39 protein-coding genes and 1 other RNA gene are annotated in these 55,475 nt (G+C 65.8%); 16 read left to right on the top strand and 24 right to left on the bottom strand.

From position 1 onward, the window contains the following. Positions 1–129 precede the first annotated feature (129 nt). Positions 130–828 (top strand): aquaporin Z, encoded by a 699-nt coding sequence (aqpZ, locus tag ACODS5_RS19075; protein ID WP_134693530.1) that lies wholly within the window; start codon positions 130–132, stop codon positions 826–828. Here the strand turns inward: aqpZ and guaD are convergent. The 4 genes from guaD to xdhA form a co-directional block, all read right to left on the bottom strand. Then, positions 825–2,129: a guanine deaminase gene (gene guaD, locus ACODS5_RS19070; protein WP_489109398.1), complete on the bottom strand. Its 1,305-nt coding sequence runs from the start codon at positions 2,127–2,129 to the stop codon at positions 825–827. The genes aqpZ and guaD overlap by 4 nt on opposite strands. 10 nt (positions 2,130–2,139) lie before the next feature. Next, positions 2,140–2,985 (bottom strand): xanthine dehydrogenase accessory protein XdhC, encoded by an 846-nt coding sequence (gene xdhC, locus ACODS5_RS19065; RefSeq protein WP_489109397.1) that lies wholly within the window; start codon positions 2,983–2,985, stop codon positions 2,140–2,142. Between the two features lie 152 nt (positions 2,986–3,137). Continuing rightward, positions 3,138–5,537 carry a xanthine dehydrogenase molybdopterin binding subunit gene (gene xdhB, locus ACODS5_RS19060; protein ID WP_489109396.1) on the bottom strand — a complete coding sequence of 800 codons (2,400 nt, stop codon included), beginning with the start codon at positions 5,535–5,537 and terminating at the stop codon, positions 3,138–3,140. Then, on the bottom strand, positions 5,530–6,984 hold the full coding sequence (gene xdhA, locus ACODS5_RS19055; protein WP_489109395.1) for a xanthine dehydrogenase small subunit: 1,455 nt from the start codon (positions 6,982–6,984) through the stop codon (positions 5,530–5,532). Before xdhA ends, xdhB begins: the two co-directional genes overlap by 8 nt. Before the next feature lie 272 nt (positions 6,985–7,256). Between xdhA and ACODS5_RS19050 the strand changes: the two genes are divergently transcribed. From ACODS5_RS19050 to ACODS5_RS19020, 7 genes are all read left to right on the top strand, one after another. Continuing rightward, the gene (locus ACODS5_RS19050; protein WP_134693535.1) at positions 7,257–7,916 is read left to right on the top strand and encodes a GntR family transcriptional regulator; all 660 of its coding nucleotides are present in this window, start codon (positions 7,257–7,259) and stop codon (positions 7,914–7,916) included. A 4-nt stretch (positions 7,917–7,920) separates the two neighbouring features. After that, positions 7,921–11,409, top strand: coding sequence for a chromosome segregation protein SMC (smc, locus tag ACODS5_RS19045; RefSeq protein WP_489109394.1), 3,489 nt, complete (start codon positions 7,921–7,923; stop codon positions 11,407–11,409). A 204-nt stretch (positions 11,410–11,613) separates the two neighbouring features. Continuing rightward, complete coding sequence (zipA, locus tag ACODS5_RS19040; protein ID WP_134693537.1) at positions 11,614–12,504, top strand: cell division protein ZipA; 891 nt, start codon at positions 11,614–11,616, stop codon at positions 12,502–12,504. A 99-nt stretch (positions 12,505–12,603) separates the two neighbouring features. Next, positions 12,604–14,958 (top strand): NAD-dependent DNA ligase LigA, encoded by a 2,355-nt coding sequence (ligA, locus tag ACODS5_RS19035; protein ID WP_134693538.1) that lies wholly within the window; start codon positions 12,604–12,606, stop codon positions 14,956–14,958. Between the two features lie 141 nt (positions 14,959–15,099). Beyond that, positions 15,100–15,196, top strand: an RNA gene (ffs, locus tag ACODS5_RS19030) — signal recognition particle sRNA small type. A gap of 149 nt (positions 15,197–15,345) precedes the next feature. Continuing rightward, positions 15,346–15,726 carry a hypothetical protein gene (locus tag ACODS5_RS19025; protein ID WP_489109393.1) on the top strand — a complete coding sequence of 127 codons (381 nt, stop codon included), beginning with the start codon at positions 15,346–15,348 and terminating at the stop codon, positions 15,724–15,726. Positions 15,727–15,751: 25 nt separating this feature from the next. Next, the gene (locus tag ACODS5_RS19020; RefSeq protein WP_489109392.1) at positions 15,752–17,698 is read left to right on the top strand and encodes a hypothetical protein; all 1,947 of its coding nucleotides are present in this window, start codon (positions 15,752–15,754) and stop codon (positions 17,696–17,698) included. A 72-nt stretch (positions 17,699–17,770) separates the two neighbouring features. Here ACODS5_RS19020 and ACODS5_RS19015 read toward each other — a convergent pair whose 3' ends face one another. After that, positions 17,771–18,175, bottom strand: a complete 405-nt coding sequence (locus ACODS5_RS19015) for a helix-turn-helix domain-containing protein (protein ID WP_489109391.1) — start codon at positions 18,173–18,175, stop codon at positions 17,771–17,773. 37 nt (positions 18,176–18,212) lie between these two features. Between ACODS5_RS19015 and ACODS5_RS19010 the strand changes: the two genes are divergently transcribed. The 4 genes from ACODS5_RS19010 to recR all read left to right on the top strand — a co-directional run bounded on the left by ACODS5_RS19010 (position 18,213) and on the right by recR (position 22,015). Then, entirely contained in the window at positions 18,213–18,758 is a 546-nt protein-coding gene (locus ACODS5_RS19010) for a DUF2938 domain-containing protein (protein ID WP_489109390.1), read from the top strand. Positions 18,759–18,896: 138 nt separating this feature from the next. Beyond that, positions 18,897–20,924, top strand: coding sequence for a DNA polymerase III subunit gamma/tau (gene dnaX / locus ACODS5_RS19005; RefSeq protein ID WP_489109389.1), 2,028 nt, complete (start codon positions 18,897–18,899; stop codon positions 20,922–20,924). A gap of 63 nt (positions 20,925–20,987) precedes the next feature. After that, on the top strand, positions 20,988–21,323 hold the full coding sequence (locus ACODS5_RS19000; RefSeq protein WP_023632783.1) for a YbaB/EbfC family nucleoid-associated protein: 336 nt from the start codon (positions 20,988–20,990) through the stop codon (positions 21,321–21,323). Between the two features lie 89 nt (positions 21,324–21,412). Then, positions 21,413–22,015, top strand: coding sequence for a recombination mediator RecR (gene recR / locus ACODS5_RS18995; RefSeq protein WP_134693543.1), 603 nt, complete (start codon positions 21,413–21,415; stop codon positions 22,013–22,015). Between the two features lie 90 nt (positions 22,016–22,105). Here the strand turns inward: recR and ACODS5_RS18990 are convergent, their stop codons facing one another. The 16 genes from ACODS5_RS18990 to ccoN (ACODS5_RS18915) all read right to left on the bottom strand — a co-directional run bounded on the left by ACODS5_RS18990 (position 22,106) and on the right by ccoN (ACODS5_RS18915) (position 37,737). Beyond that, complete coding sequence (locus ACODS5_RS18990) at positions 22,106–22,654, bottom strand: adenine phosphoribosyltransferase (RefSeq protein WP_028692867.1); 549 nt, start codon at positions 22,652–22,654, stop codon at positions 22,106–22,108. Between the two features lie 54 nt (positions 22,655–22,708). Continuing rightward, positions 22,709–23,443, bottom strand: coding sequence for a Crp/Fnr family transcriptional regulator FnrA (gene fnrA, locus ACODS5_RS18985; RefSeq protein WP_023630845.1), 735 nt, complete (start codon positions 23,441–23,443; stop codon positions 22,709–22,711). A gap of 187 nt (positions 23,444–23,630) precedes the next feature. After that, positions 23,631–25,013, bottom strand: coding sequence for an oxygen-independent coproporphyrinogen III oxidase (hemN, locus tag ACODS5_RS18980; RefSeq protein WP_134693544.1), 1,383 nt, complete (start codon positions 25,011–25,013; stop codon positions 23,631–23,633). A gap of 97 nt (positions 25,014–25,110) precedes the next feature. After that, positions 25,111–25,794 carry a sulfite exporter TauE/SafE family protein gene (locus ACODS5_RS18975; protein WP_489109388.1) on the bottom strand — a complete coding sequence of 228 codons (684 nt, stop codon included), beginning with the start codon at positions 25,792–25,794 and terminating at the stop codon, positions 25,111–25,113. After that, complete coding sequence (gene ccoS, locus ACODS5_RS18970) at positions 25,787–25,999, bottom strand: cbb3-type cytochrome oxidase assembly protein CcoS (protein WP_134693546.1); 213 nt, start codon at positions 25,997–25,999, stop codon at positions 25,787–25,789. Before ccoS ends, ACODS5_RS18975 begins: the two co-directional genes overlap by 8 nt. Then, positions 25,981–28,440 carry a heavy metal translocating P-type ATPase gene (locus ACODS5_RS18965; protein WP_489109387.1) on the bottom strand — a complete coding sequence of 820 codons (2,460 nt, stop codon included), beginning with the start codon at positions 28,438–28,440 and terminating at the stop codon, positions 25,981–25,983. Before ACODS5_RS18965 ends, ccoS begins: the two co-directional genes overlap by 19 nt. 148 nt (positions 28,441–28,588) lie before the next feature. Beyond that, positions 28,589–29,119 carry a FixH family protein gene (locus ACODS5_RS18960; protein WP_134693548.1) on the bottom strand — a complete coding sequence of 177 codons (531 nt, stop codon included), beginning with the start codon at positions 29,117–29,119 and terminating at the stop codon, positions 28,589–28,591. A gap of 15 nt (positions 29,120–29,134) precedes the next feature. After that, positions 29,135–30,550, bottom strand: coding sequence for a cytochrome c oxidase accessory protein CcoG (ccoG, locus tag ACODS5_RS18955; protein WP_134693549.1), 1,416 nt, complete (start codon positions 30,548–30,550; stop codon positions 29,135–29,137). Positions 30,551–30,849: 299 nt separating this feature from the next. Then, entirely contained in the window at positions 30,850–31,833 is a 984-nt protein-coding gene (gene ccoP / locus ACODS5_RS18950) for a cytochrome-c oxidase, cbb3-type subunit III (RefSeq protein WP_134693550.1), read from the bottom strand. After that, complete coding sequence (locus ACODS5_RS18945) at positions 31,830–32,021, bottom strand: cbb3-type cytochrome oxidase subunit 3 (protein ID WP_134693554.1); 192 nt, start codon at positions 32,019–32,021, stop codon at positions 31,830–31,832. The genes ccoP (ACODS5_RS18950) and ACODS5_RS18945 overlap by 4 nt, the downstream gene beginning before the upstream one ends. 5 nt (positions 32,022–32,026) lie before the next feature. Continuing rightward, entirely contained in the window at positions 32,027–32,635 is a 609-nt protein-coding gene (gene ccoO, locus ACODS5_RS18940) for a cytochrome-c oxidase, cbb3-type subunit II (protein ID WP_134693551.1), read from the bottom strand. Further along, positions 32,635–34,077, bottom strand: a complete 1,443-nt coding sequence (gene ccoN / locus ACODS5_RS18935) for a cytochrome-c oxidase, cbb3-type subunit I (protein WP_134693552.1) — start codon at positions 34,075–34,077, stop codon at positions 32,635–32,637. Before ccoN (ACODS5_RS18935) ends, ccoO (ACODS5_RS18940) begins: the two co-directional genes overlap by 1 nt. A 478-nt stretch (positions 34,078–34,555) precedes the next feature. After that, entirely contained in the window at positions 34,556–35,497 is a 942-nt protein-coding gene (gene ccoP / locus ACODS5_RS18930) for a cytochrome-c oxidase, cbb3-type subunit III (RefSeq protein ID WP_489109386.1), read from the bottom strand. Beyond that, on the bottom strand, positions 35,494–35,685 hold the full coding sequence (locus tag ACODS5_RS18925; protein WP_134691797.1) for a cbb3-type cytochrome oxidase subunit 3: 192 nt from the start codon (positions 35,683–35,685) through the stop codon (positions 35,494–35,496). The genes ccoP (ACODS5_RS18930) and ACODS5_RS18925 overlap by 4 nt, the downstream gene beginning before the upstream one ends. A 5-nt stretch (positions 35,686–35,690) precedes the next feature. After that, positions 35,691–36,299: a cytochrome-c oxidase, cbb3-type subunit II gene (ccoO, locus tag ACODS5_RS18920; protein WP_038705714.1), complete on the bottom strand. Its 609-nt coding sequence runs from the start codon at positions 36,297–36,299 to the stop codon at positions 35,691–35,693. A gap of 13 nt (positions 36,300–36,312) precedes the next feature. Further along, on the bottom strand, positions 36,313–37,737 hold the full coding sequence (gene ccoN, locus ACODS5_RS18915; protein ID WP_050706570.1) for a cytochrome-c oxidase, cbb3-type subunit I: 1,425 nt from the start codon (positions 37,735–37,737) through the stop codon (positions 36,313–36,315). Between the two features lie 49 nt (positions 37,738–37,786). On the opposite strand from ccoN (ACODS5_RS18915), the gene ACODS5_RS18910 reads away from it, so the two are divergent. Continuing rightward, positions 37,787–38,479: an alpha/beta family hydrolase gene (locus tag ACODS5_RS18910; RefSeq protein WP_489109385.1), complete on the top strand. Its 693-nt coding sequence runs from the start codon at positions 37,787–37,789 to the stop codon at positions 38,477–38,479. Between the two features lie 55 nt (positions 38,480–38,534). On the opposite strand, the gene ppnP is transcribed toward ACODS5_RS18910, so the two are convergent. Together ppnP and ACODS5_RS18900 are read right to left on the bottom strand one after the other, a co-directional pair. Then, positions 38,535–38,819 carry a pyrimidine/purine nucleoside phosphorylase gene (gene ppnP / locus ACODS5_RS18905; RefSeq protein ID WP_134691795.1) on the bottom strand — a complete coding sequence of 95 codons (285 nt, stop codon included), beginning with the start codon at positions 38,817–38,819 and terminating at the stop codon, positions 38,535–38,537. Positions 38,820–38,891: 72 nt separating this feature from the next. Next, the gene (locus tag ACODS5_RS18900; protein WP_489109384.1) at positions 38,892–39,443 is read right to left on the bottom strand and encodes a 3'-5' exonuclease; all 552 of its coding nucleotides are present in this window, start codon (positions 39,441–39,443) and stop codon (positions 38,892–38,894) included. A gap of 209 nt (positions 39,444–39,652) precedes the next feature. Here ACODS5_RS18900 and ACODS5_RS18895 point away from each other — a divergent pair, with 209 nt between their 5' ends. Both ACODS5_RS18895 and ACODS5_RS18890 read left to right on the top strand, forming a co-directional pair. Beyond that, positions 39,653–40,447 carry a substrate-binding periplasmic protein gene (locus ACODS5_RS18895; protein WP_134691793.1) on the top strand — a complete coding sequence of 265 codons (795 nt, stop codon included), beginning with the start codon at positions 39,653–39,655 and terminating at the stop codon, positions 40,445–40,447. A 63-nt stretch (positions 40,448–40,510) separates the two neighbouring features. Continuing rightward, positions 40,511–41,524 carry a GNAT family N-acetyltransferase gene (locus ACODS5_RS18890; protein ID WP_489109383.1) on the top strand — a complete coding sequence of 338 codons (1,014 nt, stop codon included), beginning with the start codon at positions 40,511–40,513 and terminating at the stop codon, positions 41,522–41,524. A gap of 109 nt (positions 41,525–41,633) precedes the next feature. Here ACODS5_RS18890 and ACODS5_RS18885 read toward each other — a convergent pair whose 3' ends face one another. Further along, positions 41,634–42,161: an RNA polymerase factor sigma-70 gene (locus tag ACODS5_RS18885; RefSeq protein ID WP_134691791.1), complete on the bottom strand. Its 528-nt coding sequence runs from the start codon at positions 42,159–42,161 to the stop codon at positions 41,634–41,636. Between the two features lie 308 nt (positions 42,162–42,469). Between ACODS5_RS18885 and ACODS5_RS18880 the strand changes: the two genes are divergently transcribed. After that, the gene (locus ACODS5_RS18880; RefSeq protein WP_489109382.1) at positions 42,470–55,417 is read left to right on the top strand and encodes a non-ribosomal peptide synthetase; all 12,948 of its coding nucleotides are present in this window, start codon (positions 42,470–42,472) and stop codon (positions 55,415–55,417) included. Positions 55,418–55,475: the final 58 nt, after the last annotated feature.

Genomic DNA, 55,475 nt, shown 5'->3' with positions numbered 1-55,475 from the left:
GGGGCCCGAGGCGGCCCTTGTCGTTACTGGTCATTTGCCGGGGTCCTGATAGATTTACTAGTTGCAAACCCCTTTTCAATGTGGTTGGGCTTGCGCAAACGTTGCGTCCAATGACTTGAGGAGAGGTCCATGACTACTTCCCTGGGTGTGCGCATGGGTGCCGAGCTGGTCGGTACCTTCTGGTTGGTACTCGGTGGTTGTGGCAGCGCGGTGCTGGCCGCCAGTTCGCCGGTCGGCATCGGGGTGCTCGGCGTCGCGTTCGCCTTCGGCCTGACCGTGCTGACCATGGCCTTCGCCATCGGCCATATCTCCGGTTGCCATCTCAACCCCGCCGTGTCGTTCGGCCTGGTGGTGGGTGGGCGGTTTCCGGCTAAAGAATTGCTGCCCTACGTGGTTGCCCAGGTGATCGGCGCGATTCTCGCCGCGGCGGTGATCTATTTCATCGCCAGTGGCAAGGCCGGCTTCGAGCTGGCCAACGGGCTGGCTTCCAACGGTTATGCCGAACACTCGCCGGGTGGCTACAGCCTGGCGGCGGGCTTTGTCAGCGAGGTGGTGATGACCGCGATGTTCCTGGTGATCATCATGGGTGCCACCGATGCCCGGGCGCCGGCTGGGTTCGCGCCGATCGCCATTGGCCTGGCGCTGACCTTGATCCACCTGATCTCGATCCCGGTCACCAACACTTCGGTGAACCCGGCACGTAGCACCGGGCCTGCCTTGTTCGTCGGCGGCTGGGCGCTGCAACAGCTGTGGCTGTTCTGGCTGGCACCGCTGATCGGCGCGGCGATCGGCGGTGCGCTGTACCGAGGCTTGGCGAAACAGCCTTAGCGCTGGTGCACGCGACGTCCGGCGGCGTAGGTTTCGCGCACGGTACGGTCGTCGCCCAGGGTGGTGAGCACGAACAGGGTTTCCTCGATATTCTTCGACTGCTGTAGGCGGTAGTCCAAGAGCGGGGTGGCCTTGTAGTCAAGCACCACGAAGTCGGCATCATTACCCGGGCGCAGGCTGCCGATGCGGTCGTCCAGGCGCAGCGCGCGAGCGCCGCCGAGAGTGGCCAGGTACAGCGACTTGTACGGGTGCAGGCGCGCGCCTTGCAGCTGCATTACCTTGTACGCCTCGTTCAGGGTGTTGAGCAGCGAGAAGCTGGTGCCGGCGCCGACATCGGTGCCCAGGCCGACATTGACCTTGAGGCGCTCGGCCTGGGGCAGGTTGAACAGGCCGCTGCCGAGGAACAGGTTGGAGGTCGGGCAGAAGGCGATGGCCGAACCGGTTTCGGCCAGGCGCTGGCATTCGCTGTCGCACAGGTGCACGCCGTGGGCGAACACCGAGCGCTCGCCGAGCAGCTCGAAGTGGTCATAGACATCCAGGTAGCCTTTCTGCTGCGGGAACAGCTCCTTGACCCAGTCGATCTCCTTGAGGTTCTCCGACAGGTGGGTGTGCAGGTAGACGCCTGGGTGCTCCTTGAGCAACTGGCCGGCCACGCTCAACTGTTCCGGCGTGCTGGTCGGGGCGAAGCGCGGGGTCACCGCGTAGTGCAGGCGGCCCTTGCCGTGCCAGCGCTCGATCAGTGCCTTGCTGTCGCGGTAGCTGGATTCGGCGGTGTCGGTGAGGTAGTCGGGGGCGTTGCGGTCCATCATCACCTTGCCGGCGATCAGGCGCAAGTCCAGGCGTTCGGCCTCCTCGAACAGGGCGTTGACCGACTCCGGATGCACGCTGCCGAACACCAGCGCGGTGGTGGTGCCATTGCGCAGGAGTTCGGCGAGGAAGATCTTCGCCACCTGGTCGGCGTGGGCCTTGTCGGCGAACTGCTTCTCGCACGGGAAGGTGTAGGTGTTCAGCCAGTCCAGCAACTGCTCGCCGTAGGAGCCGATCATGCCGGTCTGCGGGAAGTGGATATGGGTGTCGATGAAGCCCGGGGTGATCAGGGCGTCCTGGTAGTGTTGCACCGGGATGTCGGCGTCGAGGGTCGGCAGCAGTTCGCTGGCATGGCCCAGGGCGCTGATGCGGCCGCCGTCGACTACCAGCAGGCCGTCTTCATAGTATTCGCAGGACGCCTCCAGGCCGACCTCGGCGGGGTCGGCGATGCTGTGCAGGATGGCGGCTCGGTAGGCTTTGCGGGTTGCGCTCATGGGGCTCTCGTCAAAGGGTCTGGCTGCGTCGCGAGGACGGCAGCAACTGGGCGATGGGGCCTGAATTGGCGGCAGCGTCGTGCTGGCCGAAGCAGGCGTTGTAGGTGGCAATGATTTCGGCGGCGATGGACACGGCGATCTCGATCGGCAGCTTGCCCTTGACCTCGGCCAGGCCCATCGGGCAGCGCATGCGCGCCATCAGCGCGTCTTCGAAGCCGCGCTCGCGCAGGCGGTGCTCGAACTTGACACGCTTGGTCTTCGAGCCGATCAGGCCGAACCAGGTGAAGTCGTTGCGCTTGAGGATCGCGGCGGTCAGCTCCAGGTCCAGCTGGTGGTTGTGGGTCATGACGATGCAGTAGCTGCCGGCGGGTAGGTCGGCGACTTCGTCGACCGGCTCTTCGCTGACGATTTTGCTCACCCCATTGGGGATGACCTCGGGGAATTCCTGTTCGCGCGAATCGATCCAGCGCACCCGGCAGGGCAGCGCGGCGAGCAAGGGTACCAGAGCCCGGCCGACATGGCCCGCGCCGAACACGGCGATCTCGGCCTGCACCCCGGTCATCGGCTCGAACAGCAGCACGGTGGCGCCGCCGCAGCACTGGCCGAGGCTGGCGCCGAGGCTGAAGCGCTCCAGGTGCGGGGTGCTGCGGTGTTCCTCCAGCATCTGCCGGGCGATGTGCAGGGCCTTGAACTCCAGGTGGCCGCCGCCGATGGTGTCGTACAGCGCGCTGGCGCTGACCACCATCTTCGAGCCGGCGTTGCGCGGCGTGGAGCCGCGCTCCTCGATGATGGTCACCAGCACGCAGGGTTCGCCGCGCGCTTGATGCTCGGCGAGGGCGTTGATCCATTGGTGCATGTCTTCAATCCTCCTCGTGCCCTTTGTAGGAGCGGCCTTGTGTCGCGAAAGGGGCGCGAAGCGGCCCCAACATCTGTGCAGCGATGAAGATTTCTGGGGCTGCTACGCAGCCCTTTCGCGACACAAGGCCGCTCCTACAGGGTCCCGCGTTTTCAGTGGGTGACAGTTTCCAAAGCGGGCTCCACAGGCTGCTGCGCAGCCACCGCCTTGCGCATCTGCTCGCAGCCCCACAGCACCCGCTCCGGCGTCGATGGCGCGTCGATGTTCGGTTGCACCCGGTAGTCGGCGATGCTCGCCACCGCATCCTTGATCGCGCACCAGGCGGCGATGCCGAGCATGAATGGCGGCTCGCCCACGGCCTTGGAATGGAACACCGTGTCCTCGGGGTTCTTGCGGTTCTCCACCAGCTTGACCCGCATGTCCAGCGGCATGTCGGCCACCGCCGGGATCTTGTAGCTGGCCGGGCCGTTGGTCATCAGCTTGCCCTTGGCGTTCCACACCAGTTCCTCGGTGGTCAGCCAGCCCATGCCCTGGATGAAGCCGCCTTCCACCTGGCCGATGTCGATGGCCGGGTTCAGCGAGTCTCCCACGTCATGCAGGATGTCGGCGCGCAACATCTTGTACTCGCCGGTCAGGGTGTCGACGATCACTTCCACGCAGGCGGCGCCGAAGGCGAAGTAGTAGAACGGGCGGCCACGGGCCTGGGTGCGGTCGTAGAAAATCTTCGGAGTACGGTAGAAACCGGTGGTCGACAGCGACACCTGGGCGAAGTAAGCCTGCTGCACCAACTGCTCGAAGCTGACGATCTGCTCGCGCACGCGCACATGGCCGTTGCGGAACTCGACGTCTTCCTCGGTGACGTTGTAATGCCGCGCGGCGAACTCGGTGAGGCGCTTCTTGAGTATCTCGGCGGCATTCTGCGCGGCCTTGCCGTTCAGGTCGGCACCGCTGGAAGCGGCGGTGGGCGAAGTGTTGGGCACCTTGTCGGTGTTGGTGGCGGTGATCTGGATACGGTTGAAGTCCACCTGGAACACCTCTGCCACCACCTGGGCGACCTTGGTGTTCAGGCCCTGGCCCATCTCGGTGCCGCCGTGGTTGAGGTGGATGCTGCCGTCGGTGTAGATGTGGATCAAGGCGCCGGCCTGGTTGAGGAAGGTGGCGGTGAACGAGATGCCGAACTTTACGGGGGTCAGCGCCAGGCCTTTCTTCAGCACCGGGCTGTTGGCGTTGAAGCGACGGATCGACTCGCGGCGCTCGTGGTAGTCGCTGCTGGCCTCCAGTTCGGCGGTCATCTCGTCGAGCATGTTGTGCTCGACGGTCTGGTAGTAGTGGGTGACGTTGCGCTCGGTCTTGCCGTAGTAGTTGGCCTTGCGCACCGCCAGTGGGTCGAGGGCCAGGTGGCGGGCGATATGGTCCATCACCTGCTCGATGGCGACCATGCCCTGCGGCCCGCCGAAACCGCGGTAGGCGGTGTTGGAGGCCGTGTTGGTCTTGCAGCGGTGGCCGTGCACGGTAGCGTCGCCCAGGTAGTAGGCGTTGTCGGAGTGGAACATGGCGCGGTCGACGATCGAGCCGGACAGGTCCGGCGAGTAGCCACAGTTGCCGGCCAGATCGAAATTGATCCCGTGCAGGCGGCCTGTGTCGTCGAAGCCTACGTCGTACTCGACATAGAACGGGTGGCGCTTGCCGGTCATGGTCATGTCCTCGACCCGTGGCAGGCGCATCTTGGTTGGCTGGCCGGTCAGGCGCGCGATCACCGCGCACAGGCACGCGGGGCTGGCAGCCTGGGTCTCCTTACCGCCGAAACCGCCACCCATGCGGCGCATGTCGACGACGATCTTGTGCATCGGCACGTCGAGCACCTCGGCCACCAGCTTCTGCACCTCGGTGGGGTTCTGCGTGGAGCAGTAGACGATCATGCCGCCGTCTTCGCTGGGCATTACCGAGCTGATCTGGGTTTCCAGGTAGAAGTGCTCCTGGCCACCGATGTGCAGGGTGCCCTGGATACGGTGCGGGGCGCTGGCCAAGGCGGCGACCGAGTCGCCGCGCTGGTGGGTGTGGCTGTCGAGCACGAAGTGCTTCTTGCGCAGGGCTTCGACCACGTCGAGCACTGGCTCCAGGTCTTCGTACTCGACGATGGCGGCCATGGCGGCGCGGCGGGCGGTGTCCAGGTCGCGGGCGGCCACGGCGAGTACCGGCTGGCCGAAGAACTCGACCTTGTCGATGGCCAGCAGCGGGTCGCCAGCGACCACTGGGCCGATGTCCTTGAGGCCTGGGATGTCTTCATGGGTAATGGCGATACGCACGCCTTCGAATTGGTAGCAGGGCGTGGTGTCGATGCGCAGGATACGCGCGTGGGCGCGGTCGGCGGTGCGCGCATAGACGTGCAACTGGTTGGGGAATTCCAGGCGGTCGTCGATGTACACCGCCTCGCCGGCCACGTGCTTGTCGGCGCTGTCGTGCTTGAGGCTGCGGCCGACCCCGGTGGTCAGGCCCTGGCTGAACAATGCGGCCATCTCGGCCTGGCTCTTGACGGCGTGATGGTTAGACATAGGCGGTCACCCGGGTTTCGATGTGCGGTGTTTGCAGTTCGATGAAGTACTTGCGCAGCAGGTTCTGCGCGGTCAGCAGGCGGTACTCGCGGCTGGCGCGGAAGTCGCTGAGCGGGGTGAAGTCCTCGGCCAGGGCCTGGCAGGCGCGTTCGACGCTGGCCTGGTTCCAGGGCTTGCCGCGCAGCGCGGCTTCGCAGGCGCGGGCGCGTTTCGGGATTGCCGCCATGCCGCCAAAGGCGATGCGCACGCCGCTGACCACGCCGTTGTCGAGGCTCAGGTTGAATGCCGCGCACACCGCGGAGATATCGTCATCCAGGCGCTTGGACACCTTATAGGCGCGGAACGTCCAGTCGTTGCTGGCGCGCGGCACGATGATCTTCTCGATGAACTCGCTGTCCTGGCGCGCGGTGATGCGGTAGTCGATGAAGTAGTCCTCCAGCGCCAGGGTGCGTTGGCGCTCGCCCTGGCGCAGGACGATCTGCGCATCCAGGGCGATCAGCAGGGGCGGCGAATCGCCGATCGGCGAGGCGTTGCCAATGTTGCCGCCCAGGGTGCCCTGGTTGCGGATCTGCAGCGAGGCGAAGCGGTGCAGCAGGGCGCCGAAGTCGGGGTATTCCTCGTTGAGCGCGGCGTAGCAGTCGGTCAGCGGGGTGGCGGCGCCGATCTCCAGGTGGCTGGCGCGCTTGTCGATGCGCTTGAGCTCGGCGACATGGCCGACGTAGATCATCACCGGCAAGGTGCGGTGGAACTGGGTGACCTCCAGGGCCAGGTCGGTGCCGCCGGCCAGCAGCCGGGCTTCGGGGTGCGAGCTGTACAGCTCGGCCAGGTCGGCCACGGTCAGCGGCACCAGGCAGCGCTTGTCGCCGCTGTTGAGCTCGCCGGTCTGTTGTGGGGCGATGGCCTTGAGGCGGGCGATGGTCTGTGCCTGTTGGGCGTCGAACTGGTCGCGGCAGGGGCGCGCGCAGCTCTGTTCGGCGGCGTCGAGGATCGGCCGGTAGCCGGTGCAACGGCACAGATTGCCAGCCAGTGCTTCCTGGGCCTGGTGCAGGTCGTGGCCGCTGCTGTTCTTCTGCAAGGCGAACAGCGACATGACGAAGCCTGGGGTGCAGAAGCCGCATTGCGAGCCATGGCAGTCGGCCATGGCCTGTTGCACGCTGTGCAGTTCGCCCTGGTGCTTGAGGCCCTCGACGCTGATCAGCTGTTTTCCGTGCAGCGACGAGACGAACGTCAGGCATGAGTTCAGGCTGCGGTAGCGGATGCTGTCGCTGCCCTGTTCGTCCTGTAGCAGTTCGCCGACGACCACGGTACAGGCGCCGCAGTCGCCGCTGGCGCAGCCTTCCTTGGTGCCGGGCTTGCCCAGGTGCTCGCGCAGGTATTGCAGCACCGTCATGTTCGGGTCCAGGGCGTGCTCGCTGCGCAGCTCCTGGTTGACGAGAAACTGGATCACGGGGGAGGGCCTCGCAATGGTTTTATTGTTGTTCGGGCGGACTCTAAGCAACGCTTGACCTTGTGGTCAATAATTTTCTGACCCAAAGGTCAAGATTTTGCTCGAACCCTTTCCAAACCGCCTCATCGAGCCTTTTCCCAAGCATAGTTCGCGGCGTGGCCCACGCTCGACCCGACAGTCGCACAAAGCACCTCGTCGCGCTGCGCGAGCGCAGGGCAAGTGCGCTACAATCGCGCCCTTGTGCACAGCTACCCAGATCGCGAAGGAAAACCATGACGTTCAAGGCGCCGGACAGCCTCTCCGAGCAAATTGCCCACTACCTGGCCGAGCGGATCATCCGCGGCGAACTCGCACCCGGCGAGCGCATCCAGGAGCAGAAGGTCACCCAGGCCCTCAACGTCAGCCGCGGCTCGGTGCGCGAGGCGCTGCTGATCCTCGAACGTCGCCACCTGGTGGCGATCCTGCCGCGTCGCGGCGCCCATGTGACCGAGCTGGACGAAAATAGCGTGCGCAGCCTGTGCACCCTGATGGGCGAGTTCTACATCTTGCTGGGCAACGCCGTCGCCGAGCATTGGCGCAGCGACAGCGACCTGCGCCCGTTCCTGGAGATCCAGCAGCGTTTGCAGCAGGCCCACGTCGGCAAGGACATCAAGGCCTTCGTCGCCGACAGTTTCGCGGTGATGCGCGCGGCTTATCCGTTCGCCAACAACCCGTACCTGCAGGAGACCGTCGAGAACCTGCAGCCGGCCATGAGCCGTGCCTATTACCTGGCCCTCGACCAGCGCCAGGCCAGCATGGTCGACTACCTCACCCTGTTCGCCAGCCTGCTCGAGGCGGTGGTCGCCCGCGACCTGCCGCGCATCCGCGAGGTCCTCACCGCCTATTGCCAGCGCAGCTGCGAGCTGGTGCTGGCGGCGCTGGCGCGAGCCTGAAGCCATGCGCCTGAAGTGCATTCGCCTGGCCGGGTTCAAGTCGTTCGTCGACCCGACCACCGTCAACTTCCCCAGCAACATGGCGGCGGTGGTCGGCCCTAATGGCTGCGGCAAGTCCAACATCATCGACGCGGTACGCTGGGTGATGGGCGAGAGTTCGGCGAAGAACCTCCGTGGCGAGTCGATGACCGACGTCATCTTCAATGGCTCCACCAGCCGCAAGCCGGTCAGCCAGGCGAGCATCGAGCTGGTGTTCGACAACAGCGACAACAGCCTGGTGGGCGAGTACGCCGCTTATGCCGAGATCTCGATCCGGCGCAAGGTCACCCGTGACGGTCAGAACACTTATTACCTGAACGGCACCAAGTGCCGGCGCCGGGATATCACCGATATCTTCCTCGGCACCGGCCTGGGGCCGCGCAGCTACTCGATCATCGAGCAGGGCATGATCAGCAAGCTGATCGAGGCCAAGCCCGAGGAACTGCGCAACTTCATCGAGGAAGCGGCGGGGATCTCCAAGTACAAGGAGCGCCGCCGCGAAACCGAAAACCGCATTCGCCGCACCCAGGAAAACCTGGCGCGCCTGACCGACCTGCGCGAGGAGCTGGAGCGCCAGCTCGAACGTCTGCACCGCCAGGCCCAGGCTGCCGAGAAGTACCGCGAGTACAAGGCCCAGGAACGTCAGCTCAAGGCGCGCCTGTCGGCCTTGCGCTGGCGTGAACTGGATGCCCGCGTGCGTCAGCGAGAGACGGTCATTGGCGACCAGGAGATCGCCTTCGAGGCGCTGGTGGCCGAGCAGCGCAACGCCGACGCCAGCATCGAGCGCTTGCGCGATGGCCATCACGAGTTGTCCGAGCATTTCAATCAGGTGCAGGGCCGCTTCTATTCGGTGGCCGGTGATATTGCCCGGGTCGAGCAGAGCATCCAGCATGGCCAGCAGCGCCTGCGCCAGTTGCAGGACGACCTCAAGGAGGCCGAGCGCACCCGCCTGGAAACCGAGTCGCACCTGGGGCACGACCGCACCTTGCTGGCGACCCTTGGCGAAGAATTGGCGATGCTCGAACCGGAGCAGGAGCTGACCCTGGCCGCAGCCGAGGAGGCCGCCGCGACCCTGGAGGAAGCTGAGCTTGGCATGCATGGCTGGCAAGAACAGTGGGACGGCTTCAACACCCGCTCCGCCGAGCCGCGCCGCCAGGCCGAGGTGCAGCAGGCTCGCCTGGCGCAGCTCGAATCCAGCCTGGAGCGCCTGGCCGAGCGCCAGCGCAAGCTCGGCGAGGAGGGCGAGCAACTCGGTGGTGATACCCAGGACACCGAGACGTTCGATCTGGGCGAGCAAGTGGCCAGCAGCGAGTTGCTGCTCGAGGAGCTGCACCTGCAAGAGCAGCAGGTGGTCGAGCGCCTGGAAGGGTTGCGCGAACAATTGCAGCAGACCAGCCAGGCGCAACAGCAACAGCAGGGTGATCTGCAGCGCCTGGGCGGGCGCCTGGCCTCGCTGGAGGCCTTGCAGCAGGCTGCGTTGGAGCCCGGTGTGGGGGCCGCCGACTGGCTGCGCGCCCAGGGCCTGGAGCAGTGCCCGCGCCTGGCCGAGGGGCTGCGGGTCGAGCCCGGTTGGGAGCTGGCGGTGGAAACGGTGCTTGGCGCAGACCTGCAGGCCGTGTTGCTGGACGACTTCGCCGGCCTGGACTTCGCCGCGCTGGAGCAGGGCGATCTGCGCCTGCTGCTGGCCGTGGACGAGGGCTCGCGCGTTGCCGGCAGCCTGCTCGACAAGGTCGAGGGGCGGGCCGATCTGTCGGCCTGGCTGGGGCAGGTCAGGCCGGTTGAAACGCTGGAGCAGGCGTTGGCGCAGCGGGCGTCGCTGGCTGCTGGGCAAAGCCTGGTCAGCCGCGACGGATACTGGGTCGGGCGGCATTTCCTGCGGGTCAGCCGCGGGGGTGAATCCCAGGGCGGCGTGCTGGCCAGGGGCCAGGAAATCGAACGCCTGGCCCAGGAGCAGCTGGAGCAGGAGGCGTCGCTCGAACAGCTTGACGAGCAACTGCAGCGCCTGCGTGAACAACAGCTCGACCTGGAGGAGCAGCGCGAGCAGTTGCGCCGTCGCAGCCAGGACGAGAGCCGCCAGCACGGTGAGCTCAAGGCGCGCCTGTCGGCTGGCCGAGCCCGGGCCGAACAGCTCGAACTGCGCCGCCGACGCTTGCACGAAGAATTGGCCGAGCTCCAGGAGCAGCGCGCCCTGGAGCACGAGCAGTTGGGCGAGGCGCGCCTGCTGTTGCAGGAGTCACTCGACCTGATGGCCCAGGACACCGAGCAGCGCGAGCAACTGATGGCGCGCCGCGACACCCTGCGCGAAGGCCTTGACCGGGTCCGCCAGGAAGCCCGCCAGTATAAGGATCACGCCCATCAACTGGCCGTGCGCCTGGGCTCGCTGCGCGCCCAGCACGATTCCACCCGCCAGGCCCTCGAGCGCCTGGAGCAGCAGGCCGCGCGCCTGAGCGAGCGCCAGGAACAACTGAACCTGAATCTGGAGGAGGGCGAGGCGCCGCTCGAAGAGCTGCGCCTGAAGCTCGAGGAGCTGCTCGAGCGACGCATGAGTGTCGATGAGCAGATGCGCCAGGCCCGCCTGCACATGGACGAGGCCGACCGCGAACTGCGCGATGCCGAACGCCGCCGCACCCAGGCCGAACAGCAGTCGCAGATGCTGCGCGGCCAGTTGGAGCAACAGCGTCTGGAGTCCCAGGGGCTGGATGTGCGGCGCAAGACCCTGCAGGAACAATTGCTGGCCGACGGCTACGATCTTCAGGGCGTGCTCGCCACGCTCGAGGCCGATGCCAGCGAGCAAGGCACCGAGCAGGAGCTGGAGCAACTCGAGGCGCGTATTCAGCGCCTGGGCGCGATCAACCTGGCGGCCATCGAGGAGTACGAACAGCAGTCCGAGCGCAAGCGCTACCTGGATGCCCAGGACGCCGACCTGGTCGAGGCGCTCGATACCCTGGAAAACGTCATTCGCAAGATCGACAAGGAAACCCGGAACCGCTTCAAGGATACCTTTGATCAGATAAATGCCGGATTACAGGCACTTTTCCCAAAAGTTTTCGGTGGCGGCAGCGCTTATCTGGAACTGACGGGCGAAGATCTACTCGATACAGGGGTGACGATCATGGCGCGCCCGCCGGGCAAGAAGAACAGCACCATCCATTTGCTGTCCGGCGGCGAGAAGGCATTGACGGCACTGGCACTGGTGTTCGCCATCTTCAAGCTGAATCCGGCGCCGTTCTGCATGCTCGACGAGGTCGACGCGCCGCTGGACGACGCCAACGTTGGCCGCTATGCGCGACTGGTGAAGGAAATGAGCGAAACCGTGCAGTTCATCTACATCACCCATAACAAGATTGCCATGGAGATGGCGGATCAACTGATGGGGGTGACCATGCACGAGCCGGGTTGTTCACGTCTTGTAGCAGTTGATGTGGAAGAGGCCATGGCCATGGTTGACACATGAGGTGTATGAAAGAGGTCGATCTTGTAGGCAATTTCCTCGGCAGATGCGACAGACGGTGTAAAGTTGCCTTTGGTCGTGCTAGCTTTATGTCACTTGTTTTTTGCGTGGGTAAAACGCCTGTCAGAACATAGAGTTGGCGCCACGTGTTAAAGGCCTTTGAAGCCTTTGTTTTCAAGCATATTTTTTATAGAGGCACGGGATTACATGGAAATCGGTCTGCGCGAGTGGCTGATCGTCATCGGCATCATTGTCATCGCCGGTATTCTTTTCGACGGCTGGCGCCGCATGCGCGGCGGCAAGGGCAAGTTGAAATTCCGTCTGGACCGTAGCTACGCCAACGTTCCGGACGATGAGGGCAGCGCCGAGGTGCTTGGCCCTGCACGTGTGCTGGATACCCATAAAGAGCCCGAGCTGGACGAAAGCGACCTGCCCTCGGTGAGCGCGCCCGCGCGTGAACGCGAGCGTGAGCGCGAAGCCAAGCCGGCCAAGGCCGCCAAGCGTGGCAAACGCAACAACAGCGAACCGCAGCAGGGTGACCTGAACCTGGCCGCCGAGCCGCGCGAGCCCGACCTGTTCGACGAAGGCCGCGACGAGCTCGCCGCCGACAGCAAGCGCAATGGCAGCTTCGCCACAGCCAGCACCCCGGCCAAGGAGCTGCCGCCCGCCGAGGAGGTGCTGGTGATCAGCGTGATCTCCCGTGATGAAGGCGGCTTCAAGGGCCCTGCCTTGCTGCAGAACATCCTGGAAAGCGGCCTGCGCTTCGGCGACATGGACATCTTCCACCGTCACGAGAGCATGGCCGGTCACGGCGAAGTGCTGTTCTCCATGGCCAACGCGGTCAAGCCAGGGGTGTTCGACCTGGACGACATCGACCACTTCAGCACCCGCGCCGTGAGCTTTTTCCTCGGCCTGCCGGGCCCGCGTCACCCCAAGCAGGCGTTCGACGTGATGGTCGCCGCCGCCCGCAAGCTGGCCCATGAGCTCGATGGCGAACTCAAGGACGACCAGCGCAGCGTGCTGACCGCCCAGACCATCGAGCACTACCGCCAGCGCATCGTCGAGTTCGAGCGCCGCGCGCTGACCCAGAAACGCTGATGTACCCGAGCGAGTGGGCCTTGCCTCGCCCACTTCGCGATGATTCAAGCAAAAGAGCAGCCTGGGGCTGCTCTTTTGCTTTGCAAGAGAAGACGAAGAATGAACGCCGAATCCCGAATCCATGAGTTGCGTGCCGAGCTCGACCAGCACAACTACCGCTATTACGTGCTCGATGAGCCCAGCGTGCCGGACGCCGAATATGATCGCCTGTTCAGGGAGCTCAAGGCGCTGGAGGCCGAGCACCCGCACCTGGTGACCCCAGATTCACCGACCCAGCGCGTCGGCGGCGCGGCGCTTGCCGCGTTCAGCCAGGTACGTCATGAAATTCCCATGCTCAGCCTGGGCAATGCCTTCGAGGAAGACGACCTGCGCGATTTCGACCGCCGCGTGGTCGAGGGCCTGGACCTGCCGGGCGGCGACTTGTTCGCCACCCGCGCCGCCGTCGACTACAGCTGCGAGCCCAAGCTCGACGGCCTGGCGGTGAGCCTGCTGTACCGCGATGGCCAGCTGGTGCAAGGGGCCACCCGTGGCGACGGCAGCACCGGCGAGGACATCAGCGCCAACGTGCGTACCGTGCGCAACATCCCGCTGAAGTTGCAAGGGCAGGGCTGGCCGACGGTACTGGAAGTGCGGGGCGAGGTGTACATGAGCAAGGCCGGTTTCGACCGGCTCAATGCCGCCCAGGCCGAGGCCGGCGGCAAGACCTTCGCCAACCCGCGCAACGCCGCCGCCGGCAGCTTGCGCCAACTGGACTCGAAGATCACCGCCAGTCGCCCGCTGGAGTTCTGCTGCTATGGCGTTGGCCAGGTGTCCGAGCCGTTCGGCGACAGCCATATCGACATTCTCGAGAAGCTCAAGACCTGGGGTCTGCCGATCAGCCGCGAGCTGCGTCACGCCGCCGGGATCGAGGAGTGCCTGGCCTATTACCGCGATATCGGCGCCCGTCGCAACGACTTGCCCTACGAGATCGACGGCGTGGTGTTCAAGGTCAATGCCCTGGCCGCGCAGCGCGAACTGGGCTTCCGCGCCCGTGAGCCGCGCTGGGCCATCGCCCACAAGTTCCCGGCCATGGAAGAGCTCACCGAGGTGCTCGATGTCGAGTTCCAGGTCGGCCGTACTGGCGCGGTGACTCCGGTGGCCCGCCTCAAGCCGGTCAAGGTCGCCGGGGTCACGGTGTCCAACGCCACCTTGCACAACATGGACGAGATTGCCCGCCTGGGCCTGCGCATTGGCGACACGGTGATCATCCGCCGGGCCGGTGACGTGATTCCCCAGGTAATGCAGGTGGTGCTCGAGCGTCGCCCCGCGCATGCCCGCGCGGTCGAGGTGCCGAGCAGTTGCCCGGTGTGCGGCTCGCAGGTCGAGCGCACCCAGCTGGTCAAGCGCAGCAAGGGCAAGGAAACCACCAGTGAAGGCGCGGTGTACCGCTGCGTCGGGCGCCTGAGCTGCGCTGCCCAGCTCAAGCAGGCGATCATCCACTACGTGTCGCGCCGGGCCATGGATATCGACGGCCTGGGCGAGAAGAGCGTCGAGCAGTTGGTCGATGAGAACCTGATTCGCTCGCCAGCCGACCTCTACCAGCTCGCGTTCGAGCAGGTGGTCGCTCTCGAAGGTTTCGCCGAGGTCTCCAGCCGCAAGTTGCTGGAGGCCATCGAAGCCAGCAAGCGCCCGAGCCTGGCGCGCTTCATCTACGCCCTGGGCATCCCTGACGTGGGCGAGGAAACCGCCAAGGTGCTGGCGCGCTCGCTGGGCAGCCTGGCGCGGGTGCAGGTGGCCTTGCCGCAAGTGCTCACCTACCTGCCGGACATCGGCCTGGAAGTCGCCCACGAGATCCACAACTTCTTCGAGGACGAGCACAACCGCGCGGTGATCAGGCAATTGCTCGAGAGCGGCATGCAGTTGCAGGAGGAGGGCGAGCTGGCTGCCGAATTCGCGGCCAGCACCACCCTGGCCGGCATGCTCGCCAAGCTCGATATCCCGTCGGTGGGGCCCACCGGGGCCGAGAAGCTGGTCGACAAGCTGGGCACCCTGGACAAGATCATTGCCGCCGATGGCATCGACCTGCGCCAGGCCTTGAATACCAAGGCGGCCGACGGCGTGCGCGAGTTCTTCAAGGTCGAGGCCAACCAGCAGTTGGCCCGTGCCATCGAGGCCCAGTTGCTGGACTTCGGCATGCACTGGTCGTGCGAGAAGAAGACCGCCGAGGGCCTGCCCCTGGCCGGCCAGACCTGGGTACTGACTGGTACCCTGGAGCGCATGAGCCGCGATATCGCCAAGGACAAGCTGGAAAGCCTGGGAGCCAAGGTGGCGGGCTCGGTGTCCGGCAAGACCCACTGCGTGGTCGCCGGCCCCGGCGCTGGCTCCAAGCTGGCCAAGGCCGCTGAGCTGGGTGTTGCGGTGATGGACGAGGAGGCATTCGTGGGCTTCCTGGCGGAGCGCGGTATCAGCGTCTGAACCCGCTGGCCTTGTCGCGGGGCCAGCCCGCTCCCACAAGTCCTTGAGAAATGATGGTTTTTTCACGATCAAAGGTTGTAACTTCGCCCTGGCGCTGTACAATGGCGCGGCTCGTCACTTGGCGAGCCGTCGTGGTGGCCCCATCGGTCCCCCCGCATTGATTACCCGTTAACCTGGTCAGGCCCGGAAGGGAGCAGCCATAGCGGGAACATCGAGTGCCGGGGTGTGGCTGGTGGGGCCGCCTCCATTTCAGGCCCGCTAAAGCTCATGGTGCCTGCCGCGTCAGCCCTTCTTACGTCTGCATACGTCTTCGCACCTGCACAAAGCAGCGTGTGGCCTTATCATGCATCCCAGCGTTTCAGTCCGTTCGGCCAGGAGATAGCGACCGTGGAACATGTCGACGAGCTCACCCGCCAGAAAATCCGTGAGTGGCAACTGCGCCGCCTGGAAATCAAGGACCAGATGGCCGCCCAGCCCGAGCGTGTGCTGGAGCTGTCGCAGGTGCTCGACCAGATGGAAGAGGAGCATGAGCGGATTCTCGAGGAGGCAACCCCGCCGGCCAGCGTGACGCCCAGCGCCACGCCACTCGAGCTGCACCTGCAGGTCTCGGCGAAGAATGCGCGAGATCTGCGCAAGTTGCTCGAGCTGGCCTTGCACGAACTCGATGACGCCCTGGCCGAGCCTCGGCCGGGCAGCCAATGCGCCGACATGGCCGGCTCGCTCGGCGCCTACCGCTTCACGCTGAGCGCCGAGCCCGGCGAATCCTGAATGTTTGCCCGGAACCTGCGCCCTCATGCAGCCTGAACACTTCGACTTTTCCTGTCCGGTCTATTTGCCGGTGACCGCCGAGGTCTGCCAGGGGCTGTTGCAGGCCGAAGGCGCGCCCGCGCTCGAGGCCCTGAGCGAGCCCGAACTCGCAGCGTTGCTGGTGATCCAGAACCTGGCCCAGAGCGGCGCCAAGGTCGATGCGCTGGCCGCCGAGAAGGTGCTGGGGCGGTTGCTGGCCTGGGCAGTGGACGGGCCGCATTCGGCCGATGTCGGCCTGTTGTCGGAGGCGCGCCGACTGTTCGATGCGCGCAAGCTGTACTTCGGCCTTGAGGTAATCAAGGGCTCCCGGCTGCGCCTGCTCGATGCCGAACAGGTACGGGCGCGGGCCTACCTGCTGGCGGACGGCAAGTGGGATTTCGCTTTCCGTATCCGTCTGCAGCAAGACGGCGACCCGTTCAGCCAGCAGGTGACCACGGGCTTCGACAAGGAGCGCTGGCTGACCGTCGAACAGGACAAGCTGCTCAAGGTGGTGCGCGCCAACCTTGATGAAGACCTGCATGTGCAAGGTTATGCCGGGATCGGCAAGAGCTACCTGCTCGGCGCGCTGATGGACTGCCTGCCGCGGGGGCGGGTGCTGGCCCTGGCGCGCACGCCGGCCAAGCTGGGTGCCCTGCGCCAGCGCATGGGGCTGGATGCCCAGGCCAGGGTCGGCATGACCTTCGGCCAGTTCGCCCGCGCGCTGCTCAAGGAGGCCCGGCCGGCGGCCAAGGCGTCGCCGCGGGGGCCGGGCAAGCGCCGCCTGGCCGAAGAACTGGGCATCGTCGGGCTACGCCAGTACGACGCCGAGCATGCCCTGGATATCTGCCTTGAAGTGCTGCAACGCTACTGCGAGTCGCGGGACTACAGCCTGTCGAACCGCCACTTGCCGTTCTTTCGCCAGGCGCTGTCGGCCCTCGATGCGCAGGTGTTGCTGGAGTACGCCAGCCGGCTGTGGCGCTACCTGGAGGCGAACCCGGCCTGGGGCGCGCAGACCGGCTTCGAGGCTCTGCTGCTGATCAAGCGCGCGAGTTTGGCCGGTTGCAGCGTGCCCGGGCGTTTCAGCCATGTGATCATCGATGAGAGCCAGGATGTGCCGGCGTCGCTGCTGCAAACCATCGAGCGCGGCCGCCAGGTGCTGATCACCCTGGGTGATGAATACCAGAAGGCCAGTGGCGAGGTGGTGCGCCGCGAGCGCCAGGTGCGGCACAAGGACATGGCGTTCGCCGTGCGCTCCGGGCGCCAGGTCGAGCGCCTGATCAACCCGTTGATTGGCGTGCACTCGCAAAAATCCAAGGTGGCCTTCGAGGCGGCGGACGCCGTGGATGTCGGGATAGAGCACTTCCCTGAAGGTTTTGTGCCGCCCGAGGGTTGCGTGGTGCTGACAGCCTCGCGTTGGGACACCATGCGCTGGGCCATGGAACTGGTCGATTGCAACTGCCTGCTGAGCTTCCCCGACTGGCCCGACATGCGCCGCTTCATGGCCACGGCAGTCAGCCTGTTCAGGTCGGCGTTCCATGCCACGGGGCCGGATGCCGAGGGTCAGCACGGCTATTTTGCCCATCTGCTCGATTGGCGGCAGGTGCGTGAGTCGGAGCGCTTCGATGCGTCGTTCCAGTGGGTCGAGGCGCGCCTGGAAGCTGGGTTCAAGCTGGCCGACCTGACCCTGCTCGATGCCCGGGTCGCGGATCGGCGGGGCAGCCTGATCCTGATGCAGGCCGAGGAGGCCGGCGGGCTGGAGTTCGACCAGGTGCTGCTGACGCCAGAGTTGATGACCACCCAGCGCTTCAAGGATGCCTACGCATTCGATGTGCGGATCTGCGCGGTGTATATCGCCTTGTCGCGGGCGCGCCGGCAGTTGTACCTGCCGTACGATGTGCAGGAGTGGATCGACTACCACAAGAGCCAGCCGTTTCGCGAGTTGCACGGTTACTGAGGCTTGCTGGATGGGGCCTGGGAGCGCCCCGCGATACCGGCGAAGGCGCTGCCAGCCATCGCGGGGCGGGTTTCAGGCCTTGCTGGCTAATCTGCCGCGCTTGCCCTGGCTGGCCGATACCTGCATCAAGCGCTGGAATGTCGGGCAGTGCAGATGATGCGCTCCGGGGCAGGCCGCTGCATGGCGCAACCCTTTGCTCATGGCTTGCAAGCGTCGGACCTTGTGGTCGATCTCGTCGGCCTTGGCCAGCAACATCTGCCGGTCGACCTGCTGCTCAACGAGCATCGCCGCCACCTCGTCCAGGGAGAACCCGGCTGCCTGGCCGAGGGCGATCAGTGCCAGGCGTTCTGCTGTGTCGGCTGGAAACTGTCGGCGCTGGCCGCGGCCGGCCAGTGACTTGAGCAGTCCCTTGTTCGCGTAATAACGCAGTGTCGATGCAGGCACCCCGGTGCGCCGGGCGACATCGGCAATGTCCATGGCAATCCCCCTTGACTTGAAGTCGACTTCAACTTGCATGCTGCTTGGCAGGTACCTTTTCGTCAACTTGCCAAGGACTTTCACCGTGACTACCTCACTCCTCGGTCTCTGCATCGTGCTGGTCGGTATCGGCGCGACCCTGGTCATGGACCTGTGGACCTGGCTGCTCAAGCGCCTGGGCGTTACCACCCTGAACTACGCGATGATTGGCCGCTGGGCCGGGCATCTGCTGCAGGGGCGCTGGCGTCATGTGGCGATCGGCAAGGCCGCGCCAGTACGCGGCGAGCTCGGCTGGGGCTGGCTGATCCACTATGCCACCGGGCTGGCGTTCGCCCTGTTGCTGGTGGCGATGGTTGGGGAGCCCTGGCTGCGCGCACCTAGCCTGTGGCCAGCATTGCTGGTCGGGGCGGTGACCGTACTGGTGCCCTTGTGCGTCGTGCAACCGGCTCTGGGCGCCGGTTACTTCGCGGCGAACACCCCGGCGCCGCTGCGTAGTTGCCTGCGCAGCCTGGCGACGCACTGCGTGTTTGGCCTTGGGCTGTTCCTTAGCGCCTGGACCCTGGCCTGGTGCCTGCGGGGGTAGGCGGACAGGGCAGGAGGGCTTGGCGCCTTGGCGGTCTGCCCAGGCTTGCGCCTGGACGACAACGGCAGGGTGCAATTTTGGCCCCGCTCCGCTAGCATTAGCGCTCTTTCCGCCCGCTCCGGTCACGATGGTTTTTTGATGAGTTATCAGGTTCTTGCACGTAAATGGCGTCCGCGCTCGTTCCGCGAAATGGTCGGCCAGACCCATGTGCTCAAGGCTTTGATCAACGCCCTGGACAACCAGCGCCTGCACCACGCCTATCTGTTCACCGGCACCCGTGGCGTAGGCAAGACCACCATCGCGCGGATCATCGCCAAGTGCCTGAACTGCGAGACCGGCATCACCTCGACGCCCTGCGGCACCTGCTCGGTATGCCGGGAGATCGACGAGGGCCGCTTCGTCGACCTGATCGAGATCGACGCCGCCAGCCGCACCAAGGTCGAGGACACCCGCGAACTGCTCGACAACGTGCAGTATGCCCCCAGCCGCGGGCGCTTCAAGGTCTACCTGATCGACGAAGTGCACATGCTTTCCACCCACTCGTTCAACGCCCTGTTGAAGACGCTGGAAGAGCCGCCGCCCTACGTCAAGTTCATCCTCGCCACCACCGACCCGCAAAAGTTGCCGGCAACCATCCTGTCGCGCTGCTTGCAGTTCTCGCTGAAGAACATGAGCCCGGAGCGCGTGGTCGAACACCTTAGCCACGTGCTGGGCGCCGAGAACGTGCCGTTCGAGGACGATGCCCTGTGGCTGCTCGGGCGCGCCGCCGACGGCTCGATGCGCGACGCCATGAGCCTGACCGACCAAGCCATTGCCTTCGGTGAAGGGCGAGTGCTGGCAGCCGATGTGCGGGCGATGCTCGGCACCCTCGATCATGGCCAGGTGTACGGCGTGCTCCAGGCGCTGCTCGAGGGCGATGCCCGGGCGCTGCTGGAGGCGGTGCGTGACCTGGCCGAGCAAGGCCCGGACTGGAACGGCGTGCTCTCGGAAATGCTCAACGTGCTGCACCGGGTGGCCATTGCCCAGGCGCTGCCGGAGGCCGTCGACAACGGCCAGGGCGACCGCGACCGAGTGCTGGCGCTGGCTCAGGCCCTGCCGGCCGAAGACGTGCAGTTCTATTACCAGATGGGCCTGATTGGCCGCCGTGACCTGCCGTTGGCACCGGACCCACGTGGCGGCTTCGAAATGGTCCTGCTGCGCATGCTGGCGTTCCGTCCGGCCGATGCCGACGATGCGCCGAAGCCAGTGCTAAAGCCGGTGGGGATCAGCCAGGCCACAGCTGATCCAACCACACCGGTGGCAGCGGCGGCTGCTGTCGTCACGCCGCCAGTGGTGCCCGTTGCCGTGCCGGCCGAGGTTGTCGAGGCGGCCCCAGTGGCAGCGCCCGCGGCGGTCGAGCCAGCGACGCCAGAGCCCGTCTCTGAACCGGCGGTGCTGCCGGCAGCGGTCGAGGACGTCGTCGACTTGCCGTGGGAAGAGCCTGTCGCCGCGCCTGTGCCAGTGGCTATCGAACCTGAGCCTGAGCCGCCTGCCGCCGAACCGGCGCACTACCAGCCCGACGATGACGCGCCGCCGTTCGACCCGTCCGCCTACAGCCCGGCGGGCATGGAGCGCGATGACGAACCGCCAGGCGATGAGGATTACTACACCCCGGACAGCGACCCGGCCGGTTTCAGCTATCTGGACGAACTCGCCGAGCACGTCCAGGAAGAGCCCCCTGTCCAGGCGCCTGAACCCTTGCCCGCCGCTCAGCCGGCCACCGGTCTGGCCCTGCAATGGCTGGAATTATTCCCACAGTTGCCTGTCTCTGGGATGACAGGCAACATCGCCGCCAACTGTACCCTGATCGCCACCGAGGGCGACGATTGGCTGCTGCACCTGGACCCAGGCCAGGGCGCGCTGTTCAATGCCACCCAGCAACGGCGCCTGAACGACGCGCTCAACCAGCTGCTGGGGCGTAGCATCAACCTGAGCATCGAGTTGATCCGCCCCGAGCAGGAAACCCCGGCCCAGGCTGCAGCGCGCAAGCGCGCCAACCGCCAGCGCGACGCCGAAGTATCGATCGAGCAGGATCCGCTCATCCAGCAGATGATTCGGCAGTTCGGCGCGACGGTACGACAGGATACTATTGAGCCTGTAGACGCCCTGGTCAGCCAGGGTCAATGACGGATAACCATGCGGCCGGCCACGGGGCGGGCCGCATCACATGACCCAATCGAGGTACACCCCATGATGAAAGGTGGCATGGCCGGCCTGATGAAGCAGGCCCAGCAGATGCAGGAAAAGATGCAGAAAATGCAGGAAGAACTGGCCAATGCGGAAGTCACCGGCCAGTCCGGTGGCGGTCTGGTCAGCGTGGTGATGACCGGTCGTCACGACGTCAAGCGCGTCAGCATCGACCAGAGCCTGATGTCGACCGACGCTGACGACAAGGAAGTGCTCGAGGACCTGATCGCCGCGGCCCTGAACGACGCCGTGCGCAAGATCGAGCAGAGCAGCCAGGAGAAGATGGGCGGTATGACCGCCGGCATGCAGCTGCCGCCTGGTTTCAAGATGCCGTTCTGATCGACGGCTTGCGTCATTAAGGGGAGCAACGGCCCAGCGGTCGTTGCTCCCTTGTTCATTCTGATTCCTGAATTGGCAGGCCCGCACACATGAGCTTCAGCCCCTTGATCCGCCAACTGATCGACGCCCTGCGCATCCTGCCCGGCGTTGGCCAGAAAACCGCCCAGCGCATGGCCCTGCAGCTGCTCGAACGCGACCGCAGCGGCGGCGCGCGCCTGGCCCAGGCCCTGAGCCAGGCCATGGACGGCGTCGGTCATTGCCGCCAGTGCCGCACCCTGACCGAGCAGGAACTGTGCCCGCAATGCGCCGACCCGCGCCGCGACGACACGCAGTTGTGCGTGGTCGAAGGGCCGATGGATGTCTATGCGGTGGAGCAGACCGGCTACCGCGGTCGCTATTTCGTGCTCAAGGGGCACCTGTCGCCGCTTGACGGCCTGGGCCCTGATGCCATTGGCATTCCGCAGCTGATGGCGCGGATCGAGGAGCAGGGCACCTTCAGCGAGGTGATCCTGGCGACCAATCCGACAGTGGAAGGGGAAGCGACGGCGCATTACATTGCCCAACTGCTGACCGAGAAAGGCCTGGCGGCCACGCGCATCGCCCATGGCGTACCCTTGGGCGGCGAGCTGGAGCTGGTCGATGGCGGGACCCTTGCCCACGCCTTCGCCGGGCGTCGGCCAATTTCTCTGTAGGTCTTGCAAGGCATCGCGGGGCAGGCCCGCTCCCGCGCGGGTCAATACGCCTGGGAGCGGGCTTGCCCCGCGATCATTTCGGACGCGAACTCAGTATTCGCTTAGGGAAAACTCGGTCAGGCAGAAGGTCGGCACCCCGGCCGCCTGCAAGCGACGCGATCCTTCCAGCTCCGGCAGGTCGATGATCGCCGCCGCCTCGAATACCTGGGCGCCCGTGCGGCGCACCAGGTTGGCCGCGGCCAGCAGGGTGCCGCCGGTGGCGATCAAGTCATCGAAGATTAGCACCGAGTCCCCTTCGCAAAGGCTGTCGGCGTGGACTTCCAGGAAGGCCTCGCCGTATTCGGTCTGGTAGCCTTCGCTCAGCACGTCGGCCGGCAGTTTGCCTTGCTTGCGGAACAGGATCAGCGGCTTGTTCAACTGGTGGGCGATGATCGAGCCGATCAGGAAGCCCCGCGCGTCCATGGCGCCGATGTGGCTGAACTCGGCCTCGACATAGCGCTCGATGAACTGGTCGGCGACATAGCGCAGCCCGCGCGGCGACTGGAACAGCGGGGTGATGTCGCGGAAGATCACGCCCGGCTTGGGGAAGTCCACTACCGGGCGGATCAAGGCTTTGAGGTCGAAGGTGTCGCTGTGCATGGGACGGGTATCCTGGAAAAACCAAGGCGCCAGTATACCCTGTTCACACCAGGATCAGACCTCGAGCGCGCCACCGGCCAGTGCGCACAGCTGGATCGGATCGAGAATATGCACTTCCTTGCCTTCGGCCTTGAGCAAGCCATTTTGCTGGAAGCGGGTGAATACGCGGGACACGGTTTCCACGGCCAGGCCCAGGTAGTTACCGATCTCGTTGCGCGACATGCTCAGGCGGAACTGGTTGGCCGAGTAGCCGCGGGCGCGGAAGCGCGCGGACAGGTTGACCAGGAAGGTGGCGATGCGCTCGTCGGCGGTTTTTTTCGACAGCAGCAGCATCATCTGCTGGTCGTCGCGGATTTCGCGACTCATCACCCGCATCAGTTGGCGACGCAGTTGTGGCAGCTGCACCGACAGTTCATCGAGGCGCTCGAACGGGATCTCGCACACCGAGGTGGTTTCCTGGGCCTGGGCCGACACCGGATAGGCCTCGGTGTCCATGCCGGACAGACCGACCAGCTCGCTGGGCAGGTGGAAGCCGGTGATCTGCTCTTCGCCGCTGTCGCTGAGGCTGAACGTCTTGAGGGCGCCGGAACGTACTGCGTAGACCGAGCCGAAATTGTCACCCTGGCGGAACAGGAACTCGCCTTTCTTCAGTGGGCGGCCGCGTTTGACGATTTCATCCAGTGCATCCATGTCTTCCAGGTTCAGGGACAGGGGCAGGCACAGGGGGGCCAGGCTGCAATCCTTGCAGTGGGCCTGGTTGTGTGGGCGCAGTTTTACTGGCTCGGACATTTCTTTCGATCCTTGTGGGAAAGCACACATAAGCCGTAAGGATAACCCGTGGCATGGGCTGTAGGCCAGCATGCGCTTTTTTGGTGCGCGCCGGCTCCGGTCCGGTGGGGTGTTCCGGTACCGTACAACTGTCCATAGTGTGCCTCGAAAGGCCCGCTGTCCATGCGGTGAAACGCCTCAATAACCCTCAGATCACCCGTGAAAAACGTTGGCGGTTCTGCTGCGCCAGGTAGGCATCGAAGACCATGCATACCGAGCGTGCCAGCAGGCGCCCGGCCGGCAGGATGCGTATGCCCTGGGCGTCCAGGGTGATCAGGCCGTCGCGCTGCATGGCCTGCAACTGCGGCCAGAGATCGTTGAAGTAGCCGCGAAAATCAATGGTGAACGCCCGCTCGATTGGCTCGAAGTCCAGCTCGAAGTGGCAGATCAGTTGCTGGATGACGGCCCGGCGCAAGCGATCGTCCTGGTTGCACAGCAGGCCGCGCTGGGTCGCCAGCTGGGCGGTGGAAAGGGTGTCCTGGTAAGTGTTGAGGTCGCTGCTGTTCTGGCAGTAGAGGTCGCCGATCTGGCTGATCGCCGACACGCCCAGGCCGATCAGGTCGCAATGGCCGTGGGTGGTGTAGCCCTGGAAGTTGCGTTGCAGGGTGCCTTCTTCCTGGGCGATGGCCAGTTCGTCGTCAGGCAGGGCGAAGTGGTCCATGCCGATGTAGCGGTAGCCAGCGGCGGTCAGTTGGTCGATGGTGGCGTGCAGCATTTCCAGCTTGGCCGCGGGTGCCGGCAGATCGTTGCTGTCGATGCGCCGCTGGGGCATGAAACGTTCGGGCAGGTGCGCGTAGTTGAATACCGACAAACGGTCGGGCTGCAGGCGGATGACTTCCTCGACGGTCCGGGCGAAACCTTCCGGGGTCTGCTTGGGCAGGCCGTAGATCAGGTCGAGGTTGATCGAGCGGAACTGCAAGGTGCGCGCTGCCTCGATCAGGGTGCGGGTCTGCTCCAGGCTTTGCAGGCGGTTGACCGCGCGCTGCACGGCTGGGTCAAGGTCCTGCACGCCGAGGCTGACGCGGTTGAAGCCCAGTTCGCGCAACAGGCCCATGGTCGACCAATCGGCCTCGCGCGGGTCGATCTCGATGCCGTAGTCGCCGGAGTCGTCGTCCAGCAGGTTGAAGTGCTGGCGCAGGGTGGCCATCAGCTGGCGCAGTTCCACATGGCTGAGGAAGGTCGGCGTGCCACCGCCGAAGTGCAGCTGTTCAACAACTTGTTTAGGGTCGAGGTGGCAGGCGATCAGCTGGACTTCCTGCTCCAGGCGTTGCAGGTAGGGCGCGGCGCGGCCGCGATCCTTGGTGATGACCTTGTTGCAGGCGCAGTAGTAGCAAATATTGGCGCAGAACGGCACGTGCACGTACAGCGACAGCGGACGGGTGGCGCGACGGCTCTCGCGCAGGGCGTGGAGCAGGTCGAACGAGCCCACTTCGCCGTGCAGTTGCACGGCGGTCGGATAGGAGGTGTAGCGTGGCCCGGCCAGATCGTAGCGACGAATCAGGTCGGCGTCCCAACGTAGGTCGTCGAGCATGTGGGTGGTCCCCGGATAGAGCTGCAGTGTCCGGAGTCTAGGGGCGTCTGTAGGAATCTGTGTTGATTTGTATCAAGGGCAGTTGGCAGCCCTGTGATCAGTGCCCCATCAGCCAGTGCTGATGCGGCCCGGGCAGGGTCCACAAGCCGAACAGAATCACCAGTACGCCCCCGGCCATGCGCACCCCGCGCTTGCGCAGCAGTTTGCTTACGCGCTCGGCGGCCAGCCCGGTGGCCAGCAGCACCGGCCAGGTGCCGACGCCGAAGGCCAGCATCAGCGCCGCGCTGTGCAGCGCATCGCCCTGGCTGGCCGCCCACAGCAGGGTGCTGTACACCAGGCCGCAGGGCAGCCAGCCCCACAGGGCGCCAAGCAGCAGGGCGCGGGGCAGGCTGGAGACCGGCAGCAGGCGCGTGGCCAGCGGTTGCACATGGCGCCACAGCCCGCGCCCCAGTGCCTCGATGCGGGTCAGGCCGCTCCACCAGCCCGCCAGGTACAGGCCCATGGCAATCAGCAGCAATGCCGCCAGCACCCGCAGGCCGATCGCCAGCGGGCTGCTGGCCAGGGCCACCCCGGCCAGGCCCAGCAGCAGGCCGGCGCTGGCGTAACTGAGGATGCGCCCGAGGTTGTAGGCCAGCAGCAGGCGCAGGCGCTTGCCGCGTTGCTCGGGAGGGATGGCCAGGGTCAGGGCGCCCATCAGGCCACCGCACATGCCCAGGCAATGGCCGCCGCCGAGTAGGCCGAGCACCAGGGCCGAGCCAAGCAGGGGGATCAGTTCAGGCACGCGGGGCCGGTTCCTGGTCGTCAGGCTTGGCTTCGTCGTGCTTCACGGCGGCCTGGTGACGCGGGTCCTGGTCGTCGAACAGGATGCTGTGGGCCGGGCCTTCGAGGTCGTCGTACTGGCCGCTGTCCACTGCCCAGAAGAAGATGTACACGGCGACGCCGACCAACAGCAGGGCGGCGGGGATCATCACGTAGAGGGCGGGCATAGCGGTTTCCTTTCAGGCGACGGCGGCGCCTCGGCCGCGGCGGGCAGCCGGGTCAGGCGCAGGGCATTGAGCACCACGATCAGCGAGCTGACCGACATGCCGATCGCCGCCCATACCGGGGTGATCCAGCCGAGCGCGGCGAACGGCAGCATGAGGCCATTGTACAGGGTCGCCCAGAGCAGGTTCTCGACAATGTTGCGGCGGGTGCGCCGGGCCAGGTCGAAGGCCTGCACCAGCGCTTGCAGGCGGTTGGACAGCAGCACCGCGTCCGCGCTGGTCTTGGCAAGGTCGGTGGCGCTGCCCATGGCGATGCTGATGTCGGCGGCGGCCAGCACCGGCACATCGTTGACTCCGTCGCCCAGCATCAGCACCTTGCGACCCTCTGCCTGCAGGGCTTTCAGGTGGGCGAGCTTGTCGTCCGGGCGCAGGCCGCCGACGGCCTGGTCGATGCCCAGTTGCGCGGCCACCTCGGCGACCATTGGCGAGCTGTCGCCGGACAGCAGCAGGGTCTGCCAGCCACGCGCCTTGCAGGCGGTCACCAGGTCGGCGGCATCGTCGCGCAGGCGGTCGTCCAGGGCGAACCAGGCCAGTGGCCCCTGACGATCGCCCAGCAGCAGCCATTGGCCGCGCGGTTCGGGTACGGCGGGCACCTCGGCACCGCTCAGGGCGCAGACGAAGGTGGCCTGGCCAATGCGCAGGCGCTGGCCGTCCATGTCACCTTCCAGGCCCAGCCCCGGCACCGCATTGACCCCCTCGGCGGGCCGCGCGGCGCGGCCGAAGGCGCGGGCGATCGGGTGTTCGGAGCGGTTCTCCAGGGCGGCGGCCAGGGCCAGGCAGCTGTCGCTGTCCAGGCGCCCCAGCGGGCGCACGCTACGCAGTGCCAGGCGGCCTTCGGTGAGGGTGCCGGTTTTGTCGAAAATCACTGTGTCGATCTGGTTCATGCCCTCCAGCACGTGGCCACGGGTCACCAGCAGGCCTAGTTTGTGCAGGGTGCCGGTGGCGGCGGTGAGGGCGGTCGGGGTGGCCAGCGACAGTGCGCATGGGCAGGTGGCGACCAGCATGGCCAGGACGATCCAGAACGCCCGGGGCGCATCGAGTTGCCACCACGCCAGGCCGATGAGCGCCGCCGCCACCAGGGTGAACAGCAGAAACCACTGCGAGGCGCGGTCGGCGATCTCGGCCAGGCGCGGTTTTTCCGACTGGGCGCGTTCGAGCAGGCGCACGATGGCCGACAGTCGCGAGTCATGGCCCAGGGCCTGGACTTCCACTGTGAGCGAGCTTTCGACGTTGAGAGTGCCGCCGGTGACGCGGTCGCCGGCCTGGCGAGGCAAAGGCAGGTATTCGCCGGTCAGCAGCGACTCATCGACGCTGGAGCGACCGTCGACGATGCGCCCGTCGGCGGGTATCACCGCGCCGGGCAGCACCTGCACGCGGTCGCCGCACTGCAACTCGCCGAGCAGGATGCGTTCGGCCTGGCCGTCGGTCGTCACCCGCAGACACGAGGCCGGCAGCAGGTTGACCAACTGCGCGGTGGCTGCCGCGGTGCGTTCGCGGGCGCGGCGTTCGAGGTAGCGCCCGGTGAGCAGGAACAGCGCGAACATGCCCACGGTATCGAAGTACAGCTCGCCACTGCCGGTGATCGCGGTCCAGATGCCGGCGCAGTAGGCCAGGGCGATGGCCAGTGACACCGAGACATCCATGGTCAGGTGGCGGGTGCGCAGGTCGCGGGCGGCGCCCTTGAAGAACGGCGCACAGCTGTAGAACACGATGGGGGTGGTGAGGAACAGCGCGACCCAGCGCAGGATGGTGTGCATCTCTGGCGACAGGTCGATGTTGAATTCCGGCCAGGTGGCCATGGTCGCCATCATCGCCTGGAACCACAGCAGGCCGGCCACGCCGAGGCGGCGCAGGGCGCCGCGGTTTTCCCGGGCCAGCTGTTCGGCAGCCTGGTCGGGCTGGTAGGGGTGGGCGGCGTAGCCGATCTGGCGCAGCTCGGCGAGCAGCCTGGACAGTGGCAACTGGCTGTCGGCCCAGGTGACCAGCAGGCGGTGGTTGGACAGGTTCAGGCGGGCTTCGGCGACGCCGGGCAGGTTGCGCAGGTGCTTCTCGATCAGCCAGCCACAAGCAGCGCAACTGATGCCTTCGACCAGCAGCGTGGCTTCGGCCAGTTCGCCCTCGTGACGGACGAAGTTGCGTTGCACGTCGTCGCGGTCGTACAGCGCCAGTTCATCCTGCAGTTGGCGCGGCAGGGCCTCGGGGTTGGCGCTGGTGTCGCTGCGGTGCTGGTAGTAGTGCTCCAGGCCCCCGGCGACGATGGACTCGGCCACCGCCTGGCAGCCAGGGCAGCAGAATGCCCGCGGCGCGCCGAGCACCACGGCGGTGAAGCGGCTGCCGGCGGGGACGGGCAGGGCGCAGTGGTAGCAGGGGGTGGGTTGGGTCATTTTGGTGCGGTCTAGTATTTTGAGATTGTCGGGGCCGCTTTGCAGCCCTTTCGCGACACAAGGCCGCTCCTACAGGGGATCGCGTGTCCCTGTAGGAGCGGCCTTGTGTCGCGAAAGGGGCGCAAGGCGCCCCCAGCGGTACGGCGACTCATTGCTGATGCTCGGCACCTTGCAACGCCTCGTCCCCCAGCTGCAAGGTCACCCCATGCTCGACCTTCTCTTCCTCGAACAGCCGCCACACATGGTCGTCCTGGCTGCCCAGCAATTCGACGAAGCGCCGCCCCTGGACCTTGTCGTCGAGTTGGCCGACATAGCGCCCCGGTTCGCTGCGCGCCAGCGGGACCTTGCGGTCCTTGTCCGGCTGGGTCGGCGAGATCAGGTTCAGTTCCAGCGTCTGCGGGTCGCTGTTGCCGGTCAGGCGCACTTCGACCTCGCCGGTCAGCTCGTCCAGGTGCACGCTGGCCTTGAGGTTGAGGGCCTGGGCCAGCAGTTCGCGGTCCAGCGAGCGGTTGATGCCCTTGCCGGCCTCGTAGTAGTTGTCGTTGACCAGGTTGTCCGGGTTGCGCACAGCGATGCTGACCATGGTCAGGCTCAGGCACACCGAGGTGGCCAGGATACCGATGATGATCCAGGGCCAGAGGTGCTTGTACCAGGGGCTGGCGGCGGTGGCGGCAGGCATTGTCGAAATTCTCTCTCAGCGGATCTGTGGGCCGATGAAGCGGCTCTTGGCTTCAACCTGGCTGGCACCGTCGTCGGCGTCCTTGAGGATGAAGGTGATTTCGTTGGTGGTCGAGGGCAGTTGCTCCGGAGCGACCGATAATTGCACCGGCAGGGTGACGATGTCGCCGGCGCTGACGCGAATCTCGCGCAGGCCTTCGAGCTTGAGGTCCGGCAGGCCGGCGGCGTCGAGCACGTATACGTGGTCGCGCTGGTCCTTGTTCATCACCTTGAGGCTGTACACGTTCTCGATCCGCCCTTGGGCGTTCTCACGGTACAGTACGCGGTCCTTGGCCACGTCGAAGCCGACCAGCGAGCGGGTGGCGAAGGCGGTGGCCAGGGCGCCGATCATCACCAGCAGTACCAGGGCGTAGCCGATCAGGCGCGGGCGCAGCATGTGGGTCTTCTGCCCGGACAAGTTGTGCTCGGTGGTGTAGCTGATCAGGCCCTTGGGGTAGTTCATCTTGTCCATGATCGCGTCGCAGGCGTCGATACACGCGGCGCAGCCGATGCACTCGATCTGCAGGCCGTCACGGATGTCGATGCCGGTCGGGCAGACCTGCACGCACATGGTGCAGTCGATGCAGTCGCCCAGGCCCTTGGCCTTGTAGTCCATGTCCTTTTTACGCGGGCCACGGGTTTCGCCGCGGCGCGGGTCATAGGAGACGATCAGGGTGTCCTTGTCGAACATCACGCTCTGGAAGCGCGCGTAGGGGCACATGTACACGCACACCTGCTCGCGCAGCCAGCCGGCGTTGCCGTAGGTGGCCAGGGTGAAGAAGCCGACCCAGAAATAGGCCCAGCCGTCGGCCTGCCCGGTGAAGAACTCGAAGACCAGTTCGCGCACCGGGGTGAAGTAGCCGACGAAGGTCATGCCGGTGACGAAGCCGATCAGCAGCCACAGGCTGTGCTTGGTGAACTTGCGCAGGAACTTGTTGGCGCTCATGGGCTGCTTGTCCAGCTTCATGCGCTGGTTGCGATCGCCCTCGGTGACCTTCTCGCACCACATGAACACCCAGGTCCACACGCTCTGCGGGCAGGTGTAGCCGCACCAGACCCGGCCGGCGTACACGGTGATGAAGAACAGGCCGAAGGCGGCGACGATCAGGATGCCCGAAAGCAGGATGAAGTCCTGCGGCCAGATGGTGGCGCCGAAGATGTAGAACTTGCGCTCGGGCAGGTCCCACCATACGGCCTGGCGGCCGCCCCAGCTCAGCCAGACAGTACCGAAATACAGCAGGAACAGCACCGCGCCGCCGACCATCCGCAACCTGCGGAAGATGCCGGTGAAGGCGCGGGTGTAGATTTTTTCGCGCGAGGCGTAGAGATCGACGGAATCCTTCCCTTTGTTGGCAGGCGGGGTGACGTCATGTACCGGAATTTGCTTGCTCATCATCAAGTCCCACGGCAGTGGAGAAATGCCGCGACCAGTGCTTGCCGGCCGCAGTCTCGCGCGTTCTGCTAGCGCTCTGCGGCCCATGATACGCCTGTGATGGCGCGCGCGGGTCGTGCTGCGACACTTAGTCGCGTTGGGTTCTCGGCGTGAATCGTGTTATGGCGAGTGTCAATTGATCCAGGTCAGTCGCGGCTGTTTTTGCTGGCGCTGAAACAGCCGTGGGAGCGGGGTTGCCTCGCGATGGTGGCGTCAGCCTGGCGACCATCGCGGGGCAAGCCCGCTCCCACGGTTGCGCATCACTCGGTTTGTGGGGCCTGCTGTTGTTCCTGGTGCGACAGGCTGTAGACATAGGCCGCCAGCAGGTGGACCTTGTCGTTGCCCTGCATCTGCGCCTGGGCCGGCATCTGGCCTTGGCGGCCATAGCGGATGGTCTGTTGCAGTTGGGCGAAGCTCGAGCCGTAGATGAACGCCTGCGGGTGGGTCAGGTTGGGCGCGCCCATGGCCGGGGTGCCCTTGCCTTCGGGGCCGTGGCAGGCCACGCAGTTGCTGGCGAAGATCTGCTGGCCCTTGACCGGATCGGCCTTGGCGTCTTCGGGCAGCTTGCGGCCATCGAGGTTGCTCAGCACGAAGGCGGCCACGTCGGCCACGCCCTGCTCGCCAATCACCGTGGCCCAGCCCGGCATCACCCCGTGGCGACCATTCATGATGGTGGTCTTGATGGTCTCTGGTTCACCGCCCCAGCGCCAGTCGTTGTCGGTCAGGTTGGGGAAGCCGTAGGCGCCGCGGGCGTCGGAGCCGTGGCACACCGAGCAGTTGGAGGCGAACAGTCGCGCGCCCATCTTCAGCGCCTGTGGATCCTTGGCCACTTCCTCCAGCGGCATGGCGGCGAACCTGGCGAAGATCGGCCCGAAGCGGGCGTCGGCCTTGGCCATCTCCTTTTCCCACTCGTGCACGCCGGTCCAACCGGCCTGGCCGTTGCTGAACTCGGTCTGCTTGTCGTTATCCAGGTAGGCGTAGCCCGGCAAGATGCCTTTCCAGTTACCCAGGCCGGGGTAGAGCACCAGGTAGCCGAGGGCGAAGACGACGGTGCCGACGAACAGCCAGAACCACCATTTCGGCAGCGGGTTGTCGTACTCCTCGATGCCGTCGAAGGCGTGGCCGACGGTTTCGTCGGTGATTTCCTCGCGCTGGCCCTTGCGGGTCGACAGCAGCAGCCAGGTCAAGGCGAAGATGGTGCCCAGGGTCAGGACGCTGACGTACAGACTCCAGAAGGTTGTCATTGTTGTTTGCTCCCAGAAGCTCGTGCTTGCTCGAGGTGCCGGATGGCCTCGGGATCGTCGGCGAACGGCAATTGCGTCGCTTCATCGAAATCCTTCTTGCGCCGTGGGCTGAACACCCACAACGCCAGGCCCACGAAGGCCACCAGCACCAGCGCGGTGCCCAGACCGCGAATCATCCCGATATCCATCATGCTCACCGTTTGCTCTTGATGAGGGTGCCAAGGCCTTGCAGGTACGCCACGATGGCGTCCATCTCGGTCTTGCCCTTGACTGCGTCCTTGGCACCGGCGATGTCTTCGTCGGTGTAGGGCACGCCAAGCGTGCGCAGCACTTCCATCTTCTTCGCGGTGTCCTTGCCGTCGAGCTTGTGCTCGACCAGCCAGGGGTAGGACGGCATCTTCGACTCCGGTACCACGTTGCGCGGGTTGTACAGGTGCGCGCGGTGCCAGTCGTCCGAGTAGCGGCCGCCGACGCGGGCCAGGTCCGGCCCGGTGCGCTTGGAACCCCACAGGAACGGGTGGTCCCACACGCTCTCGCCGGCCACCGAGTAGTGGCCGTAGCGTTCGGTTTCGGCGCGGAACGGGCGAATCATCTGCGAGTGGCAGCCTACGCAGCCTTCGCGGATGTAGATGTCGCGGCCCTCGAGCTCCAGCGCGGTGCGCGGCTTCATGCCTTCGACCGGTTTGTTGGTGACGTCCTGGAAAAACAGCGGGACGATTTGCGTAAGGCCACCGATGCTCACCGCGATGACCATGAAGAAGGCCATCAGGCCAATGTTCTTCTCGACTGCTTCGTGCTTCATCAGTGCGCTCCCACGACGACGATCTTGGCGGCTTCCTCAGCCTGTACCGGGTTGGCGGCGCGGACAGTGCGGAACACGTTGTAGGCCATCAGCAGCATGCCGGAGGCGAAGAACGCACCGCCCAGGGCGCGGACGATGAAGCCAGGGTGGCTGGCCTGCAGGGCTTCGACGAAGGAGTAGGTGAGGGTGCCGTCGTCGTTGATGGCGCGCCACATCAGGCCCTGGGTGATGCCGTTGACCCACATCGAGGCGATGTACAGCACGGTGCCGATGGTAGCCAGCCAGAAATGCGCGTTGATCAGGCCGATGCTGTGCATCTGCTCGCGGCCATAGAGTTTCGGGATCATGTGGTAGACCGCGCCGATGGAGATCATCGCCACCCAGCCGAGGGCGCCGGCGTGGACGTGGCCGATGGTCCAGTCGGTGTAGTGCGACAGCGAGTTGACCGTCTTGATGGCCATCATCGGGCCTTCGAAGGTGGACATGCCGTAGAACGCCAGCGACACCACCAGGAAGCGCAGGATCGGGTCGGTGCGCAGCTTATGCCAGGCGCCGGACAGGGTCATCATGCCGTTGATCATGCCGCCCCAGCTCGGTGCCAGGAGGATGATCGACATCACCATGCCCAGCGACTGCGCCCAATCGGGCAGGGCGGTGTAGTGCAGGTGGTGGGGGCCGGCCCAGATGTACAGGGTGATCAGCGCCCAGAAGTGGACGATCGACAGGCGATAGGAATAGATCGGCCGTTCGGCCTGCTTGGGCACGAAGTAGTACATCATCCCCAGAAAGCCCGTGGTGAGGAAGAAGCCCACGGCGTTATGGCCGTACCACCACTGGATCATCGCGTCGGTGGCGCCGGCGTAGGCCGAGTACGACTTGAACAGGCTCACCGGCAGCGAGATGTGGTTGACGATGTGCAGCATCGCGGTGACCACGATGAAGGCGCCGTAGAACCAGTTGCCGACGTAGATGTGCTTGGTCTTGCGCTTGACGATGGTGCCGAAGAACACCAGGGCGTAGGTGACCCAGACGATGGCCAGGAGGATCGCCAGCGGCCACTCGAGCTCGGCGTATTCCTTGGTGGTAGTGAAGCCCATCGGCAGGGTGATCAGCGCGCCGACGATCACCGCCTGCCAGCCCCAGAAGGTGAAGGCGGCCATGCTGTCGGAGATCAGGCGGGTCTGGCAGGTGCGCTGCACCACGTAGTAGCTGGTGCCGAACAGGGCACAGCCGCCGAAGGCGAAGATCACCAGGTTGGTGTGCAGTGGGCGCAGGCGGCCGAAGCTCGTCCATGGCAGGTCCAGGTTGAGCTGGGGCCATACCAGTTGCGAGGCGATGAAGACGCCGAGCCCCATGCCAAGGATCCCCCAGACCACCGTCATGATGGCGAACTGGCGGACGACCTTATAGTTATAAGCAGTCGGACTGATTGCAGTGCTCATTCTAAGGTTCCACGGTTTGGGTGTTCTTGTTGGTTGGTAAATCGGCGCCAGTATCGATAACCACCAGGGTTATGGCAACGCAAGGGATCGGGCGCCGACCCGTGTCCAGACCCGTTTCGCCACCGTCCCGTGGCGTTGGGGTTGAACGATTGTACACAAACAAATATTTGTAATGTGTACCGTTTTTCATATTTTTCTGATCGATCGGTCAAGCTTTTAAAGCGGGGACGGGCACGCAAGGCGTCATCCCAAAGCCGCAGGCTCGTGTGACTGGATCGCAGGCGTGGTGTCAGGCTGTGCACCACGTCTGTTCCGGTCGCTGCGAGCGGAGCCACTGTGGCAACAAGCTTAGTTGTGTTCGGAGGGGGTGCAAGGAAGGGGGGAGGGTGGGGCTGCTTTGCAGCCCTTTCGCCGGCAGGCCGGCTCCTACCTGAAGGGCGCTGGGCCCGTAGGAGCCGGCTTGCCGGCGAAGCGGGTGTTACTTGGCGGTTACGGTTTCCGCGGCTTGATCCTGCGACAGGCTATACACATAGGCCGCCAGCAGGTGGACCTTGTCATTGCCCTGGATGTCGGCCTGGGCCGGCATCTGGCCCTGACGGCCGTAACGGATGGTCTGCTGCAGTTGGGCGAAGCTCGAGCCGTAGATGAACGCCTGCGGGTGGGTCAGGTTGGGCGCGCCCATGGCCGGGGTGCCCTTGCCTTCAGGACCGTGGCAGGCCACGCAGTTGCTGGCGAAGATCTCCTTGCCCTTGACCGGGTCGGCCTTGGCGTCCGCCGGCAGCTGGCGGCCGTCGAGGTTGGTCAGCACGAAGGCTGCCACATCGGCCACGCCCTGTTCGCCGATCACCGTGGACCAGCCCGGCATGACCCCGTGGCGGCCGTTCATGATGGTGGCCTTGATGGTCTGGGCGTCACCGCCCCAGCGCCAGTCGCTGTCGGTCAGGTTGGGGAAGCCGTAGGAACCCTTGGCGTCGGAGCCGTGGCACACCGAGCAGTTGGAGGCGAACAGCCGGCTGCCCATTTTCAGCGCTTGCGGGTCCTTGGCCACTTCCTCCACTGGCATGGCGGCGTACTTGGCGAAGATCGGTCCGAACTTGGCGTCGGCCTTGTCCATCTCTTTCTGCCATTCGTCCACCTGGGTCCAGCCGTTCTCGTAGCCGGGCAGGATGCCTTTCCAGTTGCCCAGGCCCGGGTAGAGGATCAGGTAGCCGACCGAGAACACCAGGGTGCCGACGAACAGCCAGAACCACCATTTGGGCAGCGGGTTGTCGTACTCCTCGATGCCGTCGAAGCTGTGGCCCATGGTCTGGTCGGTGGTGTCGCTGCTCTGGCCCTTGCGGGTGCTGAGCAGCAGCCAGGTCAGGCCGATCAGGCTGCCGATGGTCAGTACGCTGATATACGTACTCCAGAAGGTGGTCATTGCCCGTTACTCCTCATGGCAGGTTCCTGCCCGGCAGGGGGCAGGCGGTCGTCGACGAAGGGCAGCAGGCGCGCTTCGGCGAAATCTCGGTCGCGGCGGCGGTTGAACACCCACAGTGACAAGCCGATGAAGGCAATCATCACCACCAGGGTGCCCAGGCCGCGGATCATGCCGATGTCTAGGTCCATCGCTCTCACCTCTTGTTCTTGATCGCGGTGCCGAGCACCTGCAGGTAGGCGACCAGCGCGTCCATCTCGGTCTTGCCCTTGACCGCGTCCTTGGCGCCGGCGATGTCGTCGTCGGTGTACGGCACGCCCAGGCTGCGCAGAACGCGCATCTTGACGTCGGTATGGCTGTTATCGACCTGCGAGGACACCAGCCACGGGTAAGACGGCATCTTCGACTCCGGCACCACGTTGCGCGGGTTGTACAGGTGCGCGCGGTGCCAGTCGTCCGAGTAGCGGCCGCCGACGCGGGCCAGGTCCGGCCCGGTGCGCTTGGAGCCCCACAGGAACGGGTGGTCCCACACGCTCTCGCCGGCCACCGAGTAGTGGCCGTAGCGCTCGGTCTCGGCGCGGAACGGCCGGACCATCTGCGAGTGGCAGCCCACGCAGCCTTCGCGGATGTAGATGTCGCGGCCTTCCAGTTGCAGGGCGGTGTAGGGCTTCATGCCTTCGACCGGCTTGTTGGTGACGTCCTGGAAGAACAGCGGGACGATTTGCGTAAGGCCGCCGATGCTGACGGCGAACACCATTAGCAGGGCCATCAGGCCTATGTTTTTCTCAACGACTTCGTGTTTCATCAGGCTCTACTCCTCAAGCCAGCTGGGCGTTGGCGGTGGCTTGCTCGGCAGCCGGGGCACGCACGGTGCGCCAGGTGTTCCAGGCCATCAGGAACATGCCGCTGAGGAAGATCACGCCGCCGACGAAGCGCACGACGAAGCCTGGGTGGCTGGCCACCAGGGTTTCGACGAACGAGTAGGTCAGCGTGCCGTCGCTGTTGACCGCGCGCCACATCAGGCCCTGGGCGATGCCGTTGACCCACATCGAGGCGATGTACAGCACGGTGCCGATGGTGGCCAACCAGAAGTGCGCGTTGATCAGGCCGAGGCTGTACATGCGCTCCTTGCCGAACACTTTCGGAATGGTGTGGTACAGCGCGCCGATGGAGATCATCGCCACCCAACCGAGCGCGCCGGCGTGGACGTGGCCGATGGTCCAGTCGGTGTAGTGGGACAGGGCGTTGACCGTCTTGATGGCCATCATCGGGCCTTCGAAGGTGGACATGCCGTAGAACGCCAGGGAGACGACCAGGAAGCGCAGGATCGGGTCGCTGCGCAGCTTATGCCAGGCGCCCGAGAGGGTCATCATGCCGTTGATCATGCCGCCCCAGCTTGGTGCCAGGAGGATCAGCGACATGATCATGCCCAGCGACTGCGCCCAGTCGGGCAGGGCGGTGTAGTGCAGGTGGTGGGGGCCGGCCCAGATGTACAGGGTGATCAGCGCCCAGAAGTGGACGATCGACAGGCGATACGAATACACCGGGCGTTCAGCCTGCTTGGGCACGTAGTAGTACATCATCCCCAGGAAACCGGCGGTGAGGAAGAAGCCCACGGCGTTATGGCCGTACCACCACTGCACCATGGCATCGGTGGCGCCCGCGTACAGCGAGTAGGACTTGGTCAGGCTGACCGGCACTTCCAGGTTGTTGACGATATGCAGGATCGCCACGGTCAGGATGAAGGCGCCGAAGAACCAGTTGCCCACGTAGATGTGCTTGGTGTTGCGCTTCATCAGCGTGCCGAAGAACACCACGGCATAGGCGACCCAGACGATGGTGATCAGGATGTCGATCGGCCATTCCAGTTCGGCGTATTCCTTGGTGCTGGTGTAGCCCAGTGGCAGGCTGATCGCCGCCAGCAGGATCACCAGTTGCCAGCCCCAGAAGGTGAACGCGGCCAGGCGTGGCGCGAACAGGGTGGTCTGGCAGGTGCGTTGCACCGAATAATAGGAGGTGGCGAACAGGGCACAGCCGCCGAAGGCGAAGATCACCGCGTTGGTGTGCAAGGGTCGCAGGCGGCCGAAGCTGGTCCACGGCAGGTCAAGGTTGAAGGCGGGCCAGGCGAGCTGGGCGGCAATGAAGACGCCGAGCCCCATCCCGACGATGCCCCACACCACCGTCATGATGGCGAATTGGCGGACCACCTGATAGTTGTAGGCGGTACTGCTGGTTGTGTTCATGTATGGGTTCCCATCCACGGTTATAGGCAGGCTAAACAGCGAGGCAAGCATGATTAATGGGCAAAGTGCCGGTATTGACGGGGATCAATGGGCGAAGATCGCAAATGTCCCAGGCTTGCGCTGCGATCCGCCGAAAACCCCGGGGGATCGCGGCGTTTGCGCCTGCCTGATCCTGGCCCATGGCGCCGGTGCGCCAATGGACAGTGGCTTCATGGAGGACATGGCGCAAAGGCTGGCGGGGCAAGGGGTAGGGGTGGTGCGCTTCGAGTTTCCGTACATGGCCGAGCGGCGTGTCAGCGGCGGTAAACGGCCGCCCAATCCGCAGAAGGTGTTGCTGGAAACCTGGCGGACTGTATACGAACAGGTGCGACCTTTAGTCGCAGGTAAATTGGCCGTTGGCGGCAAGTCCATGGGCGGGCGCATGGCCAGTTTGCTGGCCGACGCGCTTGGCGCGGATGCGCTGGTGTGCCTGGGCTATCCGTTCTACGCGGTGGGCAAGCCGGAAAAACCCCGGGTAGAGCACCTGGCGGGGCTGCGCACGCGCACGCTGATCGTGCAGGGCGAGCGCGATGCCCTGGGCAATCGTGAGGCGGTGGCGGGGTATGAACTAGCGCCGGCGATCGAGTTGCACTGGCTGGCGGCGGCGGATCATGACTTGAAGCCGTTGAAGGTTGCCGGGTTCAGCCATGAGCAGCATCTGCAGACGGCGGCGGAGGCGGTGGCGGGGTTCTTGCGCAATTGAAGTCGCGGAGCAAGCCCACGTGGAAGCGGGCTTGCCCCGCGCCAGAGGCTGGCGCTTAGTCGCGGTACTCGCACAGGTAGGCGGTATCGACGGCGACCTTGAGCTGGAACTTGCTGTCGGCCGGCACGTTGAACTGGCTGCCCGCGGCGAATTTCTCCCAGTTGTCGCTGCCCGGCAGCTTGACCGTCAGGGCACCGGAGACCACGTGCATGATCTCACGCTTGGCGGTGCCGAACTCGTACTCACCCGGTGCCATGACGCCGACGGTAGCCGGACCTTCATGGCCTTCGAAGGCGATCGACTTGACGGTGCCATCGAAGTACTCATTGACCTTGAACATGGGGCGGCTCCTGAAAAGGGCTGAAAAATGGGCTGGCCAGTATGCCCAAGGCCCGCTGCGGCGTCATCTGTTTCAGGCATCCCCCGCCGGTAGGCTCAAGGGCAGCAGGCGGGCGGTGTTGCGCGCATCCTCCAGGGCCCGGTGCTGGCGCCCGGAAAACTGCAGCCCGGCCAGTTGCAGGGCGCCATTCAACCCCGCCGGTCGTTGCAACTGGCGGGCCTTGGCGAAGCGCTGTTTGAGGTTGATGTGCGGCAACTGCGCCAGCAGGCTGTGCACCTGGTGCAACTGCCATTCTTGCAGCAACTGCTTGCGGTCGTAGTCGCCCCAACTGAGCCAGGCCTGCAACTGTCCCTGGTGATGCTCCAGCCAGCGCTCGAACTGCCGCCAGACCTCGGCGAACGGCGCGGCGACGTCGACGTCGGCCTGGCGAATGTGGGTCAGCTCGCGACAGAACGGGGTCAGTTGCGGTCGCCGCCTGGGCCGCACGAAACGCTGGAAATGGTCGACCTCGCGGCCGTCGCGGGTGACCAGGCTCGCGCCGATCTCGATGACTTCCATATCCGTGACCGGCCAGCCACCTTCGTCGGTGGTGGCTTCCAGGTCGATCACCAACCAATGGCCCATGCCAGGCTCCCTATCAATGCACAAAAGACCAACTGCAAGGCCCCAGGGTTTGTCCGAAAACGGGGCGCCGCGCGCGGGCCAGTAGAGCGTAGCCAAAGTCGGCGCGCACGGCATCCCCTGGCACTTTGGCATATCCAGCGGTTGTGCCGGTCAGGGAAAACGCCTAGCTTAGGCGCATTAAGGTCCCAACCCGTGATGAGTGTCCCGACTTGATCCCTTTGCCCAGCCTCAAGCTGTCGTCCATCTTGCTGCTGTTCGCCACCTTGTTGCTGACAGCTGCGGCGCGGGCCGACGAGGCCCGTGAGGTGAAGGTCGGCGCGGCGCACTTCCCGCCTTACACGGTGCGCCCGGAGCAGGGGGCCGATACCGGCCTGTTGCCGCAGTTGGTGGAGGCGCTGAACCGGATGCAGGGGCAGTACCGTTTCGTCCTGGTGCCAACCTCGATCCCCAGGCGCTTCGGTGATTTCCAGCAGGGCCGCACCGACATGGCGATCTTCGAGAACCCACAGTGGGGGTGGCAGGGCATCGCGCACAAGGCCGTGGACATGGGCCTTGAGGATGCCGAGATCTTCGTCAGCCGCCAGCAGGCCGAGCGTGACCAGCGTTATTTCGATGACCTCGACGGCAAGCGTCTGGCGCTGTTCAACGGCTATCACTATGCCTTTGCCGATTTCAACCCGGATCCGGGCTACTTGAAGAAGCGCTACCGGGCGACCCTGACCTACTCCCACGACAGCAACCTGAACATGGTCGAGCGCGGGCGTGCCGATGTCGCCCTGGTAACCCGTTCGTACCTGATCGACTTTCTCAAGCGCAATCCCGGCAGCGCATTGATGGCTTCGGAGCGGGTCGACCAGGTCTACCATCACTACGCGTTGCTGCGCCCCGACGCACCGATCAGCCCCGAGGCGTTCGCCGGGCTGCTGCGTGGCCTGCGCGAGAACGGCGAGCTGCTGCGTATCTTCCAGCCCTACAAGATCACTGTCGCAGCCCCGCGCGACTAAATTGCCTGGGGCGGGTCACGTTCACAGGAGTGAGCCTTCTTTCACTTACCGTGAGCCATGATCATGCCGTTCGATGCCGCTACGCCCCCCCTTTGCGCACCCCGGTGGCGCACCCTGCATGCCGACGAGGGCGATTGCCGCCTGAGTCTCGCCCTGGAAGGGCGGCCGTTGATCGGCGTGCGCCTGGCGCCGGAAGAGGCGCTGCATGTGCACCTCGAGCAGCTTTGCCCTGAGCGCCCTGAACAGGCGTTGTGGGCGGCCTGTTACTGGTTGCTGTCCCGTGATCCAGGATGTCAGCGCCTGGTCTGGCACTTGCCTGATGTGCAGTCGCAGGCCCTGGCCAGCGGCTTGTTGGTGCCGGGTGAGGCGCCGGGGCAGTACCTGTGCGAGCGCGCGTTGTTCTGGCAATTGCCTCAGCCGTGGCTGGGTGAGTCGCGGGCCGATGTGTACCCGCAGCAGATGCAGATCAGCCAAGGCAAGCGTCACCCACGCCGTGCGCCCAAGCCGCGCGGCGAGGTGTACCGGCGGTTCGACGCACGCCTGGGGGCCTGGGTGTCGTTGCGCACCCTGGAGATCGAACAGGATCTGGAGCGTTTCAATCGTTGGCAGAACAACCCGCGGGTTGCGCAGTTCTGGCAGGAGGGCGGCACGCTGGCGCAGCACCGCGAATACCTCGGCAAGCTCGAGCAGGACCCGCATACCCTGACCCTGGTCGGCTGCTTCGACGATGAGCCCTTTGCCTATTTCGAGGCCTACTGGGCCAAGGAAGACCGTATCGCGCCGTTCTACCCGGCCGACGACTACGACCGTGGCGTCCACATGCTGGTGGGGGAAGAGGCGCACCGCGGGCCACACAAGGTAGCCAGCTGGCTGTCGGCGCTGGTCCACTACCTGTTCCTCGACGACCCGCGCACCCAGCGGGTGGTGGCTGAGCCGCGCGCCGACAACGGCAAGATGATCGGCTACATGCACGACCAGTGCTTCCACTGCGAGAAGGAATTCGATTTCCCGCACAAGCGTGCGGCGCTGATGATCCTGGGGCGTGAGCGGTTCTTTGATCGCTGTACCTTGGCGTGAGACGCGCTGCCCTGTAGGACTCGGCGTTGCCTGCTGCGCCAGCAAGGCTGGCTCCTACGGGGTTGTGGTGGGAATTGTGTAGGAGCCGGCTTGCCGGCGAACTGTGCCGTCAGCCTAGGCGGCTGCTTTTGCGGCAGTGGATCAGCGCATCGCGAATCATGAAGTTGACCAGCGTCGGCGAGACCCCGAGCTCCTTGGCGATGTCCTTTTGCGGCACGCCGTGCAGCCGGTACATCTCGAAGGCATAGCGGGTGCGCGCGGGCAGTTCGTTGAGCGAGGCGGCAATGTGTTCGAGGGTGGCGAGGTTGATGTGGGTGGCTTCGGGCGAGGCGTTCTGGATGACCACGTTCAGGCCCTCCTCTTCACTGCCGGAGTACTTCAGCTCCATGGCTTGCTTGCGGTAGTGATCGATGGCCAGGTTGCGCACGATCTGGAACAGGTAGCTGAGCTGGGCCTTGAACGATGACGTGATCTGCGGGGCGGCACTGAGCCGGAAGAACGCGTCCTGCACCACATCCTCGGCGCGTGAGCGGCAGCCGGTGATGCGTGCCGCGATCTTGACCAGGATATTGCGGTTGTCGACGAACGCCTGGAGTAACGGTGAATCGCACTTACTTGTGGATAGTTGTTCCGCCATGGAAATCACCTTGTCTCGGAGGGGAAAGGGAGCACAGCCCGAAGGGATGCTTCCTACGACGTGCGACAAGCTATTCGTAATGATAATGATTGTCAAATACGAAAGTTAATGAGTTTCGATTGATTTCAGTTCTAAGCGTTGACACTGTGAAGCACGTCAACCTTGCCGCTTGCGTCGGCCTGTTCCGGGGCTAATTTCTGTCCTGGTTTATCCGTTCCCCTGTGTACATCCGGCTGCCGAGCGCTGCCCGCCTGTCATGCGCGGGGCCAGCCAGGCACGACTCACCCAGACACTGGCAGGAACATTCCATGACGGACGCCTTCGAACTCCCGCACTCGCTGGTCCAGGCCCTGGCGCAACGCGCCGCCCAGACCCCGGAGCGGATTGCCTTGCGCTTTCTCGCCGACGCGCCCGGTGAACAGGCAGTGCTCAGCTACCGGGACCTCGACCAGCGCGCTCGCGCCATTGCCGCAGCCTTGCAGGCCCGTGCCGGCTTTGGCGAGCGCGCCGTGCTGCTGTTCCCCAGCGGGCCGGACTATGTCGCGGCGTTCTTCGGCTGCCTGTACGCCGGGGTGATCGCCGTGCCGGCCTACCCGCCGGAATCCTCGCGCCAGCACCACCAGGAGCGCCTGCTGTCGATCATCGCCGACGCCGAGCCGCGCTTGCTGCTGACCGTAGAGGCGTTGTGTGACAGTTTGCAGGGCCTTGATGCCCTGGCCGCGGATAACGGCCCGACCCTGCTGGCGGTGGACCGCCTGGACCCGCAGCTCGCCGCGCAATGGCGCGAGCCGTCGCTGGCGGGGCATGACATCGCCTTCCTGCAATACACCTCTGGCTCCACCGCGTTGCCCAAGGGCGTGCAGGTCAGCCACGGCAACCTGGTGGCCAACGAGCAACTGATCCGCCACGGTTTCGGCATCGACCTCAACCCCGATGACGTGATCGTCAGCTGGCTGCCGCTGTACCACGACATGGGCCTGATCGGCGGCCTGTTGCAGCCGATCTTCAGCGGCGTGCCATGCGTGCTGATGTCGCCGGGCTACTTCCTTGCCCGGCCACTGCGCTGGTTGCAGGCTATCAGCGAATATGGCGGCACCATCAGCGGTGGCCCTGACTTCGCCTACCGCCTGTGCAGCGAGCGGGTCAGCGAATCGGCCCTGGCCGGACTCGACCTGAGCCGTTGGCGCGTGGCCTATTCCGGCTCCGAGCCGATTCGCCAGGACAGCCTCGAGACCTTTGCCGCGAAGTTCGCCGCCTGTGGCTTCGAGCCCAGCAGCTTCTTCGCCAGCTACGGCCTGGCCGAGGCCACCCTGTTCGTCAGCGGCAGCCGCCGTGGCCAAGGCATCGGCGCCCTGGAGCTGGACGCCGAGGCATTCGCCGCCAACCGCGCCGAAGCGGGCCAGGGCAGCGTGCTGATGAGCTGCGGTTATCCGCAGCCGGACCATGCGGTGCGCATTGTCGAGCCGCAGCGCCTGGAAGCGCTGGGCGATAACCAGGTTGGTGAAATCTGGGCGGCCGGCCCGAGCATCGCCCTGGGCTACTGGCGCAACACTGAGGCCAGCGCCCGCACCTTCGTCGAGCGCGATGGCCAGACCTGGCTGCGCACCGGCGACCTGGGCTTCATGCGTGACGGCGAAGTGTTCGTCACCGGCCGGCTCAAGGACATGCTGATCGTCCGCGGCCAGAACCTCTACCCACAAGACCTGGAAAAGACCCTGGAGCGCGAGGTCGGCGACCTGCGCAAGGGGCGGGTGGCGGTGTTCGCCGTCGACGACCAGGGCGAGGAGGGCATCGGCGTGGCGGTGGAGATCAGCCGCAACGTGCAGAAAGCCCGTCAACCCGATGAGTTGATCAACACGCTGCGCCGGGTAATCGCCGATGCCTGTCGTCAGGCGCCGGCGGTGGTACTGCTGCTCAATCCGGGAGCCTTGCCCAAGACTTCCAGCGGCAAGCTGCAACGTTCGGCATGCCGCCTGCGCATGGACGACGGCAGCCTCGATTGCTACGCGCGTTTCCCGTCTGCGCCGGCGCAAGCGAACGCCAATACCACCGGCGACGACTTGCAAGCGCGTATCGCCGCTATCTGGCGTGAGCTGCTGGGCGTGGAAGCAGTCGCGGCGGATGATCATTTCCTGCTGTTGGGCGGCAACTCCATCGTCGCCACCCAGGTGAGCGCGCGGTTGAGTGATGAGCTCGGTATCCAGCTGAGTTTGCGAACCCTGTTCGAAGCGCCGACCCTGGCCGACTACAGCGCCGCGGTGGCGACCATTCTCGCGGATGGCAACAGCGTCGTCGGGCGCATCGACCGCCAGGGCCGTGACCAGGCGTTGGCCCAGTCGCTGGCGCAGAATCGGTTGTGGTTGCTGTGGCAGCTTGAGCCACAATCGGCCGCCTACAACATTCCGGCTGGCCTGCACCTGCGTGGTGAGCTCGATGAGGACGCCCTGCAGGCTAGCTTCCAGGCCTTGGTGGCGCGCCACGAATCCTTGCGCACAGTCTTCGACGAGGTCGATGGCCAGGCCCTGCAACGCATCCTGCCGAGCCTGCCGCTCAGCGTGCAGCGCCTGGACCTGGAGGGCCTCGAGGCCGACGAAGTGGCGGCGCGCCGCGAGCAGGAAGCGCAACAGCCCTTCGACCTGCGCCAAGGGCCGCTGCTGCGGGTGACCCTGGCGCGCCTCGACGACGAGCAGCACCAGTTGTGGGTAACCCTGCACCATATCGTTGCCGACGGCTGGTCGCTGAATATCCTGCTCGACGAGTTCGCCCGCCTGTACGCCGCCCAAGGCCAGCCGGTGAGCCTGGCCGAACTGCCTCTGGGCTACGCCGACTACGGCAACTGGCAGCGCCAGTGGCTGGCCGACGGCGAAAGCGCCCGCCAACTGGCGTACTGGCAAGCCAAGCTCGACGGCGAGCTGGCGGTGCTCGACCTGTGCACCGACCAGCCGCGGGCCAGCCTGCGCGATCGGCGTGCCGCGCGTCTGAGCGTCAAGGTGCCGACCAAGCTTGGCGCTGTCCTCAAGGACCTGGCCCGTGACCAACAGTCCAGCCTGTTCATGGTCCTGCTTGCCGGCTGGCAAGCGCTGCTGCACCGCTACAGCGGCCAGGGCGATATCCGCGTCGGCGTGCCCAACGCCAACCGCCCGCGCCAGGAAACCCAAGGCATGGTCGGTTTCTTCATCAACACTCAGGTGCTGCGCGCCGAGCTCGATGGCCGCCTGCCATTTGCCCAACTGCTGGGCCAGGTGCGCCAGGCGACCCTGGAGGCCCAGGCGCATCAGGACCTGCCGTTCGAGCAGTTGCTCGAAGCGCTGCCGCAGGCCCGCGAGCAAGGGCTGTTCCAGGTCATGTTCAACCACCAGCAACGCGACCTGTCGGCCCTGCGTCGGCTGCCCGGCCTGTTGGCCGAGGAACTGCCGTGGCACAGTCGCGAAGCCAAGATCGACCTGCAACTGCACAGCGAGGAAGACCACCAGGGCCGCCTGACGCTGGCTTTCGACTACGCCGTCGGGTTATTCGAACCCGCCACCGTCCAGCGCCTGGCCGGCCATCTGCTGGCGTTGCTGGAGCAAGTCTGCGCCGCGCCGGACCTCGCCCTTGGCGAAGTGCAACTGCTGGATGAGCAGAGCCGTGCGCAACTGCTGAGTTGGGGCCAGGCCCCGATGGCCAGCGCGCCCGGGCTGGTCGTCGAGCAGCTCAACGAGCAGGCCCGGCAGACCCCCGAGCGCACCGCGTTGGTCTGGGACGGCGGCCAGCTCGACTATGCCGAGCTGCACCAGCAGGCCAACCGCCTGGCGCACTACCTGCGCGACAAGGGCGTCGGCCCCGATACCTGCGTGGCCATCGCCCTGGAGCGCTCGCCACAGCTGCTGGTCGGTTTGCTGGCGATCCTCAAGGCCGGCGGCGCCTACGTGCCGCTCGACACCGACTACCCGGCCGAGCGCCTGGCCTACATGCTCGCCGACTGCAAGGCCGGCCTGCTGCTCAGCCACAGCGACCTGCTCGACACGCTGCCCCAGGTCGACGGCGTCAGCGCCATCGCCCTCGACCAGTTGCACCTGGACAGCTGGCCGAGCCAGGCTCCGGGCCTGCACTTGCATGGCGACAACCTGGCCTATGTGATCTACACCTCCGGTTCCACCGGCCAGCCCAAGGGCGTGGGCAACACCCATGCCGCCCTGGCCGAGCGCCTGCGCTGGATGCAGCAGGCCTACGCGCTGGACGCCAGCGACGTGCTGATGCAGAAGGCGCCGATCAGCTTCGACGTGTCGGTGTGGGAGTGCTTCTGGCCACTGCTCAGCGGCTGCAAGCTGGTGCTGGCCGGCCCTGGCGAGCACCGCGATCCGCAGCGTATCGCGCAGTTGGTCCAGCAGCATGGGGTGACCACGCTGCACTTCGTGCCGCCGTTGCTCCAGGTGTTCGTGCAGGAACCGCTGGCCGCCGGTTGCAGCAGCCTGCGCCGCTTGTTCTCCGGCGGCGAGGCGTTGTCCGCGGCGCTGCGCGACCGTGTGCTGCAACTGCTGCCCCAAGTGCAACTGCACAACCGCTATGGGCCGACCGAGACCGCGATCAACGTCACCCACTGGCACTGCCAGGCCAGCGACGGCGAGCGCTCGCCGATCGGCCGGCCGTTGGGCAATGTGCTGTGCCGGGTGCTGGACGATGAATTCGAACTGACCGCGCCGGGTGTGCCGGGCGAGCTGTGCCTGGGCGGCGCGGGCCTGGCCCGTGGTTACCTTGGCCGTGCCGGCCTGACCGCCGAACGTTTCGTGCCCCAGCCCGACGGTGATGGCGCACGGCTGTACCGCAGCGGCGACCGAGCCCGCTGGCAGGTGGGCAGCGCCGCGCTGGATTACCTCGGGCGCCTTGACCAGCAGGTGAAGGTGCGTGGCTTCCGTGTCGAGCCTGAAGAGGTCCAAGCCGTGCTGCTGGCCCAGGCAGGCGTCGAGCAGGCGTTGGTGCTGATCCACAAGGATGCCGTGGCTGCACAGTTGGTGGGCTACTACAGCGGGGTCGAACAGACCGCCGCCTTGCTCGCCACCCTGGCCGAGCACCTGCCGGCCTACATGGTGCCAGCGCAACTGATCCACCTGGCACAGATGCCCCTGGGGCCAAGCGGCAAGGTCGAGCGCAAGGCGCTGCCGGCCCCGGTATGGCAGCAGCGCGAACATGTCGAGCCGCAGTCGGCGCTGCAACAGCAGGTCGCGGCGATCTGGCGCGAGGTGCTGAACCTGCCGCGCATTGGCCTGCAGGATGATTTCTTCGCCCTGGGCGGTCACTCGTTGCTGGCCACCCAGATCGTCTCGCGTACCCGCCAGGCGCTGGATGTCGAGCTGCCGCTCAAGGCCTTGTTCGAGGCCAGCGAACTGGGCGCGTTCTGTGCCGAGATCGCCCGCCTGCAGGACAGTGGCGCGCGTAACCAGCAAGGCGCCATCGCCCGGGTCGACCGCCGCCAGGCGGTTCCGCTGTCCTACTCGCAGCAGCGCATGTGGTTCCTCTGGCAGATGGAGCCGGACAGCCCGGCCTACAACGTCGGTGGCATGGCCCGCCTGCGCGGCGCGCTGCACGTGGACGCCTTCGAGCGCGCCCTGCAAGCGCTGATCGTGCGCCACGAAACCCTGCGCACCACCTTCCCCAGCATCGACGGCAAGCCCTACCAGTGCGTGGCCGACGACAGCAACCTGCAACTGGCATGGCACGACTTCAGCGGCATCGACGCCGAGGCGCGCGAGCAGCGCCTGCAGCAGCTGGCCGACGACCAGGCGCACCAGCCGTTCGACCTGGAGCGCGGGCCGCTGCTGCGTGCCTGCCTGGTCAAGGCCGGCGAGCGCGAGCACTACTTCGTGCTGACCCTGCACCATATCGTCACCGAAGGCTGGGCCATGGATATCTTCGCCCGCGAACTGGGCGAGCTGTACGAGGCTTTCGTCGATGAGCGCGAGTCGCCGTTGGCGCCGCTGGCGGTGCAGTACCTGGACTACAGCGTGTGGCAGCGCCAGTGGCTCGAAGGCGGCGAGGGCGCCCGGCAACTGGCCTACTGGCAGGCGCGCCTGGGCGCTGAGCACCCGGTGCTGGCACTGCCGGCCGACCGGCCGCGCCCGGCGGTGCAGAGCCACCGTGGCGCGCTGTACCGCTTCGATCTGGACCCGGCGCTGGTCCAGCGCGTGCATGCCTTCAACAGCCAGCAGGGCCTGACCCTGTTCATGACCATGACCGCCACCCTGGCCGCGCTGCTGCACCGCTATAGCGGTCAGCGCGACCTGCGCATCGGCGCGCCAGTGGCCAATCGCATCCGCCCGGAGAGCGAGGGGCTGATCGGCGCCTTCCTCAACACCCAGGTGCTGCGCTGCGAGCTGGACGGGCAGATGAGCGGCCAAGCGCTGCTCGAGCAGGTGCGCCAGGCCATCATCGAAGGCCAGTCGCACCAGGACCTGCCGTTCGATCAATTGGTCGAAGCCTTGCAGCCGCCGCGCTCGAGTGCCTATAACCCGCTGTTCCAGGTGATGTGCAACGTACAGCGCTGGGCGTTCCAGCAAAGCCGCGAGCTGGCCGGCATGCAGGTCGACTACCTGGTCAACGACGCCAGCGCCACCAAGTTCGACCTGTACCTGGAGGTCACCGACCTCGACGGCCGCCTGGGCTGCTGCTTCACCTACAGCCGCGACCTGTTCGACGAGCCGCGTATCGCGCGCATGGCCGAGCACTGGCAGCTGCTGCTGGTGGCCTTGCTCGACAACCCGGCCCAGCGCCTGTGCGAACTGCCGATGCTCGGCGCGGCCGAGCAGCAGCGCCTGATCGGCCAGCTCCAGGGCGCCCAGGATTTCACCCTCGACCAGACCCTGCACGGCCTGTTCGCCGCCCAGGCCGAACGCACTCCCGCAGCCCTGGCATTGACCTTCGCCGGCCAGCACCTGAGCTACGCCGAGCTGGACCAGCAGGCCAACCGCCTGGCCCGCGCCCTGCGCGAGCGCGGGGTCGGTCCGCAGGTGCGCGTCGGCCTGGCGCTGGAGCGCTCGCTGGAAATGGTGGTCGGCCTGCTGGCGATCCTCAAGGCCGGTGGCGCCTATGTGCCGTTGGACCCGGAATACCCCCTCGACCGCCTGCGCTACATGATCGAGGACAGCCGCCTGGGCCTGTTGCTCGGCCAGCGTGAACTGCTCGAGCGCCTGGCGCCATTGCCCGAGGGCGTGGCCAGCTGGTGCCTGGAGGACGATGCCGCTAGCCTGTCGGCCTACAGCGACGCGCCGCTGGACAACCTCAACCTGGCGCAGCATCAGGCCTACCTGATCTACACCTCCGGTTCCACCGGCAAGCCCAAGGGCGTGGTGGTCAGCCATGGCGAGATCGCCATGCACTGCCAGGCGGTGATCGCCGAATTTGGCATGCGCAGCGACGACTGCGAACTGCACTTCTATTCGATCAATTTCGACGCCGCCAGCGAGCGGCTGCTGACCCCCTTGCTGTGTGGCGCCCGTGTGGTGCTGCGCGCCCAGGGTCAATGGGACGCCGAGGAAATATGCCAACTGGTGCGCTCCCAGCAGGTCAGCATTCTCGGATTCACCCCAAGCTACGGCAGCCAGCTGGCCCAACACCTGGCCATGCAAGGCGAACAACTGCCCGTGCGGCTGGTGATCACCGGCGGCGAAGCCTTGACCGGCGAACACCTGCAGCGCATTCGCCAGGCGTTCACGCCGCAGCAGTTCTTCAATGCCTATGGCCCGACCGAAACGGTGGTCATGCCGTTGGCTTGCCTGGCGCCTGAAACGCTACCCATCGACGCCGGCAGCGTGCCGATTGGCCGGGTGATCGGTGCCCGTAGCGCCTATATCCTCGACGAGGACCTGGCCTTGCTGGCGCAGGGCGGTATCGGTGAGTTGTACATCGGTGGCGCCGGCCTGGCCCAGGGCTACCATGACCGTCCGGGGCTCAGCGCCGAGCGCTTCGTCGCCGACCCGTTCAGCCCTGACGGTGAGCGCCTGTACCGCACCGGCGACCTGGTGCGGCTGCGCGCCGACGGGCTGGTGGAGTACATCGGCCGCGCCGACCAGCAGGTGAAGATCCGTGGCTACCGTATCGAGCTCGGTGAAATCGAGAGCAGCCTGCAAGCGCACGCGGATGTCGACGAAGCCGTGGTCCTGGCCCTCGACCTGCCAGGCGGCAAGCAACTGGTAGGTTATCTGGTGTGCCGGCAGGCGACTGGCGACAGCGAGGCCCAGGCCCTGCTACGCGAAGCGGTCAAGGCCGATGCCCGCCTGCAACTGCCGGACTACATGGTGCCGGCTCACCTGGTACTGCTCGAGCGCCTGCCGCTGATGGGCAATGGCAAGCTCGACCGCCGCGCGCTGCCGGCCCCAGACCTGGAACAGGCGCGTCAGCACTACCAGGCCCCGGCCAACGAGCTGGAAAGCCAGCTGGCGCAAGTCTGGCGCGAGGTACTCAACGTTTCGCGCATCGGCGTGCAGGACAACTTCTTCGAACTGGGCGGCGACTCGATCCTGTCGATCCAGGTGGTCAGCCGTGCCCGCCAGCTGGGCCTGCAATTCACCCCGCGCGACCTGTTCCAGCACCAGACCATCCAGACCCTGGCGGCGGTGGTGACCCGCAGCGCGGCGCCCAGCGACATAGAACAAGGAGCACGCCAGGGACGCACCGGCCTGACGCCGATCCAGCACTGGTTCTTCGACAGCGAGGTGGCGCAACCGCAGCACTGGAACCAGGCGGTGCTGCTGGAGGCCCGCCAGCCGTTGCAGGCCGAGTTGCTGGAACAGGCGCTTGGCGCGTTGGTGGCGCACCACGACAGCCTGCGCCTGCGGTTTAGCCAGGCCAATGGCCGCTGGCAGGGCGACTACGCCCAGCTGGTCGCCCAGCCCCTGCTATGGACCGCCACGGTCAGCGATTTCGCGGACTGCCAGGCACTGTATACCGATGTGCAGCGCAGCCTCGACCTTGACCAGGGGCCGCTGTTGCGCGCCTTGCTGGTGACCGACGCCCAGGGCGGGCAACGCCTGTTGCTGGCGATCCATCACCTGGTGGTCGACGGTGTGTCCTGGCGCGTGCTGCTGGAAGACCTGCAGGCGCTGTACCGCGGTCAAGCGCTGGCGGCCAAGACCCACGCCATGGGCGACTGGGCGGCGCGCCTGGCCAGCTATGCCGGTAGCGACTCGCTGCGCGACGAGCTGAGCTGGTGGGAAAGCCAATTGGGCGACGCGCGCCTCGAGCTGCCCTGCGACCATCCTCAGGGCGGCAATTTGCAGCGCCATGCCCAGAGCCTGGCGATCGAACTGGATTGCGAGCAGACCCGACAGTTGCTGCAACAGGCCCCGGCGGCCTATCACACCCAGGTCAATGACCTGCTGCTGACCGCCCTGGCGCGCACCCTGTGCCGTTGGGTCGGTACTGACCAGGTGCTGGTGCAGCTCGAAGGTCATGGCCGCGATGGGCTGTTCGAGGATATGGACCTGACCCGCAGCGTGGGTTGGTTCACCAATGCCTATCCGCTGAGCCTGAGCCCCGCCCAAGGTGAAGACGAAGCGGCGCGGGCGGCGTCGATCAAGGGCATCAAGGAGCAGTTGCGCCAGGTACCGCACAAGGGCCTGGGTTATGGCGTGCTGCGCTACCTGGCCGACCAGGCTGTGCGCGAGCGCATGGCGGCCTTGCCCCAGGCGCGCATCACCTTCAACTACCTCGGCCAGTTCGACCAGCAATTCGACGCCGCGGCGTTGTTTCAGCCGCTGGATGCCCCGGCGGGGCAGGCCCACGACCTGGATGCTGCGCTGGCGAACTGGCTCAGCGTCGACGGCCAGGTGTATGGCGGTGCCTTGCAGCTGCGCTGGACGTTCAGCGCCGAGCGCTTCGAAGCGTCGACCATCGCCGAGTTGGCCGATGCCTATCGCCAGGAGCTGTTGGCCCTGGTCGCGCACTGCCTGGCCGAGGGCAACGGCAGCTTCACGCCGTCGGACTTCCCGCTGGCGCAACTTACCCAGGAGCAGATCGACGCGCTGCCGGTGCCGGCCGCCGAGATCGAGGATGTCTACCCGCTGACGCCGATGCAGGAAGGCCTGCTGTTGCACACCTTGCTGGAGCCGGGCACTGGCCTGTACTACATGCAGGACCGCTACCGGATCAACAGTGCCCTGGACCCCGAACGCTTCACCCTGGCCTGGCAGGCCGTGGTGGCGCGGCATGAGGCCTTGCGCGCCTCGTTCAGCTGGAACGCCGGCGAGGCGATGCTGCAGATCATCCACAAGCCAGGCAAGCTGGCGGTGGACTACCAGGACTGGCGCGGCCTCGACGAAGCCGCCCAGGAGCTGCGCCTGCAAACCCTGCACAAACAGGAGCGCGAGGCTGGCTTCGAGCTGCTGCGCGAGGCGCCGTTCCACCTGCGCCTGGTGCGGGTGGACGAGGCACGCTACTGGTTCATGATGAGCAACCATCACATCCTCATCGATGCCTGGTGCCGCTCGCTGCTGATGAACGACTTCTTCGAGCTGTATCAGGCCCTGGGTGAAGGCCGCCAGGCGACGTTGCCGGTGCCGCCGCGCTACCGCGACTACATCGGTTGGCTGCAACGCCAGGACCTGGCCGAGGCGCGCCAATGGTGGCAGGCCAACCTGGCCGGTTTCGAGCGCGCCACGGCAATCCCCAGCGACCGACCACTGCGCCATGACCACGCCGGCGACGGCATGATCGTGGGTGATTGCTACACCCGCCTCGAGGTCAGTGAAGGCGCGCGGCTGCGCGAGTTGGCCCAGGCCCATCAGCTCACCGTCAATACCTTCGCCCAGGCGGCCTGGGCCCTGACCCTGGCGCGCTACAGCGGCGAACGCGACGTGGTGTTCGGCGTCACCGTGGCCGGGCGTCCGGTGAGCCTGCCGCAGATGCAACGCACGGTTGGCCTGTTCATCAACAGCATCGCCTTGCGCGTGCAACTGCCCCGGCCGGGTGAGCGGCGCAGCGTGCGCCAGTGGTTGCAAGGCTTGCTCGAGCGCAACATGCAGCTGCGTGAGTACGAATACCTGCCGCTGGTGGCGATCCAGGAGTGCAGCGAGCTGCCCAAGGGCCAGCCGCTGTTCGACAGCCTGTTCGTGTTCGAGAACGCCCCGGTGGAAACCGCGGTACTCGACCATGCCCAGCATTTGAACGCCAGTTCCGACTCGGGCCGGACCCACACCAACTTCCCGCTGACCGCGGTGTGTTACCCAGGGGATGACCTGGGCCTGCACCTGTCGTTCGACCAGCGCTATTTCGACTTCCCTACCGTCGAGCGCCTGCTGGCCGAGTTCAAGCGCCTGCTGCTGGCGCTGGTCGCGGGCTTCGACGGCGAGGTGGACGCGCTGCCATTGCTCGGCGCCGAGGAGCAACGCTTCCTGCTCGAGGACTGCAACCGCAGCGCGCACCCCTATGCTTTGGAGCAGAGCTACGTCGAGCTGTTCGAGGCGCGGGTCGCCGCGCATCCGCAGCGCACTGTCGCCCGTTGCCTGGAGGCGTCCTACGACTACGCCGGGCTGAACGTCGCGGCCAACCGCCTGGGGCATGCCCTGGTCGCGGCGGGCGTGGCCATCGACCAGCCGGTGGCGTTGCTGGCCGAGCGTGGCCTGGCGCTGCTGGGCATGATCGTCGGCAGCTTCAAGGCCGGCGCCGGCTACCTGCCGTTGGACCCGGGCCTGCCGGCGGCGCGCCTGCAACGCATCGTCGAGCTCAGCCGCACGCCGGTGCTGGTGTGCAGCGCCGCCTGCGCCGAGCAGGCGCGCCAGTTGCTCGATGAAGTGGCTGGCGTGGTGCGGCCGAAGTTGCTGGTGTGGGAAGAGGTGCAGGCGAGCAACGTGGCCAGCGACAACCCTGGTATCCACAGCGCCCCGGACAACCTCGCCTATGTGATCTACACCTCCGGCTCCACCGGCCTGCCCAAGGGCGTGATGGTCGAGCAGCGCGGCATGCTCAACAACCAACTGAGCAAGGTGCCGTACCTGGCGCTGGACGAGCAGGACGTGATCGCCCAGACCGCCTCGCAGAGCTTCGACATTTCGGTGTGGCAGTTCCTCGCGGCGCCGCTGTTCGGCGCCACGGTGCAGATCGTGCCCAACGCCATCGCCCACGATCCGCAGGGCCTGCTGGCGCATGTCGAGGACACCGGTATCACTGTGCTCGAAAGCGTGCCGTCGCTGATCCAGGGCATGCTCGCCAGCGACCACCAGGCCCTCGACGGCCTGCGCTGGATGCTGCCCACCGGCGAGGCGATGCCACCGGAACTGGCTGCCCAGTGGCTGCAGCGCTACCCGGACATTGGCCTGGTCAACGCCTACGGCCCGGCGGAATGCTCGGACGATGTGGCGTTCTTCCGCGTCGATGCCGCCTCGACCCAAGGCAGCTACCTGCCGATTGGCACGCCGACCGACAACAACCGCCTGTACCTGCTTGGCGAGGACCAGACTTTGGTGCCGCTGGGTGCGGTGGGCGAGCTGTGTGTCGCCGGTACCGGCGTCGGCCGTGGCTATGTGGGTGATCCGCTGCGTACTGCCCAGGCGTTCATCCCGCATCCTTACGGCGCACCGGGTGAGCGGCTGTATCGCACTGGCGACCTGGCCCGCCGACGACCGGATGGGGTGTTGGAATACGTGGGGCGCATCGACCACCAGGTGAAGATCCGTGGTTATCGCATCGAGCTGGGCGAGATCGAGGCGCGCCTGCATGAGCAGCCGCAATTGCGCGATGCCGCGGTAGGTGTGCAGGAGGGCGTCAATGGCAAGCACCTGGTCGGTTACCTGGTGGCCCACCAGGGCGTCGCCGCCGATGCCGACCTGCTCGACCAGCTAAAGCAACGCCTGCGCGCCGAACTGCCGGAGTACATGGTGCCGCTGCACTGGGGCTGGTTCGACAGCCTGCCGCACAACGCCAACGGCAAGCTCGACCGCAAGGCGCTGCCGGCCATCGACATCGGTGGCCAGCACAGCCAGGCCTACCTGGCGCCGCGCGACGCGCTCGAGGAAACCCTCGCCGGCATCTGGGCCGATGTGCTCAAGGCCGAACGGGTAGGGGTGCGCGACAACTTCTTCGAGTTGGGCGGGCATTCGCTGCTGGCCACGCAGATCGCCTCGCGGGTGCAGAAGGCGTTGCAGCTCAATGTGCCGCTGCGGGCGATGTTCGAGTGCAGCACGGTGGAGGAATTGGCCGGCTACGTGCAGGGGTTGCAGGACAGTGCGCTGGACGAGGACAAGGTCGATCGCCTGAGCGACCTGATGGCGGAGCTGGAGGCCCTGTAGGCGCCGGCATGGCCGGTGCCAGGCACCGCGTTGCCTGGTTCGCCAGCAAGGCTGGCTC

The sequence above is a fragment of the Pseudomonas sp. FG47 genome (genome assembly GCF_057809115.1).
This window is presented reverse-complemented; position numbering and strand designations above follow the sequence as displayed.

Excerpts from the sequence above, each read along its gene's own strand:
- ACODS5_RS19010 (WP_489109390.1), top strand. The coding sequence starts at position 18,213 with ATGCTGCTTGGCAGGTACCTTTTCGTCAACTTGCCAAGGACTTTCACC.
- ACODS5_RS19015 (WP_489109391.1), bottom strand. The coding sequence starts at position 18,175 with ATGGACATTGCCGATGTCGCCCGGCGCACCGGGGTGCCTGCATCGACA.
- ACODS5_RS18945 (WP_134693554.1), bottom strand. The coding sequence starts at position 32,021 with ATGGATATCGGGATGATTCGCGGTCTGGGCACCGCGCTGGTGCTGGTG.
- ccoG (WP_134693549.1), bottom strand. The coding sequence starts at position 30,550 with ATGAGCAAGCAAATTCCGGTACATGACGTCACCCCGCCTGCCAACAAA.
- smc (WP_489109394.1), top strand. The coding sequence starts at position 7,921 with ATGCGCCTGAAGTGCATTCGCCTGGCCGGGTTCAAGTCGTTCGTCGAC.
- ACODS5_RS18910 (WP_489109385.1), top strand. The coding sequence starts at position 37,787 with ATGATTAATGGGCAAAGTGCCGGTATTGACGGGGATCAATGGGCGAAG.
- ccoP (WP_489109386.1), bottom strand. The coding sequence starts at position 35,497 with ATGACCACCTTCTGGAGTACGTATATCAGCGTACTGACCATCGGCAGC.
- xdhB (WP_489109396.1), bottom strand. The coding sequence starts at position 5,537 with ATGTCTAACCATCACGCCGTCAAGAGCCAGGCCGAGATGGCCGCATTG.
- ligA (WP_134693538.1), top strand. The coding sequence starts at position 12,604 with ATGAACGCCGAATCCCGAATCCATGAGTTGCGTGCCGAGCTCGACCAG.
- ccoO (WP_134693551.1), bottom strand. The coding sequence starts at position 32,635 with ATGAAGCACGAAGCAGTCGAGAAGAACATTGGCCTGATGGCCTTCTTC.
- ACODS5_RS18925 (WP_134691797.1), bottom strand. The coding sequence starts at position 35,685 with ATGGACCTAGACATCGGCATGATCCGCGGCCTGGGCACCCTGGTGGTG.
- ACODS5_RS19000 (WP_023632783.1), top strand. The coding sequence starts at position 20,988 with ATGATGAAAGGTGGCATGGCCGGCCTGATGAAGCAGGCCCAGCAGATG.
- ACODS5_RS18960 (WP_134693548.1), bottom strand. The coding sequence starts at position 29,119 with ATGCCTGCCGCCACCGCCGCCAGCCCCTGGTACAAGCACCTCTGGCCC.
- aqpZ (WP_134693530.1), top strand. The coding sequence starts at position 130 with ATGACTACTTCCCTGGGTGTGCGCATGGGTGCCGAGCTGGTCGGTACC.
- hemN (WP_134693544.1), bottom strand. The coding sequence starts at position 25,013 with ATGCTCGACGACCTACGTTGGGACGCCGACCTGATTCGTCGCTACGAT.
- dnaX (WP_489109389.1), top strand. The coding sequence starts at position 18,897 with ATGAGTTATCAGGTTCTTGCACGTAAATGGCGTCCGCGCTCGTTCCGC.
- ccoN (WP_134693552.1), bottom strand. The coding sequence starts at position 34,077 with ATGAGCACTGCAATCAGTCCGACTGCTTATAACTATAAGGTCGTCCGC.
- ppnP (WP_134691795.1), bottom strand. The coding sequence starts at position 38,819 with ATGTTCAAGGTCAATGAGTACTTCGATGGCACCGTCAAGTCGATCGCC.
- zipA (WP_134693537.1), top strand. The coding sequence starts at position 11,614 with ATGGAAATCGGTCTGCGCGAGTGGCTGATCGTCATCGGCATCATTGTC.
- ACODS5_RS18880 (WP_489109382.1), top strand. The coding sequence starts at position 42,470 with ATGACGGACGCCTTCGAACTCCCGCACTCGCTGGTCCAGGCCCTGGCG.
- ACODS5_RS18965 (WP_489109387.1), bottom strand. The coding sequence starts at position 28,440 with ATGACCCAACCCACCCCCTGCTACCACTGCGCCCTGCCCGTCCCCGCC.
- ACODS5_RS18890 (WP_489109383.1), top strand. The coding sequence starts at position 40,511 with ATGCCGTTCGATGCCGCTACGCCCCCCCTTTGCGCACCCCGGTGGCGC.
- xdhC (WP_489109397.1), bottom strand. The coding sequence starts at position 2,985 with ATGCACCAATGGATCAACGCCCTCGCCGAGCATCAAGCGCGCGGCGAA.
- recR (WP_134693543.1), top strand. The coding sequence starts at position 21,413 with ATGAGCTTCAGCCCCTTGATCCGCCAACTGATCGACGCCCTGCGCATC.
- ACODS5_RS19050 (WP_134693535.1), top strand. The coding sequence starts at position 7,257 with ATGACGTTCAAGGCGCCGGACAGCCTCTCCGAGCAAATTGCCCACTAC.
- ccoN (WP_050706570.1), bottom strand. The coding sequence starts at position 37,737 with ATGAACACAACCAGCAGTACCGCCTACAACTATCAGGTGGTCCGCCAA.
- ACODS5_RS18990 (WP_028692867.1), bottom strand. The coding sequence starts at position 22,654 with ATGCACAGCGACACCTTCGACCTCAAAGCCTTGATCCGCCCGGTAGTG.
- ccoO (WP_038705714.1), bottom strand. The coding sequence starts at position 36,299 with ATGAAACACGAAGTCGTTGAGAAAAACATAGGCCTGATGGCCCTGCTA.
- guaD (WP_489109398.1), bottom strand. The coding sequence starts at position 2,129 with ATGAGCGCAACCCGCAAAGCCTACCGAGCCGCCATCCTGCACAGCATC.
- ccoP (WP_134693550.1), bottom strand. The coding sequence starts at position 31,833 with ATGACAACCTTCTGGAGTCTGTACGTCAGCGTCCTGACCCTGGGCACC.
- fnrA (WP_023630845.1), bottom strand. The coding sequence starts at position 23,443 with ATGTCCGAGCCAGTAAAACTGCGCCCACACAACCAGGCCCACTGCAAG.
- ACODS5_RS18900 (WP_489109384.1), bottom strand. The coding sequence starts at position 39,443 with ATGGGCCATTGGTTGGTGATCGACCTGGAAGCCACCACCGACGAAGGT.
- ACODS5_RS19020 (WP_489109392.1), top strand. The coding sequence starts at position 15,752 with ATGCAGCCTGAACACTTCGACTTTTCCTGTCCGGTCTATTTGCCGGTG.
- ACODS5_RS18885 (WP_134691791.1), bottom strand. The coding sequence starts at position 42,161 with ATGGCGGAACAACTATCCACAAGTAAGTGCGATTCACCGTTACTCCAG.
- ccoS (WP_134693546.1), bottom strand. The coding sequence starts at position 25,999 with ATGCCCGCCCTCTACGTGATGATCCCCGCCGCCCTGCTGTTGGTCGGC.